Annotated in this window: 46 protein-coding genes (1 of these 46 running past the window's edge); 38 read left to right on the top strand and 8 right to left on the bottom strand. The window is 65.3% G+C overall.

Annotation, left to right across the window (positions count from 1 at the left end):
- From C1877_RS07400 to C1877_RS07375, 6 genes are all read left to right on the top strand, one after another.
- Window positions 1-916, top strand: partial view of a molybdopterin-dependent oxidoreductase gene (locus C1877_RS07400; protein WP_015540489.1) — the final stretch only. The gene continues 1,622 nt to the left of window position 1, outside the view; 916 of the gene's 2,538 nt are visible here — the last part of the coding sequence; its start codon lies off the left edge, out of view; the stop codon is at window positions 914-916.
- The gene (locus tag C1877_RS07395) at window positions 916-1,257 is read left to right on the top strand and encodes a 4Fe-4S dicluster domain-containing protein (protein WP_114568837.1); all 342 of its coding nucleotides are present in this window, start codon (window positions 916-918) and stop codon (window positions 1,255-1,257) included. Before C1877_RS07400 ends, C1877_RS07395 begins: the two co-directional genes overlap by 1 nt.
- Window positions 1,258-1,372: 115 nt before the next feature.
- The gene (locus tag C1877_RS07390; RefSeq protein WP_114568836.1) at window positions 1,373-2,686 is read left to right on the top strand and encodes an MFS transporter; all 1,314 of its coding nucleotides are present in this window, start codon (window positions 1,373-1,375) and stop codon (window positions 2,684-2,686) included.
- Window positions 2,687-2,718: 32 nt separating this feature from the next.
- On the top strand, window positions 2,719-4,023 hold the full coding sequence (locus tag C1877_RS07385) for an MFS transporter (protein ID WP_114568835.1): 1,305 nt from the start codon (window positions 2,719-2,721) through the stop codon (window positions 4,021-4,023).
- 20 nt (window positions 4,024-4,043) lie between these two features.
- The gene (locus C1877_RS07380) at window positions 4,044-6,614 is read left to right on the top strand and encodes a molybdopterin-dependent oxidoreductase (protein ID WP_114568834.1); all 2,571 of its coding nucleotides are present in this window, start codon (window positions 4,044-4,046) and stop codon (window positions 6,612-6,614) included.
- A 2-nt stretch (window positions 6,615-6,616) separates the two neighbouring features.
- Window positions 6,617-6,970, top strand: coding sequence for a 4Fe-4S binding protein (locus tag C1877_RS07375; RefSeq protein ID WP_114568833.1), 354 nt, complete (start codon window positions 6,617-6,619; stop codon window positions 6,968-6,970).
- Between the two features lie 381 nt (window positions 6,971-7,351).
- Here C1877_RS07375 and C1877_RS07370 read toward each other — a convergent pair whose 3' ends face one another.
- Window positions 7,352-7,603: a helix-turn-helix domain-containing protein gene (locus tag C1877_RS07370; protein WP_015540492.1), complete on the bottom strand. Its 252-nt coding sequence runs from the start codon at window positions 7,601-7,603 to the stop codon at window positions 7,352-7,354.
- A gap of 424 nt (window positions 7,604-8,027) precedes the next feature.
- On the opposite strand from C1877_RS07370, the gene C1877_RS07365 reads away from it, so the two are divergent.
- The 11 genes from C1877_RS07365 to C1877_RS07315 all read left to right on the top strand — a co-directional run bounded on the left by C1877_RS07365 (window position 8,028) and on the right by C1877_RS07315 (window position 24,102).
- Entirely contained in the window at window positions 8,028-9,563 is a 1,536-nt protein-coding gene (locus C1877_RS07365) for a response regulator transcription factor (RefSeq protein WP_181813815.1), read from the top strand.
- 16 nt (window positions 9,564-9,579) lie between these two features.
- The gene (locus C1877_RS07360) at window positions 9,580-11,001 is read left to right on the top strand and encodes a helix-turn-helix transcriptional regulator (protein WP_015540493.1); all 1,422 of its coding nucleotides are present in this window, start codon (window positions 9,580-9,582) and stop codon (window positions 10,999-11,001) included.
- A gap of 243 nt (window positions 11,002-11,244) precedes the next feature.
- Window positions 11,245-13,611, top strand: a complete 2,367-nt coding sequence (locus C1877_RS07355) for a molybdopterin-dependent oxidoreductase (RefSeq protein WP_015540494.1) — start codon at window positions 11,245-11,247, stop codon at window positions 13,609-13,611.
- Between the two features lie 3 nt (window positions 13,612-13,614).
- On the top strand, window positions 13,615-14,133 hold the full coding sequence (locus tag C1877_RS07350; protein WP_096226992.1) for a 4Fe-4S dicluster domain-containing protein: 519 nt from the start codon (window positions 13,615-13,617) through the stop codon (window positions 14,131-14,133).
- A 14-nt stretch (window positions 14,134-14,147) separates the two neighbouring features.
- Window positions 14,148-14,582 (top strand): FKBP-type peptidyl-prolyl cis-trans isomerase, encoded by a 435-nt coding sequence (locus C1877_RS07345; protein WP_015540495.1) that lies wholly within the window; start codon window positions 14,148-14,150, stop codon window positions 14,580-14,582.
- 407 nt (window positions 14,583-14,989) lie between these two features.
- Window positions 14,990-17,482, top strand: coding sequence for a molybdopterin dinucleotide binding domain-containing protein (locus C1877_RS07340; RefSeq protein ID WP_015540496.1), 2,493 nt, complete (start codon window positions 14,990-14,992; stop codon window positions 17,480-17,482).
- A gap of 13 nt (window positions 17,483-17,495) precedes the next feature.
- The gene (locus tag C1877_RS07335; RefSeq protein ID WP_015540497.1) at window positions 17,496-17,837 is read left to right on the top strand and encodes a 4Fe-4S dicluster domain-containing protein; all 342 of its coding nucleotides are present in this window, start codon (window positions 17,496-17,498) and stop codon (window positions 17,835-17,837) included.
- Between the two features lie 96 nt (window positions 17,838-17,933).
- Entirely contained in the window at window positions 17,934-19,199 is a 1,266-nt protein-coding gene (locus C1877_RS07330) for an MFS transporter (protein ID WP_015540498.1), read from the top strand.
- A gap of 68 nt (window positions 19,200-19,267) precedes the next feature.
- Window positions 19,268-20,512, top strand: coding sequence for an MFS transporter (locus C1877_RS07325; RefSeq protein WP_041239812.1), 1,245 nt, complete (start codon window positions 19,268-19,270; stop codon window positions 20,510-20,512).
- A 54-nt stretch (window positions 20,513-20,566) separates the two neighbouring features.
- Window positions 20,567-23,128 carry a molybdopterin-dependent oxidoreductase gene (locus tag C1877_RS07320; protein ID WP_114568831.1) on the top strand — a complete coding sequence of 854 codons (2,562 nt, stop codon included), beginning with the start codon at window positions 20,567-20,569 and terminating at the stop codon, window positions 23,126-23,128.
- 281 nt (window positions 23,129-23,409) lie between these two features.
- The gene (locus C1877_RS07315; RefSeq protein WP_147274529.1) at window positions 23,410-24,102 is read left to right on the top strand and encodes a hypothetical protein; all 693 of its coding nucleotides are present in this window, start codon (window positions 23,410-23,412) and stop codon (window positions 24,100-24,102) included.
- 148 nt (window positions 24,103-24,250) lie between these two features.
- Here C1877_RS07315 and C1877_RS07310 read toward each other — a convergent pair whose 3' ends face one another.
- Together C1877_RS07310 and C1877_RS15325 are read right to left on the bottom strand one after the other, a co-directional pair.
- The gene (locus C1877_RS07310) at window positions 24,251-24,697 is read right to left on the bottom strand and encodes an FKBP-type peptidyl-prolyl cis-trans isomerase (RefSeq protein WP_015540501.1); all 447 of its coding nucleotides are present in this window, start codon (window positions 24,695-24,697) and stop codon (window positions 24,251-24,253) included.
- 64 nt (window positions 24,698-24,761) lie between these two features.
- Window positions 24,762-24,938: a hypothetical protein gene (locus tag C1877_RS15325; RefSeq protein ID WP_015540502.1), complete on the bottom strand. Its 177-nt coding sequence runs from the start codon at window positions 24,936-24,938 to the stop codon at window positions 24,762-24,764.
- A gap of 293 nt (window positions 24,939-25,231) precedes the next feature.
- Here C1877_RS15325 and C1877_RS07305 point away from each other — a divergent pair, with 293 nt between their 5' ends.
- From C1877_RS07305 to C1877_RS07265, 9 genes are all read left to right on the top strand, one after another.
- A complete protein-coding gene (locus tag C1877_RS07305; protein WP_114568830.1) occupies window positions 25,232-26,407 on the top strand; it encodes an MFS transporter in 1,176 nt (391 codons plus the stop codon).
- Window positions 26,408-26,665: 258 nt separating this feature from the next.
- Window positions 26,666-28,186: a LuxR C-terminal-related transcriptional regulator gene (locus C1877_RS07300; RefSeq protein WP_015540503.1), complete on the top strand. Its 1,521-nt coding sequence runs from the start codon at window positions 26,666-26,668 to the stop codon at window positions 28,184-28,186.
- A 221-nt stretch (window positions 28,187-28,407) separates the two neighbouring features.
- A complete protein-coding gene (locus tag C1877_RS07295; protein ID WP_041239814.1) occupies window positions 28,408-29,613 on the top strand; it encodes an MFS transporter in 1,206 nt (401 codons plus the stop codon).
- A 462-nt stretch (window positions 29,614-30,075) separates the two neighbouring features.
- Window positions 30,076-32,406, top strand: a complete 2,331-nt coding sequence (locus C1877_RS07290) for a molybdopterin-dependent oxidoreductase (RefSeq protein ID WP_114568829.1) — start codon at window positions 30,076-30,078, stop codon at window positions 32,404-32,406.
- Window positions 32,407-32,754, top strand: a complete 348-nt coding sequence (locus C1877_RS07285) for a 4Fe-4S dicluster domain-containing protein (RefSeq protein WP_015540505.1) — start codon at window positions 32,407-32,409, stop codon at window positions 32,752-32,754. It begins immediately after the preceding gene.
- Window positions 32,755-32,854: 100 nt separating this feature from the next.
- Window positions 32,855-35,221, top strand: coding sequence for a molybdopterin-dependent oxidoreductase (locus tag C1877_RS07280; protein WP_015540506.1), 2,367 nt, complete (start codon window positions 32,855-32,857; stop codon window positions 35,219-35,221).
- A gap of 1 nt (window position 35,222) precedes the next feature.
- Window positions 35,223-35,726 carry an oxidoreductase gene (locus tag C1877_RS15955; RefSeq protein ID WP_096226986.1) on the top strand — a complete coding sequence of 168 codons (504 nt, stop codon included), beginning with the start codon at window positions 35,223-35,225 and terminating at the stop codon, window positions 35,724-35,726.
- 129 nt (window positions 35,727-35,855) lie between these two features.
- Window positions 35,856-36,290, top strand: coding sequence for an FKBP-type peptidyl-prolyl cis-trans isomerase (locus C1877_RS07270; protein ID WP_041239815.1), 435 nt, complete (start codon window positions 35,856-35,858; stop codon window positions 36,288-36,290).
- A 10-nt stretch (window positions 36,291-36,300) separates the two neighbouring features.
- On the top strand, window positions 36,301-36,501 hold the full coding sequence (locus C1877_RS07265) for a hypothetical protein (protein ID WP_041239816.1): 201 nt from the start codon (window positions 36,301-36,303) through the stop codon (window positions 36,499-36,501).
- A 143-nt stretch (window positions 36,502-36,644) separates the two neighbouring features.
- Here C1877_RS07265 and C1877_RS07260 read toward each other — a convergent pair whose 3' ends face one another.
- A complete protein-coding gene (locus C1877_RS07260) occupies window positions 36,645-37,886 on the bottom strand; it encodes an MFS transporter (protein ID WP_114568828.1) in 1,242 nt (413 codons plus the stop codon).
- 660 nt (window positions 37,887-38,546) lie between these two features.
- Between C1877_RS07260 and C1877_RS07250 the strand changes: the two genes are divergently transcribed.
- The 4 genes from C1877_RS07250 (at window position 38,547) to C1877_RS07235 (ending at window position 43,002) form a co-directional block, all read left to right on the top strand.
- The gene (locus C1877_RS07250; protein WP_114568826.1) at window positions 38,547-40,946 is read left to right on the top strand and encodes a molybdopterin-dependent oxidoreductase; all 2,400 of its coding nucleotides are present in this window, start codon (window positions 38,547-38,549) and stop codon (window positions 40,944-40,946) included.
- Window positions 40,947-40,958: 12 nt separating this feature from the next.
- Entirely contained in the window at window positions 40,959-41,306 is a 348-nt protein-coding gene (locus C1877_RS07245; RefSeq protein ID WP_015540524.1) for a 4Fe-4S dicluster domain-containing protein, read from the top strand.
- A gap of 131 nt (window positions 41,307-41,437) precedes the next feature.
- Window positions 41,438-42,706, top strand: coding sequence for an MFS transporter (locus tag C1877_RS07240; protein ID WP_114568825.1), 1,269 nt, complete (start codon window positions 41,438-41,440; stop codon window positions 42,704-42,706).
- A 104-nt stretch (window positions 42,707-42,810) separates the two neighbouring features.
- The gene (locus tag C1877_RS07235; RefSeq protein ID WP_015540526.1) at window positions 42,811-43,002 is read left to right on the top strand and encodes a hypothetical protein; all 192 of its coding nucleotides are present in this window, start codon (window positions 42,811-42,813) and stop codon (window positions 43,000-43,002) included.
- Here the strand turns inward: C1877_RS07235 and C1877_RS07230 are convergent.
- From C1877_RS07230 to C1877_RS07220, 3 genes are all read right to left on the bottom strand, one after another.
- A complete protein-coding gene (locus C1877_RS07230) occupies window positions 42,999-44,702 on the bottom strand; it encodes a PucR family transcriptional regulator (protein WP_147274527.1) in 1,704 nt (567 codons plus the stop codon). The genes C1877_RS07235 and C1877_RS07230 overlap by 4 nt on opposite strands.
- A 105-nt stretch (window positions 44,703-44,807) precedes the next feature.
- Window positions 44,808-45,695, bottom strand: coding sequence for a nucleotidyl transferase AbiEii/AbiGii toxin family protein (locus C1877_RS07225; protein ID WP_049784297.1), 888 nt, complete (start codon window positions 45,693-45,695; stop codon window positions 44,808-44,810).
- Complete coding sequence (locus tag C1877_RS07220) at window positions 45,695-46,321, bottom strand: type IV toxin-antitoxin system AbiEi family antitoxin domain-containing protein (protein WP_041239827.1); 627 nt, start codon at window positions 46,319-46,321, stop codon at window positions 45,695-45,697. The genes C1877_RS07225 and C1877_RS07220 overlap by 1 nt, the downstream gene beginning before the upstream one ends.
- A gap of 195 nt (window positions 46,322-46,516) precedes the next feature.
- Between C1877_RS07220 and C1877_RS07215 the strand changes: the two genes are divergently transcribed.
- From C1877_RS07215 to C1877_RS07180, 8 genes are all read left to right on the top strand, one after another.
- Window positions 46,517-47,218, top strand: coding sequence for a DUF5714 domain-containing protein (locus tag C1877_RS07215; protein WP_114568823.1), 702 nt, complete (start codon window positions 46,517-46,519; stop codon window positions 47,216-47,218).
- A gap of 172 nt (window positions 47,219-47,390) precedes the next feature.
- Entirely contained in the window at window positions 47,391-48,488 is a 1,098-nt protein-coding gene (locus C1877_RS07210; protein ID WP_114568822.1) for a methyltransferase domain-containing protein, read from the top strand.
- A gap of 13 nt (window positions 48,489-48,501) precedes the next feature.
- Window positions 48,502-49,590, top strand: a complete 1,089-nt coding sequence (locus tag C1877_RS07205) for a GTP-binding protein (RefSeq protein WP_114568821.1) — start codon at window positions 48,502-48,504, stop codon at window positions 49,588-49,590.
- Between the two features lie 8 nt (window positions 49,591-49,598).
- Complete coding sequence (gene arsS / locus C1877_RS07200; protein WP_015540532.1) at window positions 49,599-51,656, top strand: arsenosugar biosynthesis radical SAM (seleno)protein ArsS; 2,058 nt, start codon at window positions 49,599-49,601, stop codon at window positions 51,654-51,656.
- 15 nt (window positions 51,657-51,671) lie between these two features.
- Window positions 51,672-52,571 (top strand): ABC transporter permease, encoded by a 900-nt coding sequence (locus C1877_RS07195; RefSeq protein ID WP_015540533.1) that lies wholly within the window; start codon window positions 51,672-51,674, stop codon window positions 52,569-52,571.
- Window positions 52,571-53,350 carry an ABC transporter ATP-binding protein gene (locus C1877_RS07190; protein WP_015540534.1) on the top strand — a complete coding sequence of 260 codons (780 nt, stop codon included), beginning with the start codon at window positions 52,571-52,573 and terminating at the stop codon, window positions 53,348-53,350. The genes C1877_RS07195 and C1877_RS07190 overlap by 1 nt, the downstream gene beginning before the upstream one ends.
- Window positions 53,351-53,414: 64 nt before the next feature.
- A complete protein-coding gene (locus C1877_RS07185) occupies window positions 53,415-54,560 on the top strand; it encodes an ABC transporter substrate-binding protein (protein WP_167536696.1) in 1,146 nt (381 codons plus the stop codon).
- Window positions 54,561-54,657: 97 nt separating this feature from the next.
- Window positions 54,658-55,329: a DUF1847 domain-containing protein gene (locus tag C1877_RS07180; RefSeq protein ID WP_041239828.1), complete on the top strand. Its 672-nt coding sequence runs from the start codon at window positions 54,658-54,660 to the stop codon at window positions 55,327-55,329.
- Window positions 55,330-55,335: 6 nt separating this feature from the next.
- Here the strand turns inward: C1877_RS07180 and C1877_RS07175 are convergent, their stop codons facing one another.
- Window positions 55,336-57,294, bottom strand: coding sequence for a putative bifunctional diguanylate cyclase/phosphodiesterase (locus tag C1877_RS07175; protein ID WP_114568820.1), 1,959 nt, complete (start codon window positions 57,292-57,294; stop codon window positions 55,336-55,338).
- Between the last annotated feature and the right edge of the window lie 377 nt (window positions 57,295-57,671).

The following is a 57,671-nucleotide window of genomic DNA, read 5'->3' as shown; positions in this document are numbered from 1 at the left end:
GCTGCTGCAGGACTACCTGGATGTGGGCTTCAACCTCTACGATCCCGAGACCGGCAAGAGCTACAAGAGCGCCGGCCGCTCGAAGGCGGGCATGGTGGAAGTGGAGGACGTGCACACCGACTTCTGGAAGAAGCACCATGCCGACGGCGAATGCTCGTTCGACGCGCTCGTGCGCAAGGGCGGCTACGAGTACGACGACTTCTGCGCCACGTACCGCAAGTACGAGAAGGGCCTGCTGCGCGCCGACGGCCTGCCCGGCTTCGCGACGCCCACCGGGCGCATCGAGCTCGTGCCGTACGCCACGTTCGGCGCCTGGGGCATCCCTCCCTTGGCCGAGCACGTGGAGTCGCTTTCGGCCAAGCGGTGGCTCACCGACCCCGAGTTCAAGAAAGAGTACCCGTTCATCTGCATCAACGGCTCGCGCTCCTACGAGTTCTTCCATTCGGAGAACCGCCAGCAGGCAACCATGCGCGAGTTCCATCCGATGCCGCTCGTAAAGGTGTCGCCGCAGACGGCCGAGGAGTACGGCCTGGCCGAGGGCGAGTGGATATGGATCGAGAACACCGAGGGGCGCTGCCGCCAGAAGGTGACCATCGACCCGACGCTCAACCCGCGCTACATCCATGCCGAGCACGGCTGGTGGTTCCCCGAGCAGGAGCCGGCGTTCCCGCACCTGTACGGAGCGTTCGAGTGCAACATCAACAACCTCACCGCCTCCTACGAGACGGGCCACGGCGGTATCGGCAACCCGCTCAAGAGCATCGTCTGCAAGATATACAAGTGCACCGACGACGTGGACGAGCCAACGCCTGGCGAGGTGGTCACGAAGCTGGGCGGGTTCCGCAGCGACTACGTGGCGGGGCAGCCGTTCGCGTGGACGACCGACAACACGACGCGCGAGGGAGGGAGATTCTAGTGAAGGGCATTCTGGTCAACTACGAGTTCTGCACGGGCTGCCACTCCTGCGAGGTGGCTTGCAAGAAGCACCTTGGCCTGCCGGCGGGGGAGTTCGGCATCAAGCTCACCGAGACGGGGCCGTTCGAGTATTCGGGCGCCGAGGGCAACAAGGACCGCTGGGAGTGGACATGGCTCCCCGTGCTCACGAAGGCGTGCGATATGTGCGCCGAGCGCACGGACGCGGGCAAGCTGCCCATGTGCGTGCAGCACTGCCAGGCGTGGTGTATGTACTACGGCGAGGTGGAGGAGCTGGCGCGCAAGATCGACGGTACGTCGCGCTGCGCGCTGCTCACGCGCTGAGCCCCTCGAAGGCCGTGCCCGTGCCGGGTGCGCGGGCACGGCGGGTACGGGAAGGGGGTGATGCGCGGGGGTCTTCGGTGTTCTACTCGTAATCTGCAAGGGAAAGGTAACTGAAATGGTAGAAGAAAAGAAGGGGTTCCATCGCGCTTGGCTCGTCTTCATTGGCGTGTGCATGATGATGGCCGGCGGCATGGGTTTGGTGCTCAACGTCATGGGCAACTTCTTCGTGCCGATGGCGCTGCAGTTCGGCCTGGTCACGCCCGAGGGCAAGCCCGATGTGACTCAGGTGACGCTGCTCATGACCGTATACTCCTACGTCATGCTCGTGTGGCTGCCGTTCGCCGGCCGCCTGTTCGACAGGGTGGACGCGCGGGTGCTGTTCGGCGCCGGCGGCGTGTGCGTCGTGGCGGCCGTGGCGCTGCTGGGCGTGTGGGGCGAGGTGTGGCAGATCTACATCTCGGGCGTGCTGCTCGGCCTTGCCGGCCCGATCATCTTCCTCGTGGGGCCGTCGGTGCTGATCAACAACTGGTTCGCTCCGAAGCAGGCCGGCAAGTTCCTCGGCATAGCCTCGGCCTTCACCGGCGTGGGCACGTTCGTATGGTCGCCGCTGTTCGCCGGGCTCATCAAGTCGATGGGCTACCAGTCCGCGTTCTTCGTGGAGGCGGGCATCTCCGCCGTGCTGATCCTGGTGCCTGCCGTGCTCTTCTTCCGCACGCGGCCCGAGGACGTGGGGCTCGCGCAGTACGGCATCGAGAAGGAGACGGCAGCAGGCCAGGAGCCGGCGAAGAAGAGCGGCGTCTCCGGCAAGTTCGCCCTCGGCACCGTCGCGTTCTACTGCATCTTCGTGGCTGCCTGCCTCATCTCGCTTGGCGGCGGCTACAAGTCCATGATGCCCACGGCCGTGCAGTCCGTCGGCGGCACCGAGCTCGCGCTTCTGGGCGCGTCCATGATATCGGCAGCTGCGGTGGGCAACATCCTCGGAAAGATCACCTTGGGCACGCTCTCCGACAAGATCGGCATCATGAACTCCATGGTGGCCTTCGCCGTGGTGAGCATGGCGGGCTTCGCGCTCATGGTGTTCATGATGGGCGACAACCAGGTGCCCATGCTCATCGCCGGCTTCTGCATCGGCACGGGCGACGCCATGATGTCGGTAGGGCTCCCGCTGCTCACGCGCCACTGCTACGGCGACCGCGACTACGCGAAGATCTATTCCTACCTGAACATGGGCATCGCCGTGCTGGGCGGCTTGGGCGCGACGTTCGTGGCGCTCGTGGCCTCCTTGGCAGGCGGGTTCCAGGCCGCCTACGGCTGCGGCATCGGCTTCGAGATCGTCATCGCGGCGGTGATCGTGGTAGCTGCGACCACGGCTAAGAAGTTCCGCGGCAAGTGGACCGAGGAGGGCGAGCCCGAGAAGAGCCGCTCGTAGCGGTTTTCCCGGCAAAGGAGAGGTGGTAGCTCATGACGGCGGCGAGACCACGGTTTCACTACGCATGGCTGATACTGATAGGGTGCTGCTTCATGCAGGCGGGCGGCTTGGGCGCGGTGCTGGACGCCGCGGGGGTGTTCTTCGTGCCGGTGTGCGAGGACCTGGGTTTCTCGCGCTCGGAGCTCTCGATGTACCTGACGTTCTACTTCATCGCCACGGTGTTCGCCATGCCCGTAGTGGGGAAGTGGATCACGAAGTACAACGTGAACCGCGTGCTGAGCGTGTCGTTCGCGTTGGTCGTTGCCGCGGTGGCGGCCATGGGGCTCTATTCCGAGCCCTGGCAGTGGTGGATATCGGGCATCGTGTTCGGCCTGGCGGGCAGCTTCATCTTCGTCGTGCCCACGCCCATTCTCATCGGCAATTGGTTCCAGTCGCACAAGGGCCTGGCGCTGGGCGTGGCCATGTCGTTCTCCGGCATTGGCGGCGCCGTCCTCGGGCCGGTGTTCACCCTGCTGATCCAAGGGCTCGGATGGCGCGAGGCCTACTTCGTGGCGGCCGTCGTCATGGCGCTCCTCGTGCTGCCGTGGACGCTGTTCGTGTTCAAGCTGCGTCCCGAGGACGTGGGGATGAAGCCGTACGGCTGGACCGGGCAGGACGAGCGGGACGGCCGGGCCGGGCGGCAACGCGCGGGCGGGCACCCGGGGCTTCCCGGCGTGCCGCTGGCCAAGGCCCTGAAGACGGTGCCGTTCGTGTGCATGTTCCTGTTCTCGGGGCTGATCGCGTACTTTGCGGGCTTCAACTCCCACCTGCCGGGCTATGCGCAGTCCATCGGGTTCTCCGCCTTGGTCGGATCGTCGCTGCTCACGGCTGTCATGGTGGGCAACGTGGTGGAGAAGCTGCTGGTGGGCTGGCTCAACGACCGGGTGGGCGTGCAGTTCACGGTGAACATACAGCTTGCCATGGTGGCGTTGGGGTTTGCGGGCTTCATGTTCGCGGGCGACAACCTGGTGCTGCTGTATGCGTCGGCCTTCCTGTTCGGGGCGCAGAACTCGCTCGTGTCGGTGTCGACCCCGCTGCTCGTGCGCCAGCTGTTCGGGGAGCGCGACTTCCCGGCCATCTTCACCTACGCCCGTATCGGCACCGGCGTCATCGGGTGCCTGGGCCCGGTGACGGTGGCCGCCATCTTCGACGCCACGGGCAGCTTCGTGCCGGCGTTCGCGCTGGGGATCGGCATCACGGCCCTGGGCTTCGCGACGGTCCGCCTTGCCTATGCGCGCCGTGGGAAGCTTGCGTGGGCGGAGGCCGGAGATGCGCTCGACACGCAGGCAAGCAACTAGCATAAGAGAGAGGTAACGGTATGGAATTCAAGAACGACCTGGGCAAGCCCTGGAAGTACGAGGACGGGGACTTCACTGTCGTGCGCACGTCCATGTGGTCGCCGCCGGGCTGCCATCCGGTAGGATGCGGCCTGAAGCTCTACGTCGATGCGGAGGGGCGCCTCGACCATGTGGAGGGCGACGAGAACAACCCCATCACGAAGGGCCGCTTGTGCGCCCGGTGCCTGGCGCTCAAGGACTACGTGTACAACCCGAGCCGCGTGATCTATCCGATGAAGCGCGATCCGAAGGACCGCGGCCAACACGACAAGTGGGAGCGCATCACATGGGATGAGGCCTATGCCCTGATCAAGGAGAAGCGCGACTACTTCCGCGACACCTACGGCCCCGAGAGCATGGCCGTGTTCTCGGGCACGGGGCGCTCGGGCGGCATCCTGGTGGCCGACATGGCGCAGGCCGTGCTCGGCACGCCGAACGCCTGCTACACCCAGTCGGGCTATGCCTGCTACCAGCCGCGCTCCATGTCCTGCTCGCACGTGCTGGGCGCTTACTATCCCGAGATGGACTACGCCGGCGGCCTGGAGGGAACCTACGACAACCCCGTGTACCGGGTGCCGGAGGTCATCGTCATGTGGGGCAAGATGGCGCTCGCGTCGAACGGCGACGGGCTGTGGGGCCATGCGGTCATCGATCTCATGAAGCGCGGTGCGAAGCTCATCAGCGTCGACCCGCGTGTGAACTGGCTGGCCACGCGCGCAGAGGTGCATCTGCGGGTGCGCCCCGGCACCGACACCGCACTCGCCATGGCGTGGCTGTCCATCATCATCAACGAGGACCTCTACGATCACGACTTCGTGGAGAAGTGGACGTACGGCTTCGAGGAGTTCTCCGCGCGCATCAACGACCCTGACAAGGGCATGACGCCCGAGAGGGCCGCGGAGATCTGCGAGGTGCCGGTGGAGGATATCTACCGGGCGGCCCGCCTGTACGCCGCCGCGAAGCCCGCGTCCATCGCCTGGGGCCTTGCGTTCGACCAGAACCAGAACGGCAACCAGGCGGCCCACTGCGTGCTGGCGCTGATGGCCATCTGCGGCAACATCGACGTGCCCGGCGGCCAGATCATCGCCGAGATCGACCCGGCGCCCGGTGTGGAGGACGACGCGGAGGCGCAGGCGGCTGCCGAGGCCGCGGCGGTGGAGGGCTCCACGCTCGACATCGACAAGGCCGACGACACCTCGGCCGAGGACGCCGCGCGCCCGCAGCGCCGCATCGGCTGGGATTCGCTGTCCGACGACCTCAAGGGCAAGACCATCGGCTACGACGAGTATCCGCTCTACGTGGACAACATTCGTAACGCGCAGGCCGACATGATGTTCGACGCGGTGACGAAGGGCGAGCCGTACCGCATCCGCATGGGCTGGATACAGTCCACGGCGCTGCTCACCCCCACGTGCTGCGCCCAGCCGACCGGTTGGTACGAGGGCTGCAAGAACCTGGAGTGGTGCATGGCAACCGATTGCTTCATCACGCCCGCCATCGAGGCGTTCGCCGACCTCGTGCTGCCCTTGGCCTCGTGCGCCGAGAAGGACGACGTGGTCATGACGCACTACGCGGGATCGCCGGTGACGCTGGGCTCGGTGAACAAGGCCGTGGACGTGGGCGAGGTGAAGTCCGACATCCAGATACTCATCGAGCTGGGCGAGTACCTGGAGATGGACTGCCTGAAGGACGAGGACGGCGGGCGCCTGTTCAAGGACGAGGCCGACTTCCTCACGCAGCGCCGCGCGCGTCCCGCCAAGATGCCCTTCGAGGACCTGCGCGACCAGGTGGTGTTCCAGCGCGGCGTGAACTACCGCAAGTACGAGACGGGCAAGCTGCGTCCTGACCGCAAGCCCGGCTTCCTCACGCCCACCGGCCGCGTGGAGCTGTGGTCGACGGCGTACGCGCATTACGGCGAGGACCCTCTGCCGTACTACCAGGAGCCGGCGTTCAGTCCTCACAAGGACCCCGAGCTCGCGGCGAAGTACCCGTTCATCCTGACCACAGGAGCGCGCAACTACGCGTCGTTCCACGCTGAGCACCGGCAGATCCCCGTGCTCCGCGAGCTGCACCCCGACCCGATCATCGAGATCAACCCCGAGGATGCGGCACAGCTGGGCGTGGCGGACGGCCAATGGGTCGAGATCAGGAACGACTACGGCCGCGCGAAGTTCAAGGCCGTCGTGTCTCCCATCGTGAAGAAGGGCGTGGTGCAGACCGACCACGGCTGGTGGTTCCCCGAGCGCCAGGCCGACGACGATGCGCGCGACACGATCCTTCCCGTGGGCGAGATCGTGGAGGACCACGAGGTGCAGGCCGTCATCAACGGCAAGGAGATTAAGGACGGCTTCGTGAAGGCCGATCATGCCGATGAGCGGGGCCTCTACGGCGTGTGGCAGTCGAACGTGAACGACCTCGTGTCGAACCACTATAACTCGCGCTTGGGCTACGGCGGGCCCTACAAGTGCAACTGCTGCAGCGTGACGCCCTTGCAGGAGAGCTACGACACGGACATGAACCTGGTCGTCGAGAAATTCGGAGAGTTGGTGTAGAGATGGCTGAATACGGGCTTTTGATCGACTACGAGTACTGCACCGGGTGCGAGACGTGCGTGGTGGCCTGCAAGGAGGAGCATGGCTTCCCCGTGGGCAAGTGGGGCATCCGCGTGCTGGATGACGGTCCGTGGCAGAAGGACGATTCGGGCGAGGGCGGCAACTGCTTCAACTGGAACAAGATCCCCGTGCCCACCGACCTGTGCGACCTGTGCGCGGGCCGCGTTGCGGCGGGCAAGGAGCCGACGTGCGTGCATCACTGCCAGGCATTCTGCATGAGGTTCGGTGCGATCGAGGAGCTGGCCGCAGAGTTGGCGGGCAAGCCCAAGCAGGTGCTCTGGGCGCCCTGCGCCTAGGACGGTACGGACGGAGGCGGCGCCGGATGCTGCGCGTCGCCTCCGCGGGAAAGGGGGCGAGGAATCCGTGTGCTACTGCTGCACCCTGTGCAACCGGTGCGGGCGCGCCGACGAGATGAAGGACCGGTTGGGGCATAGGCTCTGCCCGTCGTGCGGCAGGGAGGAGCCCGATCCCGGGCGGCCTACGTGCCCCGCATGCGGCGCGACTCTGCCGCCACCGTTCCCGGAGCCGCCCTCGGGTCGCTGAGCACTGGGAGGACGGCCTTGCCGTACAGGACGCACGGAGGAACCGGCTTCGGCCGGTTCTTTTTTTTGCGCGGCCACGGCTGCCGTGTGCGGCCGAATGCCGGGCATCGTGCCAGGCGGCAAATCCCTGCGGCGCTAGGTGGTGGCGCAGTCTCCCTCTTCCTCGCCCTCGATGCCGGCGAACAGGTCCATGGGCGGCACACCGAGGGCATCGGCTATCCGGAAGAGCTTGTTGACGCTGATGTTGCTGATGCCGTTCTCTATTTCCGAGAGGTACCCCTTGTTGATGTCCGACATGAGGGCGAGCTGCTTCTGCGAGATGCGCTGGGCCTTGCGCATCTCCACGATGTGCTGGCCCAGCTGCCTTCTTTTGTCGAAATAATCCATACGGTGAAGGCTATCTAAGCTGCGCTGCAGAAGGACGGATATATCCGAACAGTCGGCAAAAAGATCGACAATTCCCGATTATGATGACTGGTCAGCGCAGATATTTGGATGCAGCCCCGAAGGGACGCCCGAGCACCGCGGAGAGCCCGTTCGTTGGGCGAGGCTTTCGGGATCGTTGACTTGATCGCGCAGAAGGGGTCGCGTTACGGTGTGGTGCGGCTGCTTCGGGAGAAGGGGCCTTGAAAACGTAAGGAGCAAGGCATTACGCGCCCGGAGGCGCGTAATCCTTCATGCCTGAAACTGGGGAACTGCTGCGGTCGGGGGGAGTCGGCCTTCTTCCGGCGTACTATCATTCGGGGTACGGCGATGGTCGGGCGCATCGTCAAGCAGGTGTATGAAACCGTCAACGGGGGTGACTGTTTTCATGGATCGGGAAGGGTTGAAAGGGGCTTCTTCCAAGGCCAAGCGCCGGGAGAAGAGAAACGAGTGGCTGTTCGTCAATCCCTATCTCGTGGCCGGCGTAGTGGGGGCGTCGTTTTGCTTCGCCTGGTTCTTCTCGGTCCTCACCACGAGCGACTTCGTGGCGGGTCCGGGAGGAACGTCCTTCGGCAGCAGTTTGCTGCACCCGGTTTTCGTGGCCGCCCTCCTTTTCGCCTACGCCGTCCTTTGGCTGTTGTCGAACCGGCTTCAGACCCATCGCGTCGCCCTGGCCGTCATATCGCTCGTATGCGGGGCTGCTCCTCTCATCGGCGTTTTCTCCGGGGCCTTCCCGGCGCTCGGCCTTGCGGCGGCCGCGCTGTCGGGTGCCGGCGTGGCCGTCCTTGCAACGCTGTGGGTGGAATTCGTCTGCGTGCTCATGAAGGTGCAGATAAGGGCGGCCGTCGCCTCGATGCTGGCGCTGTCCTTCCTCTGGTATGCAGGGACCGTTTTCGTCGATGGGCGCTTCGTGCCCTATGCCATCATGCTCTACGCCCTTGCCTCCGTGTCGACGTACCTCTTCCTTCAGGTGCGCTTCTCGTTGATGGACGACCTCCCTGCGGTCGATGCTGCGGAGTCCGACGAGAGGCTGCAGATAACCTGGAAGCCCTCCCTGCTCACCGTGATGGGATCGGTGGCCCAGGGTTTTGCCCTGTACTGGCTGCTTACGCCCGAAGTGCACACCTTCGGGGTGTCGGCCGCCATCCAGGGGGGATCGCTGGCAGTGCTTGCGCTGCTGCTGGTCGATTCGCGCAGGTCGTTCTTCCTCAAGGAGTCCTTTATCAGGAGGATGTTCCTCCCGGTGCTCGCGGCCTGCATCCTGCCGTTGTTCTTCCTGCCGGAGACCTTGTGGGCAGGGCCGTGCGTCTTGGCGTTCCTGTTCTCGCTGCTGCCGTATTCCAGCGCCCTGTTCGCGACCTGCGAGCACATCGTGCGGTGCGGCCTTTCCTCCATGAGGACGTTCGGCTGGGCGCGGCTGTTCTCGTCGGCGGGGCTGCTGCTGGGGCTTTCAGCGGGCTGGCTGGCGTTTTCGACCGAGGTGCTCGGCTCGGTCACGCTGCCGGTCATGGTGGTGGTCGTGGTCATGTTCTTCATCTTGGTTTCGGAGGCCATAAGCAAGCAGAGCTATTACCCCGGCGAGTCGCAGGAGCCCGCGCGGCGCATCGTCATCGGTCCGCGCGGCGAGATGATGTTGGAGGCTAGCTGCGAGGATGCCGAATCCGGCGTGAGGTTCTTCCATCTCAAGTGCGACGCGGTGGCAAAGCAGTGCGGCCTGTCGAAACGTCAGACCGAAGTGCTCCATATGCTGGCCAAGGGCCGCAACGCCGAGTATGTGCAGAAGCAGCTCTTCATCTCCCCGCATACGGCCAAGGCCCATATCTACAACATCTACCGGAAGACAGGGGCCCATTCCCGGCAGGATCTGATGGATCTCGTGGAGAAGGCCGTCGTAGATGAAGATGCCCCGGTCGGGCTGTCTTAATACGGTATCGGGGGGCATGATGCATGAGGCAAAGGGGATGCTGGCGGTGGGGTCGACGAGGCTCGGGCTCGACATGCTCATAGGCTTCGCGGGGTTCGCCTCGCTCGTTGCGTCAATCGTGGCCCTCTTCGCGATCGCGCCGGAGGTGTCGCCGGGCGGTGCGAGCCCGTTCGCGATACGGGCGGTATGCGCGCTCGCCCTTGCCGCAGCCAGCCTGGTCGTGGGCCTCGCCGCACATGCCATCGTCTTGCACAGGTGCCGGGCGCTTGCGGTCGCCGCGCTGGCGGGGGTTGCCTTCGCAGGCGCTGCGCTGCTTGTGCCGGCGCTGACGGAAATGCTCGCGCTCCTCGCCTATGCGGCGACTGCCATGGGAACGGCCGCGCTCGCATCCCTCTGGTTCTGCTTCGTCTGCGTGCGCCCGCACAAGTCCACCCCCCTGTTCGTTTCCGCTGCGGTTGCCGCGGGGCTCGTCATCTGCCTGGTGGAAGGCAGCTTGCTGGCCGAGGCGGCACGCGTCGCCGTCGTGCTCGTGCTGGCGGTCTCGGTCGTCTGCGTGCTCGTGTTGGCGAAGGCGAAGCCCGAGGGCGTTCTCCCCGAGGCGGTAGGCAACCGCGAGTCGGACAAACGGTCGAAAATTCTCAAGACATCGGCGCTCATGCTTTCCATCAGCAATTTCGAGTTCGGGTTCGTGGCGAGCGCGACGTCAAGCGATTTCGAGCGCGCGGCATGTCTGGCCTCTGCGGCGATGGCTGCCCTCGTGCTGGCGGTGAGCTTCGCCCGCAAGGGCCTGGTGAACGAGCGGAGCCTGTCCCCTTTGACCCCGCCCTTGACGATAGGGGCCTTTCTGTCCGCGTACCTTTTCGGGGAGGCGCTGCGCGTGCCCTCGCTCTGCGTGCTCTCCGCGCTGTGCACGGTGTACCTCTCGTTCGGCATCGCCGCAGTGGCCGAGCATGTGCGCCTCTCGCATCTCTCGGCGCCCCGGGCTCATGGGAAGGCGCGGGCGCTCGACTATCTCGGCATGGCCGCCGGTTTCGCGACCGGGTACGTCGTCGCCGCGGCGGCCGCTTCCGACATGGTGCTGGCTGCGCAGATGACCGCCGTCATAGCCGTCGTCTACGGCTTCATCGCGGCGTTCTGCCATAAAGCGCGTTTTCCCGAGGAGGGCATGGAGGGAAGCTTGGGCGGGCACGAGGCGAAGGGTCTTTGGAAGAAGCGCTGCCGGGTGGTGGGCGAGCAGTGCAATCTTTCAGAACGGCAGTTCGAAGTGCTGATGCTCGTGGCCCAAGGAAGAAACGCCAAGTACATCGAGCAGGCTCTGTCCATATCCCTGAGCACGGCGCAGACGCACATACGCAACATCTACCGCAAGACGGGCGTTCATTCGCGCCAAGAGCTGCTCGATCTCATTGAGGGCACGAAGCTCTACGGCGAGGAGTAGGGGGGCCTTTTCCATCCCGGTCCCTACGCAGGGCTTACCGGGGGCTTAAGGCGCGCCCTCTCTACCCATCCGCTTTGCATCGAGGCTTATTTTCCCGCGTTTCGCCTGATGGACCATCGTCAAAAACAGGGTAGCGGCACGAACACCAAGAACGCCACGATGACAGCCGTGCCGGCTTCGCGTTATTCTCCCCGGCATCGGCGCCTCCCGGCGCCCTGGACGAGAAGGAGGAAGGACGAGGCCATGAGCGAAGACGAGTTCTACCAAAGAGCCGAGGCGGTCAAGCTCGATACGCTTTCAGACGTCAACGACATCGGCAAGCCGTGGCGATACGAGGAGGACGGCCTGACCGTCACCCGTACGAGTCCGTGGTCCCCACCCGGATGTCATCCGGTGGGATGCGGCCTCAAACTGTACGTGGACGACGGGGGCAGGCTCGTGCGGGTCGAGGGCGACGAGAACAATCCGGTGACCCAAGGTCGCCTGTGCCCTCGGTGCCTTGCGCTCAAAGACTACATCTACAACCCGGCACGCCTTCTGCATCCCATGAAGCGCGATCCGAAGGAGCGCGGCAACGCCGATGCTTGGGAGCGGATTACCTGGGACGAGGCGTTCGACATCATCAAGGATGAGTACGACCGCATCACCGCCGCCTATGGGCGCGAGTCCATCGTGGTGTTCGCCGGCACCGGACGCGAGGGCGGCACGTTCGCGCCGTACGGCACCATGTGCTTCGGTACGCCGAACTTCTGCTACACGCAGTCGGGTTACGCCTGCTACACCCCGCGTTTGGCGGCCATCGCCTACATCGCGGGTACGACGTACCCCGAATGGGACTACGCGGGCGCATTGCCGGGCCGGTGGGAGGACGAGCGCTACGAGCTCACCGAATGCCTGGTGGTATGGGGCAAGGCTCCGCTCGAGTCGAACCCAGACGGCTTCTTCGGCCATGCCGTCATCGATGCCATGCGCCGCGGCACGCGCCTCATCGTCATCGACCCGCGGGTGAACTGGCTTGCCACGCGCGCCGACATCCACCTGCAGCTGCGCGCCGGAACGGACACGGCCTTAGGGATGGCATGGCTGAACGTCATCATCAACGAGGACCTCTACGACCATGACTTCGTGGAGTACTGGTGCTACGGCTTCGACCAGCTGGCCGAGCGCGTGCAGGAGATGCCGCCGGAGAAGGCTGCCGAGATCTGCGGCGTGCCCGTCGAGGACATCTGCGCCGCGGCGCGCATGTACGCCCAGGCCAAGCCTGCCGCCATCCAGTGGGGCCTGGCTGCCGACCAGAAGACCGACGGCATGCAGAACGGTCAGGTGACGGTGGACCTCATGGCCATCACGGGCAATCTGGACGTTCCCGGCGGGCAGATCCTGCCGGGTGCGGGAGCGGGGCACAACGAATCGGGCTTCGGTTTCGAGAAGGGGGTGGGCGACGAGCTGCAGAAGAAGATGATCGGCCTGGAGCAGTATCCCGCCTACTGCATGATTATCCTCAACGCCCATGCCGACCTCATGCTGCATGCATTGGAGACGGGCGACCCCTATCCCATCAAGATGGGATTCTATGCCGGGAACAACCTCATGAGCTGCACGTCCATGGAGCCGCAGCGCTGGCATGACGCAATCGTGAAGTCTCTGGAGTTCTGCATCGGCTTCGACACGTTCATGAACCCATCCATCGAGGCGTCCTGCGATATCTTCCTGCCGTTGTCCACCGTGGCGGAGCGCGAGGGAACCGTGTTCACGCATTACGCGCCCTGCACGGTCACGGCCGGTTTCATGCACAAGGCCATCGAGGTGGGCGAGACCATGACCGACTTCGAGCTGTGCTATGAGCTGGGACGGCGTCTGCGCCCGGAGGTGTGGGAAGACTTCGCGAGTGCGAAGGAGTTCATGGAGGCGCTGCGCCTGGGCAAGAAGGAGGGCGGCGCGTACTTCGACAAGGTTTCGCAGAACGTGGTCTGCCAGATCCCCGTCGAGTACTACAAGTACGAGCGCGGCCAGATGCGCCAAGACGGCCAGCCCGGCTTCGCCACTCCCACCGGGCGCGTGGAGCTGTGGTCGACGGCGTTCAACCAGTTCGGGGACGATCCGCTGCCGTACTATCTGGAGCCGGAGTTCGGCCCCGCCGACCCGGAGCTCATGAAGGAGTACCCGTTCATCCTCACCACGGGCGCGCGCACGACCGCGTTCTTCCATTCAGAGCACCGCCAGATAGCCTACCTGCGCGAGCTGAACCCCGACCCCATCGTGGAGATTAACCCGCAGGTCGCCCTGGACCTGGGCATAGCCGATGGGCAGTGGGTGCGCTTGCGAAGCCCCTTCGGCGAATGCGTGGAGAAGGCGCGGGTCACGGAGACCGTCGACGAGAAGACCGTCCACGCGCAGCACGCGTGGTGGTTCCCCGAGGAGGACGGCAGCGAGCCGAACCTCTACGGCAACTTCCGCTCGAATATCAACAACCTGCTTCCCAACGACCACTACGGCAAGCTCGGCTTCGGGGCGCCGAACAAGTGCCTCGTCTGCGGCATCGATCCCCTTGTCGAGAACTACGACACCGACATGAACCTCATCTGGGAAAAATTCGGAAAGCTGGTGTGACTTATGGCCGCATATGGACTTCTGATCGATTACGAGTACTGCACGAACTGCGGATCCTGCCAGGTGACGTGCAAGGAGGAGCACGGCTACCCGGTGGGGAAGACGGGTATCAAGGTGCTTTCCGACGGACCCTGGAAGATTGACGGGAAGCGGTGGAACTGGAACCACTTCCCGGTGCTCACCGACCTGTGCGACCTTTGCGCCGAGCGCACGGGGCGGGGACGCGAGCCTTCGTGCGTGCACCATTGCCTGGCGAACGTCATCTCGTACGGCACGGTCGAGGAGCTCTCCAAGAAGCTCGATCGCAAGCCGAAGCAGTTCCTCATGGTGCCCCAGTACAACCCCCTCGAGGCGAAAGGCGCTTTCGTGCCCTCCCGCAAGAGCGCGCACCGGGCGGCCCATATCGAGGTCCAGGGGACCGGGAAGGCCTCCTATGCCGTACATCGCCACGACACCAAGGTCGGCGAGATCGACGAGACCGCGGTGCTCGAGGGGGAGCAGCCGACCTCGGCTTGCGAATGAGAGCGGGGGAGGCAATGGATCGCGCGAACAAGGCGGGGAGAACCGCTTACCTCAGGTACAAGGGAGGTGTGCTCGGCGAGGAGCCGCTCGACGACCGTTCCACAGGCGATCCTTTGGCCGTCGTGATCGGGACCATGCAGCTTCCGCGGGGAGTGGAGGAGGCTGTGGTGGGCATGGAGGTGGGCGAGGCGCGGTCCATCGAGGTGCCGCCCGAGCTCGGCTACGGCGCGTACCAGGACAAGCTCGCGTCGTGGCACCTCAAAGGCATGGTGGAGCACGGCTACGACCTCAAAGCGGGGGACGTGGTCTTCTGGACCAACCCCGACGACGGAAGACGCATGCCCGCTTGGGTGACGGAGGAAACCGCCGACATGGTGAAGCTCGATTTCAACCATCCCTTCGCCGGCAAGACGCTCGCGTACTGGGTCGAGCTGGTTGACCTGAGGTAGGGCGAGGGCGTTGTGCTATCCGTGCACGCGATGCGGCAGGTGCGGCAAGTACCGCGAAGGCAGCCCCTTCTACGTTTCCCCCGCCACGATACCGTGCCTTGCGTGCGGCGGCACGGTCGACCCCGTGTCGGGGCGCTGCCCGGCATGCGGTGCGCTTGCGTTCGCACCGAGCGGGACCCGACGAGCCGCGGGCGAAAGCCGCGGCGACGTTGAGTGCGGGCAGGAGCCGCACCTGCCTTAACGAAGAGACGAAGAGGCTTATTTATCCGTGTTTCCCGAGGTCGGGCATCGTCAAGTTCAGGGTACGGGCCAAAACACCGAGAACGCCACGATGACAGGCGATTTCCGGCTACGTATCCTTCGCGCCATTGGCGGCATCGGCCCGGGATGATAAAGGAGGAGAGTCCATGATTGACTACGAGGAGTTCTTGGACGGCATCGATCGCAAGGCGTACCACGAAGGGGAGGTGGAGTGGGAGGAGGACGGCTGCACCGTCACGCGCACCTACAACTACAGCGCTCCCGGCTGCCACGACTCCTGCGGTGTCCTGCTGTATACCAAGGACGGCAAGCTGGAGAAGGTGGAGGGTGATCCGCTCGACCCGTATGCGAACGGGAAGCTGTGCATGCGCTGCCTGGACCTGGACGAGATGGTGAACCATCCCCAACGTCTGAAGTACCCCATGAGACGCGCGGGCGAGCGCGGAGAGAACAAGTGGGAGCGCATCTCGTGGGACGAGGCGCTCGACATGATCGATACCTACATCAAAGAGGAGATCGACGGCAAGGGCCTGGGCCGCGAATCCATTCTGGTGGGCCATGGCACGGGTCGCAACATCAACTGGCAGGTCCCGTTCATAGCCGGGGCGTGCTTCCGGACTGCGAACGTGGGCGGTATCTACTTTTCGGGATGGTGGTGCTACATGCCCCGCGTGTGCGGTGCCGCCGGCCCCTTGGGAGACTATCCTATCGTCGACGCGTCGGAGACGTTGCCCGAGCGCTACGCCCATAGCGAGTGGGTGCGCCCTGATGTGCTGGTGGTCTGGGGCAACGAGCCTTTGAAATCGAACGGTGACGGCTACCTGGGCCATTGGCTGAACGTGTGCGTGCAGATGGGCACCAAGGTAGTCTCCATCGATCCCGTTCTCACCTGGTGGGGGGCGCGTGCCGAGCACTGGCTGAGGCCGCGACCCGGCACGGACTGCTGTATCGCGCTCGCGTGGCTCAACGTGATCATGGGCGAGGATCTGATCGATCATGAGTTCGTCGACAACTGGTGCGCCTACTACGACGAGCTCAAGGAGCATGTGCAGCAGTTCTCGCCCGCCTGGGCGGCATCGATTACCGGCGTTCCCGAGGACGAGATCGTCGCAGCGGCGCGCCTCTACGCGAGCGCCGACCGCGGGGCCATACAATGGGGCCTCGTATTCGATGCCGGCACGAGGTCGTCCATGCATTGGGTGGAGGCCGTGTGCGATCTCATGGCCATCTGCGGCAACATCGAGAAGCCCGGCACGCACGTGCTCGTGCACAACTCGTTCGACATCAACGCCGGCTACTCTTCGGTGGACCTCTACGCCGACCCGCAGGCCCTCGAACGCAAGTTCCGCAAGTGGATGGTTGGCGACCAAGGGCTCGATTTCGTGGGCATGTCGAACTGCGATGCGATGGCCTCGGTGCTCGAGGCGGGCGAGGTCCCCGCAACGGGCGAGCCGTACCCCATCAAGATGCTGTGGGCGCAGAGCTGCAATGCGTTCGCTGGCCACGAGGGGCAGGTGCCGCGTGCCTACAAGTACATGAAGGAGATACCCTTCATCGTGTATGCCGACCCGTTCGTCACGCCGACGATGGTCGCCATCGCCGACCTTGTCCTGCCGGTATCCATGTCGGTGGAGCGCGATTCGGCTCGTACCTGGTGGACGCCGTTGCGCGCCATGAAGAAGGTCACGAGTTTCTACGAGGCGAAATCCGACGAGGAGATAGCGCTTTGGCTGGGCCGCCGTCTGAACCCCGACCTGTTCGTGCGCTGGGAGTCTGCCGAGGACCTCATCAACGACTACCTGCTGACCGACCTCGCGGTCGTGGGGCCCGACGGCAAAGTGCAGAAGGCGAACTTCTCGGCCGCCACGGACGACAACTGGGGCCACACCTCCGTGACCGAGGACGGGGGCCCGTCCGTCACCACGAAGTGTCCTTACACCTTCGACCAGCTGGTCGAAGCGGGCGGCCATGCCTACGACGAATGGAACGCAACCTATTTCAAGCACGAGAAGGGAATGCTGCGCCCCGACGGCCAGGTCGGGTTCAACACGCCCTCCGGCCGCATCGAGCTGGTGCCGACCATCTTCCAATCGTGGGGGATACCGCCGTACCCGGTGTACACGCCTGCTCCCGAGACCTGGGAGACCACCCCGGAGATCATGGAGAAGTTCCCGTTCTATCTGATAAACGGCGCTCGCTCCTACGAGTTCTTCCATACGGAGCACCGCCAGGCGCCCACGATGCGCGAGTTCCACCCCGAGCCGCGCGTGAAGGTGTCGCCCGGAACGGCCGCCGAATACGGCCTGCAGGACGGCGATTGGATCTGGATGGAGAACGACGAGGGGCGCTGCAAGCAGATGGTCGAGGTGTTCGCCGGCATTCCCGACGACTGCCTATCGGCCGAGCACGGTTGGTGGAAGCCCGAGGAGGAGGGGGCCGTGCCGCACCTGCACGGGTGCTTCGACTACAACGTGAACAACCTCACGCGCAACTTCCAATCCGGTCCCGGCGGCATCGGGTCGCCCATCAAGTGCACGCGCTGCCGTATCTACAAGGTAAAGGACGGCGACGTCATGCCCGGAGAGCAGATCACGCAACTCGGTGGCTGGCGCGACGACTACCAGCCCATGCAAGCATAAGGAGGAGGCTATCATGACCAAGGCGATTCTGATCAACTACGAGTACTGCACCGGCTGCCATTCGTGCGAGGTGGCTTGCAAGAAGGAGCTCGGGCTGCCCAAGGGCGAGTTCGGCATCAAGCTCACCGAGACCGGGCCCTACGCCTACGAGGGCAAGGAAGGACCCGAGCGTTGGGAGTGGACCTGGCTCCCCGTTCTCACCAAGGCTTGCGATATGTGCGCTTCTCGCACGGAAGCCGGGAAGATGCCCATGTGCGTGCAGCACTGCCAGGCATGGTGCATGTACTACGGCGAGGCCGAGGATCTGGTGAAGAAGATGGGCGGCGAGACCCGCTGGGCGCTCTACACGAAGTAGCAGGCCGAGCCCGGCCGGTTCCCCGTCTTGGGGCAGGAGGTGCCGTGCCGGGCCTACCGAAACAGGGGAATGTCAAGCTTTAAGGAGGATATCGTTATGTCTACCGATATAGATGCGCGCAGCAAGAAAAGGGCCATGCTCGTGTTCGTGGGCTGCTGCGTCATGCAGGCGTGCGGCTTGGGGACCGTGCTCAACTCGTCATCAGCGTTCTTTGCCATCGTCCCCGCTGCCGTAGGCGTGGATATGGGCGTGTTCGCCATGTGGATCACCTGCTACGGCATAGCCGCGCTGTTCGGCACGTTCTTCGCGGGGATACTCATCCCCAAGTTCGGGGCGAGGATAGTCATCTCCCTCGACGTCGTCGTCACCGCCCTGTGCGTCGTCGCGTTCACGTTCGCCGACGCAAGCTGGACATGGCAGTTCATGGCCATAGGCGCGGTTATGGGCTTGACGGGCGGCATGTACTTCCTGTACGCCACGCCGCTGCTCATGGGGGCCTGGTTCGGCAAGAAGGTGCTCGGGCGCTACCTGGGCATCGCGCAGCTGATGTCCGGCGTCGGAGGCGCCCTCTTCCCGTTGGTGTTCACGTCGCTGTCCACGGTCATGGGGTGGCAGAGCGCCTATTACCTGAACGCCATCCTGCTGCTGTGCATCCTCTTCTTCTCGCTCACGGTGTTCTGCGAGGATCCGGCGAAGATTGGGCTCCATGCGTTCGGTGCCGAAGAAGACGAGATGGGCGAGTCCAAGAGCCTGCCGGGCGTGCCCTTGAAGTTCGCGCTGCCGACGCTCGCCTTCGTCCTGCTGTTCCTAGGTTGCATGCTGTCGGCCTTCCCGGGCAGCTTCAACTCCTTCGTGCAGGCCAACGCCGTGGAGGTGCTCGGCCCCGAGGCGCTCATCTTCTCATCGACGCTCATGATCGCGTTGCAGGTCGGCTATATCATCGCCTCGCTCGTCGGCGGCATCCTGGTCGACAAGATCGGCGTGCGCTGGCTCACGGTCATTCTTTACGCCATCCTGATCGTCTGCTATGTGAGCTTCTCCATGGCCTCTACCGAGCTCGCCCTCATGGTCACGGCATTCTTCTTCGGCATGAACAACGCCATCGTCACCATCTCGGTGCCGATGCTGGCACGCGAGCACTTCGGCATGAAGGCCTACGATAAGATCTTGTCCTACTGCATGATGGGCGTGGGGCTGTGCGGGTCCATGGGCGCCCCGGTCATCGGCATCATCTTCGACATGACGAAAACCTATAGCGGCTCGTTCCTGGTCGGAGCGGTAATCGCAGTCGTTGCCATTGCCATCATCCTGTTGTCGTTCGTCCCTGCCAAGAAGGTCAGGGAGGCGCACTGGGAGGCGTGACGGACAATCGATTCAGCAGCCTTTCCGCCTAGCTAGGCGGAAAGGCTGCCTTCTAGGAGGTGTTTTCCGTGTCGGAGAAATCGCAGGGCGTCCATTATGCATGGTGGGTGATGATCGGGTGCTTCTTTCTTCAGGCCGGGGCTTTGGGGGCCATCATGAACGCGGGCGGGATTTTCATCGTGCCCGTCTGCAACGAGCTGGGGTTCGATCGCGGTGCGCTTGCGCTGTACCTCACGTTCTACTTCATTGCCACGACGGCCACGTATCCGCTGGTTGCGAAATACCTTCCGAAATGGGATTTTCGCGTGTTCCTGACAACGTGCTTTCTGGTGCTGGCGGCCACCGAGGCTGCGATGGGTCTTATGAACGAGCTTTGGCAGTGGTATGCGGCAGGCGTCGTCCTCGGCGTCGCGGGCGCCCTCGTGTTCGTTGTGGCCTCGACGGTTCTCATCGAGAACTGGTTCGTGGCCAAGCGCGGTACCGCGCTCGGCATCGCCATGTGCGGGTCGGGCATCGGCGGGTTCTTCTTCCCGATATTCGGCAATTTCCTGATAGAGACCGTAGGCTGGCGCATGGCCTACCCCAGCATCGCGTTGGCCATGTGCGTCATCGTCCTCCCGTTCACGTTGTTCGTATTCCGCCTCCATCCCTCCGATATGGGCCTGCGGCCTTACGGCGCGGAACAGGGCGAGGCGATGGCCGAGACCCGGGCATCGGAGAAGGGCATGCCCGCCCGTAAGGCGATCGTCACGCTGGCCTTCGTCTGCGTGTTCCTGTATGCAGGCATCGAGGCTCTGTTCAGCGGATACAACAATCACCTGCCGGGATTCGCCGAGTCCATCGGGTACTCGGCTGCGTTCGGTGCCGGCATACTGTCGATGGCCCAGCTCGGCTACAGCGTGGCCACGCTGGTCATGGGGTGGGTTACCGACAAGATAGGCGTTGCCGCATCCACGTACATCACCTTGGGGGTGACGGCTGCCTCGTTGCTCGGCTTCTCGTTCTTGCAGGCCGAGGTGCCGCTCATGGCATGCGCTTTCGTGTTCGGCATGAACTCGGTCATCATCACCATCTCGGTTCCGACGCTCATATCGGAGTTGTTCGGGAAAAAGTACTTCGCGCAGATACTGTCGTACTCGCGCATGTCGGGGATCATCGGCTGCTTCGGAGCTGCCGCAGTGGGGGCCTGCTTCGATCTCACAGGCAGCTACATCGGCTCGTTCTTCGCGGGGATTGCCATTCTGGCCGCTTGCGCGGTGCTGGTGGGCATAGCCCTCACCCAAAAGAAGAAGCTGCGGGCGCAGTGGGAGTAACGGGCGCGCCTCAAAGCTTCGATTGCGATGCGGCTACAAGGAAAGGAGAGAACATTGGCTGATTACCAGGAATTTCTTGATGGTGTTGATCGCGCTGCCTATCATGAGGGGGAATGGCGCTGGGAGGAGGACGGCTACACCGTCACGCGCACGTACCACTACTCGCCTCCGGGCTGCCATACCTCGTGCGGGATCCTGCTTTACGAAAAAGATGGCAAGGTAAGGCGCGTGGAGGGCGATCCGCTGGATCCGTGCACGAACGGCAAGCTCTGCATCAAATGCCTGACGCTCGACGAGTCCCTGAACCATCCCGACCGCCTGAAGTACCCCATGAGGCGCGCCGGAGAGCGCGGCGAGAACAAGTGGGAGCGCATCTCGTGGGACGAGGCATACGACGAGATCGAGGAACGGGTGAGGGGCATTTGGGAGACGGACGGCGGCAACGCCATCATCTGCGTGCACGGAACCGGGCGCAACATCAACTGGCAAGTGCCGTTCTTCGGCCAAGCAGGCCTGAAGACGCCCAACATCTCGACCTTCGGCTTTACCGGCTTTTCCTGCTACATGCCGCGCATCTGCGGCAGCATCGCGCCTTTCGGCGACTTCCCCATCGTGGACGCGTCCGAGACGCATGCGGACCGCTACGGCAACGCCGAGTGGGTACCGCCGGAGGTGCTGGTGGTGTGGGGCAACGAGCCGCTTGCGTCGAACGCTGACGGCTACGTGGGCCACTGGCTGGTGCAGTGCGTGCAGATGGGGACGAAGATCATCTCCATCGACCCGAGGCTGACGTGGTGGGGCGTGCGCGCCGAGCATTGGCTGCAGATACGACCTGGAACCGATGCCGCTCTTGCCTGCGCTTGGCTGAACGTCATCATCGGGGAGGAGCTGTACGACAAGGAGCATGTCGAAGCCTGGTGCTCCGGCTTCGACGAGCTTGTCGAGTCGGTGCGCGAGACGACGCCCGAATGGGCGGCGGCGATTTGCGATTTGAATCCCGACGACATCCGTGATTCGGCGCGTTTGTACGCGCGGGCCGAGCCGGGTGCCATCCAGTGGGGCCTCGCGTTCGACCAGCAAGTTTCGGCAATGGCCTTGTGCCTTGCAGGCTGCGACCTCATGGCCTTGTGCGGCAACGTGGACGTTCCGGGCGGCAACATCCTCGTGCACAACGCGTTCGAGATCAACGCCGGTTACGCGTCGGGCGAGCACCTCACGCCGCCCGAATGGCGCGCCAAGAAGCTCAACAACAACTTCGCCCTGTCCATCGAAGGCGGCGACTTCGTGGCACATGCGAGCTCGGACGGGCTGCTCCAGGCCATCGAGGACGGGTTCCCGTATCCCATCAAGATGATGTGGATACAGTCGTCCAACACGCTGTCGTGTCCGAGCCAGGATGCTCCTCGTGTCATGAAAGCCATGCAGAACATACCGTTTATCGTGAATGCCGATCCCTACCTTACGCCGACGTCGGTGGCTCTGGCCGACATCGTCTTGCCGGTTGCCATGAGCGCCGAGCGCAATTCGGCGCGTACGTGGTGGTCGCCTTGCCGCGCCATGGTTAAGGTGGTTGATTTTTACGAGGCGAAGTCGGACGAGCAAATTATTCTCGATTTGGGCAAGCGCCTGAACCCCGAGGTGTTCGGCCAGTGGGAGACCGATATCGACTGGCTCAACTGGTATCTGCACGACGGCACCGGCTCCTTCTCCGCTACGACGGAGGCCACCGACCAAGGCGGGGCCAAGAACACGGGCAAGACGCTGTTCACGGCTTCGTGGGAAGAGCTCGTACGCGATCCTTCCATGGTGGGGCACGCTTACGACGAGTTCAACGCGACGTACCACAAGGCCGAGAAGGGCATGTTCCGCGAAGACGGCTCGGTGGGCTACGGGACGCCGTCGGGTCGCTTGGAGCTCGCACCCCTTCTGTATCGATACTGGGGCTTGGATACCACGCCGTTCCATACCGAGCCGCCGGAGGGCCCCTTGTCCACGCCAGAGCTCATGGATGAGTACCCGCTGATCTTGACCTGCGGTGGCAGGTCGTTCGAGTTCTTCCATAGCGAGCATCGGCAGTTGCCCACCATGCGCGAGCTGCATCCCCAGCCGCGGGTGCTCATCAACCCGGCCACGGCCGAAAGGTACGGCATCCAGGACGGCCAGTGGGCGTGGATAGAGAACGACCATGGCCGCTTCAAACAGCAGGCGAAGGTCTCGCCGGTGGTCAACGAGAAAACCGTTCATGCCGAGCACGGCTGGTGGTTCCCCGAGTCCGATCCGTCCGCTCCCTATCTGTTCGGCACGTTCGAGTCCAATCCGAACAACTGCACGCGGGCGTTCGTGACCGGCCAGGGAGGCGTGGGGTCGCCTATCAAGGGAATGATCTGCAAGGTCTATCCGGTGAGGGAGGGCGATACGATGCCCTATGAGCAGATCGCCGCGACGGGAAACTTTCCTTGGTACCGAAAGGTCGAGTCGCCGCGACAAGGGGAGATCGAGCGTTTCCGCAGGGCGCGGGAGGCGGGCATGGACTACGACGTCATGGCCAACCAGCTGGTTGACCCCGCAACGGGCGAGCGCACCGACTTGAAAACCGGCGAGCCGGTCGAGGCGTAAAGCCGGCAGATGCGAACGCGGGCAATCTTACTAGGAGGCAGACGGCTCTCAAACGGCTGTCTGCCTTCCTTTGCCAGGGCTCCCTGCCAGCCGCAGCCGGCCTGGGCATTGCCGATCTCATACGCAGCGGCATACCCCTTCTGGTATGAGTTGCGGCCTTCATACTCGCCTTGGGTCGGCGGCCTTGCTACTATGAATGGCGGTACATCGCAGCGGAGCGCGCCCCGGCGGCGCGGCTTCGCGGCCGGTCAGGCAAAGAAGGCGAAAGGGGAGCCATCACCATGAGAATGCCACTGGACGAGTTCGTCAAGACCGACGGCAACCGCGAGGCGTTCGAGCGCATCGCGAACATCACCCAGCCGCACGACAAGCCCGAGAAGATATTCCTCGTGGGCCCGAAGGAGTCCGGCAAGACGACGCTCGTGCGCGGGCGCCAGCTGGACAAGGACCTGCTGTCCACGAAGAAGGTGCTCTACCGCCCCTGCTCGGAGCTGCCCGAGGCCATGCGCGCCGAGGTCTACGACGGCTACTTCGAGGATCTGGGCACCTACGAGGTGCTGTTCCTGGACGACTTCGAGGGCTTCTTCGACGATCCCGAGATGGGGCCTATGATGTGCAAGCTGCTGCTGGGCGAGCGCCTGAAGCGGCGCCTGGACACCGTCATCACCTCCACCAAGCCGCTGTCCGAGTACGACCTGTCTGATTTCGGCGGCATGCTGGGCGACTTCGAGGAAGTGACCATGGAGGCCCTCGACGACGCCGGCCTCGAGGAGTACGTGCGCGGCCTCGTGGAGGACTACACCGAGGAGGGGAAGAGCCCCGTGCTCTCCCCGGAGGCCATCGCCTACATCGCGCACGACCTGGGCCAGACGCCCACGATGATCCGCAAGGCCACGCACTTCCTCATGACGCAGTACGAGGGCGAGCCAGGCGCCGAGCTCTCCAGCGCCTTCGTGGAGCAGGCGCTGGCGTAGCGCCGACCGCCGCCCGCGCGCACGCAACGGGGCCCGCCGCGAAAGCAGCGGGCCCCGTTGCGTGGAAGGGCCGGTGGAGGGCCGTTTGGCCCTTGCGTACGAGATGCCGCTCGGCCCTCGGAGTGCGGGCTACCGCCCTTGTGCATCGTCAGGCGGTCGGATCGCCCGCCGCCGGCACAACGTCGATGAGCTTGACCCAGTAGACGAGGTCCTTCCCGGCGAGGGGATGATTGAAGTCGAGCGTCGCCACTTGGTTCTCTACACTCACGACGGTGGCGGGCACCGGCTCGGCGCTGCGCGGCGTCTTCCAGGCGATCATCTGCCCCACGGGCAGGTTCTCCCCGTTCGGAATACGGTAGGTGGGCACGCGCTGCAGCGCCGATTCGTCGTAGGCGCCGTACGCCTCGGCGGGGGAGAGCTCCAAGATGCGCTCCTCGCCCGGCTCCATGGCGGAAAGCGTCTCCTCGAGCGCCTTCATGACCTGCCTGCGCCCGAGCACGATCTCGTGCGGCACGCCCTTGCAGTCGTCGAACGTCCTCCCGTCGGGGAAGCTCCCCCGGTACAGGAATCGGACGCGTTGCCCTTTGCTCGGCATGGTGAAGCCTCCTTGTTCCGGACACGTGGCCCTTCTCGACTCGCGGCCATCCGCTGCCCTGCGTCTAATGCCAGCGCTGCGACGTGAGGAAGAATCCCTCGACGGGCCTGATCTCGCTGTCGTCGTCCACGAGCGCCGCTGCGCCCTCTTCCGCATTCCCGCAGATCTCGCTGACGGGAGCCTTCGCCTCCTTGTTCTTTTCGGCCGTCTCGTCTTGAACGGGCTTCTTCTCGTCTGCCATGTTTTCTCCTCCTTGTCGCGGGGGTTGCACGGGGAAGCCGGGCGGCCGTCCCGAACGACAACGGTTGGTATCCCGGTTCCGCTTGGATCAGATGGTAAACGTAAGCGCACGGCATGCCTATCGTATGTGAAGTATGAGACGACCAGCCGATATCGGACTTCCCTTTCGATAGCGGGCGGCCGAGCGATCGCCTATCGTGTTCTCGAACCATCGAGAGAGGAGTCTGCGCGGACAGGGAAGCAGGCCGTCGGGAGAAGAAGGGCGCCTATCGAAGTCCCGTTCGGGTTGGGACGGTGCTGCTGGCTGCCGGCGTCGCGGTTGCCATGATCCAATACAAGGTTCCCACCATCCTAAGCTCTCTCATGGCGCTTTTCGCCATGGATGCCGAGGCGGCTTCCTGGCTCATGTCGATATTCACGCTGGCGAGCGTGTTCGCGGTATTGCCGTCCGGGTTGCTGGCGCAGCGGTTCGGCGCGAAGAACATGATGGTTGCGGCGTTGGGCATCGCCGTGACCGGATCGTGTATCGGGCTGGCTGCGGGCTCGAGCGCGGCGCTCGTCGCCTCGCGTGCGGTGGAAGGGGTCGCCCTGACGATTCTGACCACGTGCGGGCCCTTGGTAGTCAGGGCGTGCGTGGATTCGGACAAGGTGGGCACGGCCATGGGCATCTGGGGCGTTTGGGGTTGCGTGGGCTCCACGGCGGCGGCCGTGGTGACGCCTACCGTGTTCGAGGCGATGGGGTTCGCGGGAGTGTGGACGGTGTTCGCCGTCGGCGCCGTCCTGGCCGCCGTGCTCGTTCTGGCGGCCATCAGGATGCCGCGCGCCCGGACGGCGGCCGAGGAGGCGAAGGCTGCAAAAAGCGGTGCCGCGTCCGGACGATCCCGCGGTTGCGCCGCGTGGGGGCTTTGGCGGATGCTGCTGACGCGCGACATCCTGCTTTTTCTCGGAGGCTTCGCGATGTTCAACGTCTGCCTCCTGGCCGTGCTCTCCTTCGTTCCGACGATCCTGCAGATGCAGGGTGTCGACCCTACCTGGTCGGGGCTCGTCAGCACGGCTCCCATGCTGCTATCGGTGGCGTCCTCGCCCTTGTTCGGGGCGATCTCGGATCGCAGGGGACGGCGTAAGGCCCTGCTGGTCGCGGCATCGGCCGTGATGGGGCCGTGCACCTTCCTCCTGTATACCGATACGGGCGCTCTCATGTTGATTGCCGTGGCGGTGATGGGCTTGGTCGGCATGGGCGGCGTGGGGCTGTTCTTATCGGGGTTCGTAGGGCTCGTCCCGCGTCCCGAGCTCGCCTCGGTCGGCATGGGCCTCATGGTCACGGTCCAAGGGGTCGGCCAGTTCCTGGGAACGTTCCTCGTCCAGATGCTCCTCGGCCCGTCCTTGGATCATTGGTTCCTTGCGGGCGGCGTGCTCATGGGGCTCGGGCTTGCGGGCACGATCCTCCTTGCCCTCTGCCGCATGCGCTAGCACCTCGCTTAGGAGGCGGGCAAATCGTTTCATACTTCGCGTACGATGGTTTGACCAGGCGCAGGATAGTAAAGTCGAAGGCGGGGATGAGGCCCGCGTGAGTGTAATGAGCGTGCCTCGAGGGCGCCGCCGCCGAAAAACCGCGTTGTTCTCCGGTGGCTGAAACGTTCGATGCCGTAAGGTGAAAGGGCAAATGATCAGGCTTTTAACCTGATCTTGCCGCTGGTATATAAGTTTCGCGCAGGTAGGGGGACCGCTATGGATACTTCGTATTCTTGCGAGGATGTCTGCGAGGCGCCCGCCAAGCCCATCGGGGAGAACGGCGGGGATTTCGAGGCCGTGCTCGTGGACGGCTGTCTTGGCTTCGGCGTGGGCGTGGGCAACGCCGCGCTGATCCTCGTTGCGGCGCTGTGCGCATCACCTGGCCTCGTACACGGCAGCGTCGTCGCCGTGTCCATGGCGCTCGTTGCAGCCGTGGCCCTCCGCGCGGGCCAGCTTGCCTGCGATGCACTGCAGTCCGGGGCGGGGAGGCGCGCGACCCTCGCCGTCCAGACGATCGCCTCGCTCGCGGCCATGGGCGCGCTCGGTTTCGGGCTCCCGCTTGCCGCGGCCTCGCTCGCCGGGGTCGGGGTCGTGGCGACGGCCTTCTTGTACGGGCGCTTCCTCGAGCGGTTGGCACGGCGGGCGCTCATGCTCGTGTTCGACCTTGCGTTCATGTACGTGGGCGTCATGTTGCTGGTGCTCTCGCAGATGGGTTTCTGGTACGCCTATGCCATGCTGTTCGTGGCCGTGGCGCTCTGCGCCGCCCTCTCGCTCCTGTTCTCCCGCAAGCCCTACCGCTACAGCGATTTGGTGGGCGCGGAGGACTCCAAACGGCGCAGCATCAAGGTGAAGGGCAACAACCACACGCTGCTCATGCTGGGGTTCATGCTCGGCGGCTCGCTGCTCGCGTTCTTCCTCGGCTATCCCCCCGATGTCGCCCTCGTGGCGCTTGGCGCCTCGGTTGGGCTCGCGGGCATCTTCTCGCTGCTCTTGGAGCAGACCGACGAGCGCACCTACAAGGAGGCGCTGAAGAAGAGCCCTGCGTTCGCGGCTGCCCTGCTGCTGCTTCCGCTGCCCGCCGTTCCCAGCGAGGTGCAGCTCGGGCTCGTCTGCCTCTACACCTGTTTCGTCAGCCTCAACGTCATCGTCCTCTTGAATGCGGTGGTGGAGACGTCGCGCTTCGACATGATCTCGCCGGTATGGCTGTTCGGGCAGGAGGGCTCGGTGTTCTTCGCGGGCATCTTCGCCGGGGGCGTCCTCTTCTCAGTTGGCGGCCTGGCGTCGGAAGGCAGCCCCTCGGCGCTGTACGCCACCTGCGTGGCGGCAGCCGTGGTGTGCGCCTGGATGCAGATACGCGTGAACTACCAGATATACCCGTTCGAGCCGGTCATCGAGACAGGGCTCGACGACGAGACGCGCGCGCACCTCGAGTACGAGGGCCAGCGTAAGACGCTGTGGCAGCAGAAGAGGGCGATCGCCTGCGAGCGCTACGGACTTTCCCCGCGCGAGCGGGAGATACTGCAGATCTTGCTCAAGGGACGTGACGCCAAGTACATCACGGACACGTTCTACATCTCGCAGTCCACCGCCAAGACGCACATCTACAACATCTACCGCAAGTTCGGCATCCACTCGCGCCAAGAGCTGCTCGACTTCATCGAGGATATCGAGGTGCCTGTCGACGAGGAGGCCTCGGGCGGTCTGTCCGAGCAGGTCTCCGCCTCAAGCGCGTTGTGACGTTGGTGCGAGGCCTCGTACGGGCGGCATGAGACCGCGTAGTGCCGCCTCATTACCCGCGGCGAGCGTCTTTTCCTCATTTGCGGCCAATTCACAGGCGACCTTCCTGCGCGGAATAATCGCGCTGTGCTCCGGGCTCTGCGGCCCTGGCGGCGATCTTGTTTATGGGGGAGCCATAAACGAAGGGGAGACATGGCGGTCATTCTCGAAGGAGGGCTCTTATGGCAGTAAAAACCAAGAGTACGGACTCAAGTTACGGCTGGGTCGTGCTGGCCGTGACGTTTTTGGCCGGCTTCACCGCCCCGGCCAACATGGCCAAGGTGACCGCGCTCGCGCCGGTCGTCATGCAGACGTTCGGGTTCGGTCCCGACACCTTGGGATGGGTAATCGCCCTGTTCTACGTGCTCGGCTTCGTCATGGCGTTCCCCACGGCGGGTCTCATCAACAAGCTGGGCATACGCAACGTCGTGCTCATAGCCATCGGCTGCGCCGCAGTAGGTTCGGTGATGGGTGCGCTCACCGAAAACGTGACCGTGTTCATGGTCAGCCGGTTCCTCGAGGGCGCCGGCATGGGCGTCATGGGCGTGGCGGGCGCCTCGGCCATCGCCCCATGGTTCGCCCCCGAGAAACGCGGCTTCCCGCTGGGCATCTGGGCCATGTGGGTGGCGCTTGCCATGTGCATCTGCCCGGTGCTCTACGGGTACGTGGTGGACACGCTCGCCCTGCCCTGGCAGACCGTGTGGTGGGGCACGTTCGTGTTCGACATCGTGGTGGGCATCGTGTTCGTCGTCTTCTACCGCGAGCCGGAAAGGCCTTATCAGACCGAGGAGGACCAGGTAGCCGGCAAGGCCGACTTCAAGCGCGCCCTCAAGAACCCGATGCTCTGGGCGCTCGGTATGATCTTCTTCTTCGACGAGGCTGCGTTCATGGCCATCAACGGCTTCTTGACCACGTACCTGACCGAGCAGCTGGCGACGACGCTGGTGTGGGCCACGGGCATCGCCTCGGCGTTCGGCGTGGCGGGCGCTATCTGCGCGCCGCTGTGCGGCAAGATCTCCGACTGGCTGAAGACGCGCAAGTGGGTGCTGCTGTTCGCTCTCATCGGCGGCGTGGCCTACACCGCCGTGGTGTTCACCTGCCAGGTGCCTGAGCTGTACTGGGGCATCATGATCCTCGCCGGCATCGCGGGCGGCTTCGTGCCCTCGATCATCTGGGCGGCCACGCCCGACACGGTAGACCCCGACGACGTCCCCGTGGCGAACGGGCTCGTGGCCACCACGCAGAACCTCGGCATGTTCGTGGGCGCCATGTTCATGGGCAACGCCGTTGCGGCGTTCGGATGGGCGACGGCATCGTATGCCGTGCTCGTGCCATGCTACCTCATCTGCATCGTCATCTTCTTCATCGGCCTGCGCAAGCTGCGCTAGCCGCATCGAGGCGCTGCACGGCGGAAACGGTCCCTTTCGAGGGACCGTTTCTTTTTCAGCGATCTGATCAGGTAAGACGTTGTCGCCATACCGTCATTCGGACGTGGAGTACGAGGGGTTTCCCGCCGTATCGGCGTTTTTCGCAATTCGCGTACGATTCCCAGCCGGGTGTTTGCGGCCTAGATTGCAGTCAGTGCCATGTTCCCCATCGCAGGGGCCATGCAGGCAGCGTTGCCGCGAGCCGGATCGTGCGGGGGCGCGCTGTGCCGAGCGGGGCGTCGCGCCCGTCGGCGCTCGAGACAAGGAAAGGAGCATCATCGAAGCCTTGACGGCATGCCCGGCTGCGGCTCGGCCGGGGCTCCCCCTGCCGGAAGGCGCGCGTGGCCGCTTCGCGCCGCGCCCGGCCCGTAGGCCGGAGCGTCGGCCGACGGCCGACATGCAAAGACGAGAAGAGGAGAGGGCATGAAGATTTTCAAAGGCCAGGGAACGTCCGACCTCGGCAAGCCGTGGCGCTACGAGGAGGACGGCCTCACCGTCATACGCGGCTGTGCCTGGTCGCCACCGGGCTGCCATCCTACCGGCTGCGGCATCAAAACCTACGTGAACGATGCGGGCGAGCTGGTGAAGGTGGAAGGCGACGAGAACCATCCGATCACGAACGGACGCCTGTGCGTACGGTGCCTGACGATCCCCGACTACGTGTACAACCCCGACCGCATGCGCTACCCGATGAAGCGCGCCCGCGAGGACCGCGGCAAGGACAAATGGGAGCGCATCTCGTGGGACGAGGCATTCGACCTGATTGCGGAGAAGGTTGCTTACTACAAGGAGACCTATGGCGCCGAGTCCATCCTGCTCATGGGCGGCACTGGCCGCGAGGGCGGCCCCATGCTGCCGGCATACGCTCATTCGGCGCTCGGCACGCCGAACGCATGCTACACGCAATCGGGCTACTCGTGCTACATTCCGCGCGTGGCCGGCACCACCTACGTGCTGGGCGCGACCTACCCCGAGATGGACTACGCCGGCGGACTGCCCGGCCGCTACGACGATCCGGCGTTCACGTTGCCGGAGCTCATCGTGTTCTGGGGCAAGGAGCCGCTGCCGTCCAACGGCGACGGCCTGTTCGGCCATGCGGCCATTGACATGATGCGCCGCGGCGCGAAGCTCATGAGCATCGATCCGCGTGTGAACTGGGTGGCCACGCGCGCCGATTGGCACCTGCGCCTACGTCCCGGCACCGATGCCGCGCTCGGCATGGCCATGCTGAACGTCATCATCTCCGAGGACCTCTACGACCACGACTTCGTGGACAAGTGGTGCTACGGCTTCGACCAGCTGGCCGAGCGCGTGCGGGACATGCCGGTGGAGAAGGCCGCCGGGATCTGCGGCATCGATGCCGACCTCATCCGCGAGGCGGCGCGCGTGTACGCCACGTCGAAGCCCGCGCAGATCGCCTGGGGCCTGGCCATCGACCAGAAGTCCAACGGCGTGCAGGCCGGCCACTGCGTGTTGGCGCTCGAGGCTATCACCGGCAACATCGACGTGCCGGGCGGGCAGCTCATCGGCGATGTGAACGACGGGCTGGAGCTCGGCTTCGGCTGGAACAACCTGGGCCCGGAGCTGCAGGGCAAGATCATGGGCATCAAGGAGTACCCGGCCTACGTGGGGCTCGTGCTGAACGCCCAATGCGACATGGTGCTCGATGCGCTGGAGACAGGCGAGCCGTACGCGTTCAAGATGGGCGGCTTCGAGGACACGAACTTCCTCGCCGGCACCTGCGCCGCGCAGCCCAAGCGCTGGCACGACGCCATGGTGAAGAACCTGGAGTGGTGCTTCGGCATCGACGTGTGGATGACGCCCACCATCCAGGCGTGCTGCGAGCTGTTCCTTCCGCTTTCGACCACGGTCGAGCACGACACCGTGGTGTACACGCACTACGGCGCGTCGCCCATCATGGCCGGTGCCGTGAACAAGTCGATCACGGTGGGCGAGGGCAAGGGCGACTGCGAGATCATGTACGAGATCGGCAAGCGCTGCATGCCCGAGAACTACGAGCGCTTCGAAGACTACTACGACTTCCTCGAGTACTACCGCCTGAACAACAAGCAGACGTTCGCGGAGCTGCGCGAGGAAGTGGTGCACCAGAAAGTGGAGACGCTGTCCTACCGCAAGTACGAGTCGGGCAAGCTGCGCCCCGACGGCAAGCCGGGCTTCAACACGCCGACGGGCCGCGTGGAGCTGTACTCGACGATGTTCCGCCAGTTCGGCGAGGACCCGCTGCCCTATTACGAGGAGCCCCAGCTAAGTCCCGTGTCCACGCCCGAGCTCGCCGAGCAATTCCCGCTCGTGCTGACCACCGGTGCGCGCACGTACTGCTACTTCCACTCCGAGGGCAAGCAGATTCCCTACCTGCGCGAGATGAACCCGGATCCCCTCATCGAGATCAACCCCGACGACGCCCTGCGCTTCGGCGTGGCCGACGGTCAGTGGGTCGAGGTGGAGAACCCCTTCGGGAAGTGCGTGCTCAAGGCCAAGGTTTCGCAGATCGTGAAGCCCGGCGTGGTGCATGCCCAGCATGGCTTCTGGTTCCCCGAGAAGGACGGCGAGGAGCCGAGCCTCTACGAGGTGTGGCGCTCTAACATCAACGAGCTCGTGCCGCACAAGTACATTGGCAAGCTGGGTTTCGGCTCGCCGTTCAAGTGCCTGCTGTGCAGCGTGAAGCCGGCAGAGAGGAACTACGACACCGACCTGCAAGAGGTGTGGGATCGATTCGGAAAGTTGGTGAAATAGATGGGCGCCTACGGTTTGCTGATCGACTACGAGTTCTGCACGGGATGCCAGTCGTGCGAGGTTGCCTGCAAGGAAGAGCACCGCATCCCCGTGGGGCAGTGGGGCATCCACCTGCTCGACGACGGCCCGTGGGAGTGCTCGGACGGGAAGTTCAACTGGAACAAGATCCCCGTTCCCACCCGCCTGTGCGACCTGTGCGCCGAACGCACGGCCAAGGGCAAGCAGCCCAGCTGCGTGCACCACTGCCTGGCCGGCGTCATGCAGTACGGGCCGGTGGAGGAGTTGGCGCGGGAGCTTGCGGAGAAGCCCAACCAGGTGCTGTTCGCCCCGAAGCCCTACCGGTACTAGGGCTTGCGCGCGGCCTGCGGAAGGCGGCGGGGCACGGCTTGGGCCGTCCCCCGTCCCGCAGGCCGGCAAAGGCAGCAAGGCAAACGAGAAGGAGAGTGAGATGCGGGAAGAAGACTACAAGGCCGCCGAAGCGGTGAGGCTCGAAACGCTCGCGGACGTGAACGACCTGGGCAAGCCCTGGCGCTACGAGGAAGACGGGCTCACCGTGACGCGCACCTGCCCGTGGTCGCCCCCCGGGTGCCATCCCGTGGGATGCGGCCTCAAGCTTTATGTGAACGACGAGGGCCGCTTGGTCAAGGTCGAGGGAGACGAGAACCATCCGGTCACGCAGGGACGTTTGTGCCCGCGGTGCATCGCGCTGAAGGACTACGTGTACAATCCGGCGCGCATCCTCGTGCCGCTCAAGCGCGACCGCGCCGACCGCGGCAAGGCCGATGCCTGGGAAGAGTGCTCGTGGGACGAGGCCTTCGGCATCGTGAAGGAGAACTACGAGCGCATCTGCGCCGAGTACGGTCCCGAATCCATCATCGGCATGTCGGGCACCGGTCGCGAGGGCGGCACGATGTCGCTGTACCCCACCATGGTGTTCGGCACCCCGAACTACTGCTACATGCAGTCGGGCTACGCCTGCTACACCCCGCGCTTGGCAGCGGCGGCCTACATCACGGGAACGACGTACGCCGAATGGGATTATTCCGGCGCGCTGCCCGGGCGCTGGGACGACGAGCGCTACGAGCTAACGGAATGCCTGGTCATATGGGGCAAGGCGCCGCTCGAGTCGAACCCCGACGGCTTCTTCGGCCATGCGGTGGTCGACGCCATGCGTCGCGGCATGCGCATCATCCAGATCGACCCGCGCGTGAACTGGCTGTCCGCCCGCGCCGACATCCTCCTGCAGCTGCGCAGCGGCACCGACACCGCGCTCGCCATGGCCATGCTGGACATCATCATCGAGGAGGACCTCTACGACCACGACTTCGTAGAGTACTGGTGCTACGGCTTCGACCAGCTGGCCGAGCGCGTGCGCACGATGCCGCCCGAGAAGGCCGCCGAGATCTGCCAGGTGCCGGTGGAGAAGATCTACGCCGCCGCCCGCATGTACGCCACGGCCAAGCCGGCCGCCATCCTATGGGGCCTTGCCGTCGATCAGAAGACCGACGGCATGCAGAACAGCCAGTGCATCATCTCGTTGCAGGCCATCACCGGCAACCTGGACCGCCCCGGCGGCCAGCTGCTGCCCGGTTCGGATGCGGGCCACAACGAGCTGGGCTTCGGGTACAAGGAGTGCATACCCGACGAGCTGTTCCAGAAGATGATCGGCATGGCCGAGTACCCGGCCTACTGCAACATGATCTTGAACTCGCAGGTTGACCGCATGCTCGAGACGCTCGAGACCGACGAGCCGTATCCTATCCGCATGGGCTTCTACATGGGCGACAACGCGCTGACGAACTGCTCCATGGAGCCGAAGCGCTGGCGCGCCGCGCTGCTGCGGTCGCTGGAGTTCTGCATCGGCATCGACACGTTCATGAACGCGTCGATCCAGGCGACCTGCGACCTGTTCCTGCCTATCGCCACGGTGGCCGAGCGCGAGGGCACGGTGTTCACGCACTATGCGCCCTGCACGGTCACGGCCGGGTTCATGCACAAGGCCATCGACTGCGGCAACCTGCCCTCCGACATGGAACTGGCGTACCGTCTGGGCAAGTACCTGCATCCCGAGCGCTTCGAGAAGTGGGCGAACGAGCACGAGCTGGTGGAGGCGTTCCGCTTGGGCGTCGAAGAGCACGGGGAGTACTTCGACCGCGTATCGCAGTGCGTGGTGGCGCAGGTGCCCATCGACTACTACAAGTACGAGAAGGGGTTGCTGCGTCCCGACGGCCAGCCCGGCTTCGCCACACCCACCGGGCGCGTGGAGCTGTGGTCGACCGCGTACAACCAGTTCGGCGAGGACCCGCTGCCGTTCTACATCGAACCGGAGTTCAGCCCGGTGAGTAAGCCCGAGCTGGCCGAGGAGTACCCGCTCGTCCTGACGACGGGTGCCCGCACCACGGCCTTCTTCCATTCCGAGCATCGCCAGATCCCCTATCTGCGCGAGTTGAACCCCGACCCCATCATGGAGATCAACCCGGTGACAGCCCAGCGCTACGGCGTGAGCGACGGGCAATGGGTGCGCATGTGGAACATGTTCGGCGAGTGCTTCATGAAGGCGCGGGTGTCCGAGATCGTCGACGAGAAGACCGTGCACGCGCAGCATGGCTGGTGGTTCCCCGAAGAGGACGGCAGCGAGCCCAACCTGTACGGCAACTTCCGCTGCAACATCAACAACCTGCTTCCCAACGGGCATATGGGCAAGCTGGGATTCGGCGCGCCCAACAAGTGCCTGATATGCAACATCGAGCCCGTCTCTGAGAGCTACGACACCGATATGGCCGTCGTCTGGGAAAAATTCGGAAAGCTGGTGTGATATGGCAACGTACGGACTTCTGATCGACTACGAGTACTGCACGAACTGCGGCTCGTGCCAAGTGTCGTGCAAAGAGGAGCACGGCTACCCGGTGGGAAAGACCGGCATCGCGGTCCATGCGGACGGGCCGTGGGCCATTGACGAGGACAACTGGAACTTCAACTACTTCCCGCTGCCCACCGATCTGTGCGACCTGTGCGCCGACCGCACGGAGCGAGGCCGCGAGCCGATCTGCGTGCACCACTGCCTGGCTAATGTTATGTGCTACGGCGAGGTGGAGGAGCTGGCGAAACGGTTGGCCGACAAGCCCAAGCAGCTGCTGATCGTGCCGCAGTACCTCCCGCGTGAGGCGCGCGGGGAGTTCGTGCACGTGGACAAGGGCGATGCGCACCAGGCGGCGCATGTGGAGGTGAAGGCCACCGGCGTGGCCGCGTTCGGCGCACACCGCCACGATGCCAAGGTGGGCGAGATAGACGAGTCGGATGTGATCGAGGATATCTTGTAGGTCAGGGCGAAGCATCCCCGCCGCCGGCCCGGGTTCCTCCGGGCCGGCGGCCACGGGCTGGGCTGTGCCGGCCCTTGCTGCATGAGGAGGGGGTGCTGACGGGGCAACGCATGAGAAAGGCGGGATACCATGGAGGATACTGATCGTTTGGGCAGGACGGCTTACATCCGCTACCGGGGCGGCGTGCGAGGGGATCGCCCTTGCGACGACCGATCCGACGGGGAGCCGCTCGCCGTGCGCATCGGCGGGCACCGGGTTCCGAAGGGGGTCGAGCGGGCATTGCTCATGCTGGAAGTGGGCGAGAGCTGCACGCTCGTGATTCCTCCGGAGGAGGGCTACGGTGCGGCGGATCCGAAGCTCGTGCAATGGTACCCGCGCTCGGTGCTCGACCATGGTTACGACCTAAAGGAGGGCTCGATGGTCATGTGGCAAAGCGCCGACGGCCTTGCGGCCAAGCCGGCCTCGATCGTCGATGCGACCGAGGACGCCGTGAAGATCGACCTCAACCATCCATACGCGGGCAAAACGCTTGAATACTGGGTCGAGCTCGTGGGTTTGGAATAGGCGGCGCTCCATGTGCTACCCCTGTACGATGTGCGGCCGCTGCGGCAAGTTCGACCCGGACAGCCCGCTCTACACTCCGCCCCCGACCATACCCTGCCTTGCCTGCGGCGGCGACGTCGACCCCGCCACCGGCATCTGCCGCGACTGCGGCGCCTCCGCCTTCGCCCCGGTGGGAACCAAGGCGGAGGCTGACTCCGAAGGTCGGAACTGAAAGCCCCCCAACGCAAGCGGGCCGCAGGTTGAACCTGCGGCCCGCTCTGGTTTCGGCGGTTGCGGCGTCCAGGGGAGGCGCCGGGGCCCGCGAAACGTTGGGGGATGGAAGGGGTGTCTCACGCCTCCCCGGTGCCCGTCGCCCTACTGCGCGTCGCTGCCGGACTTCGCGGCGCCCATCGCGTACTTGCCGCAGCGTGCCATGAACACGACGGCGCACACCAGTCCGACGGCGCCCACGATGCCCAGCGGCACGGCCACCATGGCCCAGCTGCCCGTGGACTCCACGATGGCGCCGGCGATGGGGGCGGCGGGGATGCCGCCGAAGTTCGAGCCGATGGGCAGTGCGGCCATGACCAGCGCCACGCCGGCCGGGGTCTTCGCGGCCCACTGCGCGTTCGAGAACAGCGCGGGCGGCACGATGTTCGTGAACAGGCCCACGAGCACGGCCACCACGATGATCGCCGCCTGGCCGGTGAACACGAACTGGATCACGCCGGCCACGGTGCAGAGCACCATGGTGCCCACGAGCACGAGCGGCTGGTTCCTCACCTTCGTGAGCACCACGCCGATGATGAGCGAGCCCACGATGCCGGTGACGGTGGTGATGGACGACACGGAGTTCGCAGCGGCCATGTCCATGCCCACGAGCGGCGTCTGCAGGTAGGTGGGCGCCATGGCCGACCATACCGAGAAGATGAACGCGAAGCAGGCGAACACGATCACGAGCAGCCACGAGTTCAGGGACGTGAGGCCGGCCCACGGCTTGACGTCGCCGCCGGCGGCCACCATCTGCATCTCCTCGGCATGGTCGACGCGGATGCCGAACACGGTGAGCACGAGGCCAACCACCACGATGGCCAGGCACACCCACCACACGCCCTGCCAGCTGCCGGTGGCGCCCAAGATGAACGCATAGGAGTTCAGCATGATGAGCGATCCGGCCGCCGTCCAGCAGGCCCAGATGGAGTTCGGCAGGCCGCGCTTGGCGGGATCCTTGAACAAGAGCGCGATGAGCGTGGGGCCGGCCGTGGCCAGAAAGCCGTTGCCCAAGCCGCCGATGAAGCGCGATGCGATGAACACCTCGACGTTCGGGGCGAGCACGCCCACGAGCGAGTCGAGCGCCATGCACACCAGCGCGGCGATGAGCATGCCCTTCGGCCCGATCTTCGTCTGGATGGCGCCGGTTGCGAACGCGATGACGGTGCCGGCCACGGAGCACGCCGACATGAACCAGCCCGCCTCGCCCAGGCCGCACTGGAAGTACTCCATGAGGCTGCCCATGGCGGGCGGCACCTTGAAGAACCCGATGGCGAAGATGGCCCCCATGACGAAGATGAGGATGAAGTTCACCCAGGCGTTGCCGGTCTTGCTTTTCTCTCCCATGTTCCTCTCCTTGCTGGTCGATTCCCCGTGCGGCCGCTTGCGGCCGCACCCTGCGCTAGCTCGCGCCTCCCCGGCTGGCCGGGGCGCCCGCAGGCTAGTTCTGCCCCGGCGCCTTCCCGGGCGCGGCGGGCGGCTTGGGAGCCCCCGGCGCCGCCGGCGCCCCGGGAGCACCGGGCGCTCCCGGGGCGGCCGCTCCCGGGGCGCCCGGGGCCGACGGTCCCGCGGGCAGCGCTGCGCCGCAGTCAGGGCAGGCGGACAGGCTCGGCTCGCACGAGCGTCCGCACTCCGGGCATTTCTTGTTCAGTTCGACGGCCGTTGGTCTGAAGCACATGGTCTCTCAACCTCTTTCCCGATTGGTTCCGACAGGTCGGCGGCGCGTCGGCGCATGGCCGCGCGCGGCATTCGCTGCGAGCGGATGCCTCTCCCATCAGGCATGACGCGTTTCACGTCCACAGCGTCCGACGGGTCCGCCACGCTTTGCAGTATAGAAAACGCCCCGAGCGGCGGCCTATAGAGGATGTTCCAAAAGTTCGCCCGAGTTTTTGGAACTTCCTCCGTTTCGCGGCCGCAGGCCTGCTCCCTAGAATGGCGGTATTCGACGAGCGGTCGGTTCCACCCGGCGTTCGGAGACCCAAAGGACGAGGGAAGAGAGGAATAGGTATGGAGTACAACAACGAGTACAACCTTGACCTGTACCCGAAGAAGCTGCACTGGAAGGAGGGCGACCTCACTGCCACGCGCACGACCATGTGGTCGGGCCCGGGCTGCCACGAGGGATGCCAGGTGATCTTCTACACGGACGACGACGGCAAGCTCGTGAAGGTTGAGGGCGATCCGAACAGCCCGTTCAACCAGGGGCGCCTCTGCATGCGCTGCCTGGAGCTGCCCGAGCTCGTGAACCACGAGGAGCGCCTGCGCTACCCCATGAAGCGCGCCGGGAAGCGCGGCGAGGACAAGTGGGAGCGCGTGAGCTGGGACAAGGCCTACGATATCATCGAGGAAAAGGTCCGCGCGTTCCAGGAGAAGGACGGCCCCGAGTCCATCATCTCCATGATCGGCACCGGCCGCAACGTCTCGCAGGTCATCGCGCACAACCAGTACGCGAACTTCGGCGGCCCCGACCTCACGCTCTGCTTCCTGTCGGGCGACTCGTGCATGCTGCCGCGCACGGCGCTCTGCTACGTGGTCATGGGCAACCAGTGGGTGGCCGACATGAGCCAGTTCCGCCCCGACCGCTACGAGAACGACCCCGAGTGGCAGATCCCCGAGTGCATCGTCATCTGGGGCACGAACCCGGTCGTGTGCAACTCCGACGCCTTCCTCGGCCACTGGATCGTGGAGGCCATGAAGCGCGGCAGCGAGCTCGTGACCATCGACCCGCAGCTCACGTGGATCGCCTCCAAGTCCAAGTACTGGCTGCGCCTGCGCCCCGGCACCGACGCGGCGCTCGCCCTCGGCATGATGAACGTCATCATCGGCGAGGACCTCGTGGACCACGACTTCATCGACAAGTGGACCTACGGCTTTGAGGCGCTTGCCGAGCGCGTGAAGGACTATCCGGTTGAGAAGGTGGCCGAGATCTGCTGGGTCGAGCCCGAGCTCATCGTGGAGGCCGCGCGCTTCTACGCGAAGGCCCACCCCTCCACCATCCAGTGGGGCCTCGCCGTGGACATGTCGAAGATCGGCACCCCTACGGCCCACGCCATCGCCTGCTTGGCCGGCATCACGGGCAACATCGACAACCCCGGCGGCAACATCCTCATCGACCAGGCCTGCGGCCTGGAGTTCGGCTACAACTCCGGCATCGAGTACCTCAAAGAGGGCATGGTGGAGAAGCGCCTGGGCAACTCCAAGTACAACCTGAAGAAGTACGGCTTCACGGCGTCCTCCCAGTCCGACGCCATCCTCGAGGCGTGCGAGACCGGCCTTGACGAGAAGGGCGACCCGCGCCCGGTGAACATGCTGTGGATCCAGTCCTCCAACCCCATCACGAACATGGGCCAGGACGCGCCGCGCATCTACCGCGCCATGGAGAAGGTACCGTTCATCTGCGTGGTCGACCTGTTCAAGACGCCGTTCATCGTGGCCTGCGCCGACCTCGTGCTGCCCTGCGCCATGTCCAACGAGCGCGACTGCATCCGCGTGTGGTTCGACCCGGTCCGCTCGCTCACGAAGTGCTCGAGCTTCTACGAGGCGAAGGAAGACGAGCAGATCATGATCGACCTGGGGCACCGTTTGGCACCCGAGAGCTGGCCCGAGTGGGTCAAGGAGCCGCGCGACTACATGAACTGGCGCCTCCAGGTGGGCAACTGCGGCTTCACCATGGAGGAGCTGGAGAACGACCATGCCGGCATGATCTACAACGACTTCCGCTACTACAAGTACGAGAAGGGCCTGCTGCGTCCCGACGGCCAGCCCGGCTTCATGACCCCTACGGGCCGCTACGAGTTCTACATCAGCCTGTTCGACAGCTGGGGCGTGGACGCGCTGCCGTTCTACGAGGAGCCTCCCACCTCGCCGGTCTCCACGCCGGAGCTGGCCGAGGAGTACCCGCTCGTGCTCACCACGGGCAAGCGCTCCTTCGAGTTCTTCCACTCCGAGTGGCGCCAGGCGAACACGACGAGCCGCGAGCTGCACCCGGTGCCCTACTTCGACATCCATCCCGACACGGCGGCGAAATACGGCGTGGCCGAGGGCCAGTGGACCTGGATCGAGAACCAGATGGGCAAGTGCCGCCAGGTGGCGCGCTTCAACGACACGCTCGATCCCCGCGTCATCTCCACCGAGCACGGCTGGTGGTTCCCCGAGCAGGAGGCGGCCGAGCCGAGCCTGTTCGGCGTGTTCGACTGCAACCCGAACAACCTCATTCCCATGTGCGAGAACGGCCCGTCCGGCTACGGCGCGCCCATCAAGTGCGGCATGGCGAAGGTGTACCCCTGCACGCCGGACAACATGAGGCCCGAGGACCAGCCCACCTACCAGGTGACGGCCACGAACGGCTACACGCACGGCCCCTCGCACAAGAGCGACGAGCCTAGCTTCTACGACCAGAACAAGTAAGGGGGAGACATCATGGCACAAACCGGCGAATACGGCCTTCTGATCGACTACCAGTACTGCTCGGGCTGCCACGCCTGCGAGGTGGCCTGCAAGAAGGAGCATGACCTGCCCAAGGGCGACTTCGGCATCAAGATCGTGCAGGACGGCCCGCGCCAGTGCTCCGACGGCGTGTGGGAGTACGACTACCTGCCCGTGCCCACGCACCTGTGCGACCTGTGCGCCGTGCGCGTGGAGGCCGGCAAGCTTCCCACCTGCGTGCACCACTGCCAGGCCGGCGTCATGGTCTACGGCACGCTGGAGGAGCTCGCCGCCAAGGCTAAGGCGGCCGCGAAGGACAAGATGGTGATCTTCGCGAAGTAGTTCTCAACCGCGCCCTTGGCTTCGTGGCCGGGGGCGCGGGCACCGTGCAAATCGGATCTTCGGCTGGCCCTGCGAGGCCGGCTGGAGCCGTTTGCGCGGATATCAGGGGATTTTTCAACAAGGAGGTTCTTATGCAAGAGAAACTCTATCCGTGGCGGTGGGCTATCCTGATAGGCATGACGGTGCTGCTCGTGAGCCTGCAGTTCTCGTTCATCGTGCCGGGCGGCGCGGCGATACTGGTGATGCAGCACTACCAGTGCGAGCCCATGATGTTCTCCATGATCATGTCCATCCCGTACTTCTCAGGGGTGCTGTTCTGCATGGCCGGCGGCGTGCTGGCCGACCGCATGGGCCTGGGAAAGGTGTTCGCGGCGGCGTTCGTCGTGTCGCTTCTGGGCGCGCTCGCGCGCTGCTTCTCGGCCGACTACTGGACGCTCTTCGCCTCGAGCTTCTTCATGGGCATGGGCGTGGCGGCGCTCAACGCGAACTCCGCGAAGCTCCTGCGCCTGTGGTTTCCCGGCACGGCGAACTCGTTCGCCATGGGCGTGTACACGGCCGGCATGTCGGCGGGCGCGGCGCTGGCCATCTGGTACGGCTCGCGCGTGGCCGCCATCCAGGACGCGTGGTGGTTCAGCTTCGGCCTCATGGCGGTGGGCGTGGTGGCGTGGTTCGCGGTGTACCGCAAGCATCCCGACGGCGAGCACCGCTCCGTCGAGCCGGTGGGCACCTACCTGCGCGTGGTGGCGAGGAACTGGCACGTGTGGGCCGTGGCCATCGTGGCGCTCCTCGTGTTCGGCATGACGAACGTGAACGGCTCCTACATGGTGGCCGCCGTTACTGCGCTCATGGGCGACCCGAGCCTCACGGCGGTGGCGGGCGACCTGTCCACGCTGAACACGGTCATCGCCTGCGTGGCGTCCATGGCGCTGCCGGTGGTGTTCGCGAAGCTGTTCAAGAACATGCGGGCGCCGTTCATCGCGTGCCTCGCGGGCACGGCCGTGTGCTTCGCGCTCGTGTTCTTCCTGCCGTACGGGCCTATCACCTGGGTGCTCTTCTGCATCCAGCCCGTGCTCATGGCCTCGGTCATGCCGTTCACGAAGATGCTGCCCACGCTGCTTCCCAGCGTGAGGCCCGAGCATTACGGCGTGGTGGGCGGCATCCAGGCCACGTTCCAGAACTTCGGCATGTTCCTCATCGCGTCCTATGTGATCTCGCCCCTCGCCATCGCGGCGACGGGGGCGGTGGACGGCGTGCCGTACTACCAGGGCGTCTACGTGGCCACGGCCGTGCTCTGCCTCGTGGCCGCGGCATCGCTCTTCCTGTTCCCGAACGTGCGCAGCTCCGTGGCGCGCAAGATAGCCGACGAGCAGGCCGCTGCTCCTGCCGAGCGGGCGGAGTAAGAGGGTCCGACGGGGCCGGGCGCCACAGCGCCCGGCCTCCGCCGCCCCTTCCGGGCAAGGGGCCTGGACAGGATTCCGGCGGGAAGGGAGAAGACGGGATCAACATGGGCAACTGCCATTACTGCATGAACTGCGGCCGCTGCCGGGGCGAGAAGCCGCCGGCCATCCTCGTGCGCCGCTGCCCGTCGTGCGGCCGCATGAACGATCCGGGCACGCGCACCTGCGCCGCCTGCGGCTGCTCCCTCGAGCTGCAATCCGGCACGACGAGCCTCGCGCCGGGAAAGAGGATTCCCTAAGCGCGCATGGCGCTTTTGCTCTCCGGGGCCTCGGCGAATATCCGGGCCACGGACTCGCTGCCCTCGGTGAGGAAGAAGGCCTTGAAGTCCAGCAGCATGCGCTCGCGGGCGCCGGGGAGGGCGAGGTCGAAGTCGAAGCGGCGCTGGATCTTCTCTATGTGGTAGAGCACCGTGTTGCGGTGCAGGTGGAGCCGCGACGCCACGGCGGTGGCGTTGCGACCGCTGTTCAGGTAGTGCCAGAACAGGGCCAGGTAGTTCGTGTTGTTGGCAACGTCCTCGGCCTGGATCTTCTCCACCACGGTATGCGAGAAGCAGAACCGCATGAACCGCTCGTCCTTTTCCGCCGGGTCCACGAGGAAGTACATGAGCGCGTCGCCGAACAGGTACGCGCCGCGGTCGGCGTCCTCGGCGGCGGAGAGCTGCAGGCGGATGGTCTGGCGCAGTCCGAGCGCGATCTTCGCCTGCCGGTACGCCATGTCGAGGTTCTCGATGCCCTCGAATATCTCCGACACGCCGCAGTCGATGCCCAAGGGGCCGCTCACGTGCTCCTCGAGCTCGTCGAGGGTGCGGCGGTGCGCGAGGCGGCAGTCGCTCGGCGGCGCGTAGCAGAGCGCCAGCACCTCGGCGCGGTACGCGAAGCAGTGCACGTCGCCGCCGTTCAGCCGCCCGGCCGCCCGCACCGCGCGTCCCGCCTTCTCGGGGTCGGCCCCCTCGTCCACCTCCAGCACCACGAGCTTGTACTGCGCGTCGGCCGCGAGCCCGGCCATCTCCAGCTGCGTGTCCACGTACTCGCACGACACGGGCTCGTGCTCCAGCAGCTTCTCGAAGAAGAAGTAGTGGGGTATGTTCAGCTTCACCTGCGAGCGCCACTGCTGCTCGCACAGCGGCATGACGTGGCGTATCAAGATGCCGAACAGGTCCTTCAGCCCCTCGGTGAGCGGCGCGACGTGGCATGACATGGACAGCGACCCGAAGTAGGTGTGGCTAAGGTACAGCGGATGCGACAGCCGCGCGTAGGGCGTGATGGCGGAGGGCTCCTTCTCGTAGAACGCCTTCTCGGGCAGGTGGAAGCGCTTCTCCGCGATCATCTGGGGCGACAGGCAGCCGGTTTCGACCAGGCGCCGGTGCAGGGCGTCGGGCGGCTCGATGGCGGAGGTGCGCGCGACGAGGTTGAACTCGTTGTCGGTCACGAACATGAAGTTGCGCATCACCGGCGCGCTCGCGTCGAGCGCCTCGGCGAGCGTGCCGTGGCGCAGCGCGATGCGGTCGAGCTCGCCCTCCCACAGCAAAAGGCGCATGAAGTAGGACTGCACGAGGAAGATGAAGTAGGAGAAGCGGTCCTGCTGCCGGATGACGAGCAGGCGGTCGGCCACGTCCGCGAGGGCGGACCCGACATGCTCCCCGCCGTCCGCCAGCGCCAGCGCGAAGGCCCGCGGGCGGTCGCGCAGGAGCGTGCCGGCCATGCCAAGGCGGCATACGAACAGCAGCCGCGCGTCGTCCAGGTCGCTCGGCGCCGTGCTCGCCACCTGCTCGTGCGACACGGCGGCGAACCAGCGGAACGTGCGGCGCGCGGCGGGAGGCCGATGGACGACCTCGCAGTCCGACAGGAAATCTTCCAGCATGGGCAACGTCACCGTCGCCAGGCTGCCCCCTTGCGCGGGCGCGAGGAAGACGTCGTCCCCGAAATCGTGAGATGCCACTGAGAACTCCCATTCACGTGACGGCCAGAGGCGCAAGTGCCGCTTTCCGGTATACCCGAACAGTATAGCAGGAGCCCGGATGCAACCGCGGAAGTTCGCCGGGCGTTACTCCCAGCCCAGATTTTCGTGGTACCAGCGCCGCCCGTCGGCCTCTTGCGACAAGACCGGGTCGAGCAGGCTTGCCGCAAGTGCTTCTGCCGTCTCGATCTCGGCGTATTCCGGGGGCAGACCGGTTTGCCGAACAAGCTTCCTGAAGGTGCCGCGGTAAAGCCGTTTCCACTCCATGGGCGCCGCGTACTTCTCGGGAAGCTTTATTCCCCGCACGGTCGCCTCGATGCGCGCCCGCCTGCAAAGCTCTCCGCCGTCGAAGTCGGTGGTCACGGCGTAAACCGCAACGTCTACAAGGTCTTTGACGCGCGAGGAGGGCCTGTCGCCATGCATTTCGACCATGGCGCAGAGTTTGTCGGCAAGGGAGCACGTGGCGGGGTAGATGCGATAGCCGAACGTCGGGATATCCGGTACGTCGATTCTGTCGGCTGGCTCGACAACCTCGGATTTGCCGTACGCGATCTGATCGAACACGAGGTCGATGGAGATATCCTGCAGCCGTTTTCCTCCAAGCAAGGGTGTAAAGGTGACGTTGAGTCCTGCTCGGTAGTCGTCTTCGGCCTTGATCGGCTTGTATCCGACAAATTCGAAGGTTACGAAGTCCTCGAGGTCGATGGCTGCAAGATGCTTGAGTTCGGCGAGCGCTTCGTCGATATCCGCTTTCTCAGAAAGCAGGTCGATGTCTCGGGTGGCTCGTGCATCCGCAGTACGTGCAAGCATGCTCTGGCCTCCCTTCAGCACAAAAGGCGTGTCCTGCCTGCTGAATATGCGGCACAGGAATCGATGGAAGTAGAAACCCGAGACGGCTCTCCCGGTGTCAAGCGATGATGCCTTCGCGGCGGCCTTGACCGCCATTTCGAGGGCTGTGGGGGTTGCGTACGCCATCATGCTTCCTCCCCGAAGATCCTTGCCATCTTCCTTTTCGCTTGAGCCGAGGCACCGGCATCTGCCGCAAGGCGTATGAGCCTTTCTTCGTCTAAGCCCTTTTCCCGGGCATCGGAGAGCGCGTCCTCCACAAGCGACGGGTCTTCGCCGTCCAGCACGAGGTCAACCAAGGTGCGCTCGATGCTTGTCACGGGGATGCCGCTTGCAAACGACACCTCGTTGCGGGAGATGTCGCGCACGCCGAACCTCGTCTCGACGTTGCGCGAGTTGATGCGCCTCGGGGCGAGGATGCGGTAAGGCGAGAGGTAGAAATCCCCGATGCCGAGGATCGAGGCGGCCGTGTTCCCTGCGACGGCAATGCCGTCCCAGGCATCGACGGGCACCCGCTCGTGCGTCATCTTCGCGGGGTCGGTGAGCTTCCATGCGGCGGTCAGCTCGTCGAGCTGCGACGCCGGAGTCCCCGCCATCCGGTACGCACCATGGGCGATGCGCACGAGCTTCCCTGCTTCGCGAGCCTTGGCGAGCACGTTGCGCGGAATGCCGAGACGCATGGCTTGCGCCGTGGTGAAAACGCCCTCCGATGCGGAAAGCTCATTCATGATGGAAAGGTAATCACGTCTATTCATGTTTCAATTGTATCGTATAAGGATACTTTTGAAACAAGATATTGGAAAATGTAACCTACGGACGCTCGGCACGGAACGATGGTTCACGGTTGCGCGAACCGCTATTATGGTGGGCATGGCGGTGAGGAAAACCGTCAAGTGGAGTTGAGGGCGCGCGAGGTCGCGCCGGCAAGAAGGAGAGGGAAGGAGAGGCGTATGTCTGCGGGATTGGCGATCTGCCTGGTGTGCGGGGAGCCGCTCGATTACTTCGAGGAGGGGCGGGAGGTTTCCTGCCATATCTGCGGCAAGAAGGAGACGGGACATTCCGTGTGCACGGCAGGGCACTACGTGTGCGACGTGTGCCATCGCGAGGGCGGCGTCGACCATGTCATGGAGTACTGCTCGTCCGCCGATTCGAAGAACCCGGTGGAGATGGCTATGGCCATGATGGACGACAAGTCCATCTTCCCCAACGGGCCGGAGCACCACACGCTCGTGGGCGCCGCGCTGCTCGCCGCCTACAAGAACGCCGGCGGCGACCTTGACCTGCCCCGGGCGCTTGCAGAGATGCGAAACCGCTCGATGAGCGTGCCGGGTGGCACGTGCGGGCTCTGGGGGACCTGCGGCGCGGCCGTGAGCGCGGGCATGTACTGGAGCATCGTGTCGGGTTCCACGCCCATGACGCGCGGGCCGTGGGCCGAGACGCAGCGCCTGACTTCGCGCATCCTCGCCCGCCTGGCCGACCTGGGCGGGCCGCGCTGCTGCAAGCGCACGGGCTTCGTCGCCCTCCAGGAGGCGGCGGCGTACACGGCCGAGCTGCGCGGTATCGAGATGGAGATGCCCGAGCGCATAACCTGCCGTTACTTCCACCGCAACCGCGAGTGCCTGAGGGCCGGCTGCCCGTTCTTCGGCAGGTAGCCTGCCGCCGACGGCGCGGCTGCTTCCCGGCGGCGTATTCCGCCTGAACGCCGGCCGTCGGCACGCTGCGCTTCCCTTGCCGACGCTTCCCCGCTTGAACATCCGCCTCAAAGTGCTAGACTACATCTTATAATAATAGGATGCAAACAACTATCGGGGAGGCGGGGCGACGATGGACTACCATGCTTACTACCGCAAGGCCGAGGCCGGCGGCTACCAGGAGTACTACGATGCGATCGCGAAGGCGCAGGGCATCGACCCGCAGGCCACCGCGCGCACGCGCAACGCCGAGGACGCCGTGCCCGGCGAGGCGAAGGACAAGCTCTTCAACGTGGCCGCCGAGATCAAGAACACGTTCCATGAGTTCGGCGCTCCGCTGCCGCCGTTGCTTGAAGGGTGCACCGTGGTGGACCTGTGCTGCGGGTCGGGGCGCGACACGTACCTGGCGGCCCAGCTCGTTGGTCCTGCCGGCAAGGTCGTCGGCGTGGAGCCCAACGCGGAGCGCCTGGCCATCGCGCAGAAGTACCTGGACAAGGAGATGAAGCAGTTCGGCTACGGCCAGCCCAACGTGGAGCTGGTGCGCGGCGTGCCCGAGGACCTCTCCTTCCTGGCCGACGGCACGGCCGACGTGGTCATCTCCAACTGCACGTTCAACCTCTCGCCCGACAAGGCCGCCTACGTCGCCGAGGTCAAGCGCGTGCTGAAGCCGCAGGGGGAGTGGTACTTCACCGACGTGTTCACCGACCGCCGCATTCCGCAGGAGACTTCGGACAAGATCGAGAACGTCGCCCTGCGCCTGGGAGGCGCCCTGTTCGTGGAGGATTTCCGCCGCATCGCCCAGGGCCTGGGCTTCCACGACCCGCGCTACGTGGTGACGCGCAAGACGCCGTTGACCGACGCCGAGGCGTCCCTCTTCCCCGGCATCGCGTTCGCCACCGTCACCTGCCGCCTTCTGAACTCCGAGCTCACGTCGGACCACTGCGAGGACTACGGAGAGGAGGTCGTCTACGACGGGACGCTTCCCGACTACCCCGACTTCTTCCTGTTCGACAAGGACATCAAGTTCCCGGCCGGCAAGCCGTGCCACGTGTGCGACAACGTGTCGGTGCTGGGCCTTGGGGGCTGCCGCTACGCGAAGGTCATCACCGTGAAGGGCGACCGCTCGGCGCACTTCGGCGATATCCACGGCGACCATATCATCAAGACGGCCGCCGACTGGGAGGGCATCGTGGACGAGGACGACCAGCCCGTCATGGTGAGCTGCTGCTAGGAAAGGCACGGAAATGGACAAGATCAGATTCATGGTGGTGAGCGGCTTTCTGGGTGCCGGCAAGACCACGACGATGATAGCCCTGGCCGAGCACCTGAACAAAAGCTACGGCGAGACGGCCATCATCGCCAACGACCTGGGCGCGAACCTCGTGGACACGAACCTCACCCAGACGTCGGGCTGCACGGTGGCCGAGATAGCCTCGGGCTGCATCTGCTATCAGATGGACAACACCATCGACCAGATACGCCGCCTGCGCGACAAGGACGGGGCGGTGTTCGTCATGTCCGACATCCCCGGCTGCGGCGTGGGCGCGCTCGACCACGTGTACCACCGCCTGGCCGAGGACTGCGCCGACGAGTTCACGCTCTCGCCCTTCACCGTGGTGGTGGACCCCGAGCGGCTGCGCATGATCATGCCCGAGCGGGCCGACATCAACCTGCCCGAGGAGCTGGTGTACCTGCTGAAGCTTCAGCTGGAAGAGGCCGACCTCGTGGTGCTGAACAAGGCCGACCTGCTGGAGGAGGCCGACATCCACCGCTACGTGGACTTCCTCAAGACGGCCTGCCCCGACATCCCGGTCATCGTGATCTCGGCGCTGGAGAAGACGAACATCGCGGAGCTCGCGGACTTCATCACCACGCACGAGACGGCGCTCAAGAACTTCTCGGTGCGCCACAATCAGGAGTTCGCCGATGCGGAGGCGAAGCTCACCTGGTACAACCGCCGCCTGTACCTCAAGACGAACGATGGCGGCAAGATAGACTGCAACGCGGTGGTGGACGACCTCATCGAGGGCATCCGCATGGGGCTCATCGAGCGCAAGCGCAACGTGCCGCACCTGAAGACGTTCGCCACGTCGGGCAACGGCGACTTCAACAAGGCGTCGCTCATCGGGGTGGACTACGACGTGGAGTACGCGCAGAAGCTGTTGCGCCCGCACAAGAACCTGCGCATGATCATCAACGCGCGCGCCGTGTGCGAGGCGCGCCCGCTCGCGCGACTCATGGACGACGCGCTGGACGAGGTGTGCGAGAAGTACGACCTGGACTGCCAGGTGTTCTTCACGGAATGCTTCGGCATGGCGGACGAAGGTCGATAGGGGACAGCATGGGAGTCGATGAGAGCAGGGATATTCGCGAGCTGGTGCGCGAATATTATGGGGAGACGCTGCAGGGGAGCGACGACTTGAAGACCGACGCTTGCTGCTGCACTGCGCATACGCCGCCGAAGTACGTCATTGACGTGATGAACGAGATCGACGACGAGATCATGGCGCACTTCTACGGGTGCGGCTCGCCCATCCCGCCGGCGCTGGAGGGCGCCACGGTGCTCGACCTGGGGTGCGGCACGGGGCGCGACGTGTATATCTGCTCGAAGCTCGTAGGGCCTTCGGGGCGCGTCATCGGCGTGGACATGACCGAGCAGCAGCTGGCATTCGCGCGGCGGCACGAGGCGGCGCAGATGGCGCGGTTCGGTTTCACGCGCTCCAACGTGGAGTTCCACTGCGGGTTCATCGAGGATCTGGGGGCCCTTGGCATTGAGGACGAGTCGGTGGACGTGGTGGTGTCGAACTGCGTCATCAACCTGTCGCCCTTCAAGGACCAGGTGTTCAAGGAGATAGCCCGCGTGCTGAAGCCGGGCGGGGAGCTGTACTTCTCGGACATCTTCTCGGACCGCCGCGTGCCGCCGAAGTTCTACGACGACCCGGTGCTGCGCGGCGAGTGCCTCTCGGGCGCGCTCTACATTGAGGACTTCCGCCGCATCCTGGCCGAGCACGGCATGCCCGTGTTCTACGACGTGGAGACGGAGCCCCTGCACGTGGGCGACTTCCAGATAGAGACGAAGCTCGGCTGCATCGGCTTCGCCTCGCACACGGTGCGCGCCATCAAGTGCGCCGACCTGGAGGACCGCGAGGAGAACTACGGGCAGACGGCCACGTACCTGGGCACCATGCCCGAGAACGGGCGCTACTTCGACCTGACCGAGGATCTGCGCCTCATCAAGGGCCGGCCGGTGGCCGTGAGCGGGAACATGGCCGCGATGCTGCGCGCGTCGCGCTATGCCCCGCATTTCGAGGTGCGGGGCGACCGCACGCACCATGTGGGCGCCTTCGACCAGGGTGCGGCCCAGGAGGCGCTGGAGCTGGCGCGCGGGAAGCGGCGCATCGGGTTGGCCGAGCTGGAGCAGGCGTACCGCGACCTGGGCATCGAGCCGTTCGACCAGCGCGTGCACGACAAGGAGCTGCTGAGGAGCGCGCCGGAGCTCGCCACCATGCAGGTGAACGTGGGCTACCGCTGCAACCTTGCGTGCAGCCACTGCTTCCTGGAGAGCGGCCCGCAGCGCGCCGAGTGCATGGAGCGCGAGACGATGGAGGCGGTGCTCGCGGCCTTTGCGCGAGGCGGCTTCCGCACGCTCGACATCACCGGCGGCTCGCCCGAGATGAACCCCCATCTGGAATGGTTCGTGCGCGAGGCGTCCGCGCTGGCCGACGAGGTCATCGTGCGCAGCAACCTCACCATCTTGGACGCGCCGGAGTATCGGCACTTCATGCAGGTGTACGCCGAGTGCGGGGTGCACCTGGTGACGTCGCTGCCGTACTTCAACGAGCAGGGCTGCGACCTGCAGCGCGGTCGCAACGTGTTCGACCGCGTGGTGGGTGTGCTGCGCGAGCTGAACGAGCTCGGGTACGGTGTGGACCCCGCCCTCAAGATCGACGTGGCCTACAACGTGTCGGGCCCGTTTTTGCCGCCCGATCAGCGCGAGCTGGAGGAGTTCTACGCTTGGGAGCTGGAACGCGAGCAGCACGTGAGGTTCGACAACCTCTACGCGTTCAACAACTACGCGCTCGGCCGCTTCGCGAACCAGCTCAAGCGCGAGGGGAAGTTCGACTACTACCTGGACCTGCTGTCCGAGAACTACAACGGCGCCGTGGTGGCGCGCATGATGTGCCGCTCGCAGGTGAACGTCGACTACGACGGGCGCCTGTACGACTGCGAGGTGAACCACGTGCTGGGCCTGCCGCTCGACGGGCCGCGCAACGTCCGCGACCTCGTGGACGAGCCGCTGGGCCCGCGCACCATAGCCACGAGCCCCCTCTGCTACAGCTGCGCCGCCGGCTGCGGCAGCTCCTGCGGCGGCAGCCTCATGGACAAGTACGGCGAGTGAGGGGGAGCGAGTCGTATGCGCGCACATGCGTCGGCTGACGACCGCCTCATAGAGCGGCACCTCGATGGCGGGTGCACCGACGGGGGCTTCGTGGACGTGCGTGGCGGACGGGCGCGCGACCGGGCGAAGACGTTCGGGTCCATCGTGGCCGGCCTGACGGTGGTGCTGGCCATTTGGGGGCTGTTCGCCCTCTTCTTCAACGGGACGGGGGCCTCCGCCCTGCGCTTCCCCACGCCGGTGGAGACGTTCGCGCGCCTTAGCGAGTACCTGTTCGAGGGGCGCTCGCTTTACGGGCAGAGCATCTACGCGCACGTGGGGGCCAGCGTGCAGCGCCTCCTGGTGGCGTTTTCGCTCGCGGCGGCGTTCGGCATCGTGCTGGGGTCCGTCCTCGGCTACTTCACGCGCATCTACGCCATCGGCATGGCGCCGGTGTCCATCTTCCAGATGATTCCCGGCCTGGCCTGGCTGCCCATCGCCATCCTGCTGTTCGGGCTGGGCGACGAGTCGGCCGTCTTCATCATCTTCGCCGTGTCGTCCATGGTCATCACCGTGGACGTGGCGGGCGGCATCCGCATGGTGCCCGCGGTGCTGGTGCGCGCGGCCAAGATGGCGGGCGCGAGCGGGCCGGCCATCTTCCTGAAGGTGCTCGTGCCGCAGGCGTCGGTGTCCATCATCAACGCGCTGCGCGTGGGCATGTCATCGGCGTGGCGCGTGCTCATCGCCGCCGAGATGGTGGTGGGCACGGGGATCGGCCTGGGCTACTCCATCGAGCTCACGCGCGATTTGCTGGACTACGTGGGCGCGTTCGCCTGCATCGCGGTCATCTGCGTCATCGGGCTGGCCATCGACCGCGTGGTGCTGGCGACCTTCGAGAAGGCCATCCGGCACCGTCTGGGCCTGGAGGAGGGGTACTGATGGCGCTCATCGAGCTTTCCCACGCCACGAAGGCGTACTGGACGGACCGCTCGAAGCGCCGGGCGCGCATCGTGCTGGACGACGTGGACCTCGCCATCGAGGAGGGCGAGTTCGTGTGCCTCATCGGCCCCTCCGGCTGCGGCAAGACCGTCACTCTGAACCTCATCGCGGGGTTCGAGCAGCCCACGCGCGGCTCGGTGCGCTACCGCGGCCGCGAGGTGGCGGGCCCCGGCCCCGAGCGTGGGGTGGTCTTCCAGGAGTACAGCCTGCTGCCGTGGCTCACGGTGCTGGAGAACGTGGTGTTCGCGCTCGACTCATGTGGGGCCCCGCGCGCGGCGCGCCGCGACACGGCGCTTTCGGCTCTGCGCGCCGTGGGATTGGCCGAGTTCGCCGACCAGCGGCCCAACCTGCTGTCGGGCGGCATGAAGCAGCGCGTGGCCATCGCGCGGCTTCTGGCCATGGACTCGGACGTGTTCCTCATGGACGAGCCGTTCTCTGCCCTCGACGAGCAGACGCGCGCCGCCCTCGACGCGAGCCTGTTCCATTTGTGGCGCGAGCGCCGCAAGACCGTGGTGTTCATCACCCATAACATCTCGGAGGCGGTGCTGTTGGCATCGCGCATCGTGCTGTACTCCGGCACGCCGGGATCCATCATCGGGCAATGGCGCGTTCCCGAAGACCTGCCGCGCGATGCGGGCAGCCCCGAGGCCCGGCGGCTCCATGCCGAGATCCGGGACCTCATGCCCGCGAGCGCGTGCTCGTTTGCGGAGGATGCGTGATGCGCATATGCCGGGAAAGGGCGGCCGCACGGCCGCACGACGCAAGAAGGAGAGGGAAGCGATCATGAGAACAAGGAAACGCACGGCGAAGGCGAAGGTGCTGCTGCTCGCCTGCATGGCGGCTCTTACCCTGGGCGTGGCAGGCCTATGGGGCTGCGCCTCGGGCGACGGCCAAGGCGACGCGAAGCAGGGCGAGGCCCCGGCCTCCGAGAGCCAGGAGGCCTTGGAGCCCGTATCGGTGGCCTACCTGAACAAGGCCGGCTACGAGACCGTCATCGTGGCCGACAAGAAGGGCTACTTCGATGCCGCGCCCATGGACGTGGAGCTGCTCACCGTGAGCGGCTCGGGCCAGCAGTCCGTCGAGGCGCTCCTCGCAGGCTCCGCCGATATCGCGGCCACGGGCCAGGGCCCGGTGGCAGACGCGCTCGGCCAGTACGGCGATGACATCGTGGTGCTCTGCGGCACGAACTGCAACACGAACTCGCAGGTCATCGTTGCATCGCCGTCAATGACCGGTGATACGGCCATCACGCCCTACGACAAGGCGTCGGACAACAAGGCGGAGGTGAAGGCCTCGTTCGAGGCGGCCGCCGCCGCGCTCGGCCGCCCCGTGAAGCTGGGCGTGCAGCAAGGAGCCACCACCGAGTCGGCCGTGAAGTCGTGGATGAGCGCCATGGGCGTGTCGGTGAACGACTTCGGCACCGAGGGCGACGGCACCGTGACGCTCGTGGACGTGAAGGCCAACACGCTGCCCACGGTGCTGGCCGCCGGCAGCGACATCGACCTGATGGCCGCGAGCCAGCCCTACCCGGACACGGCGCTTTCCGCCGCCCCCGGCTCCTACCGCGTAGGCTCCAACGCGGACACGAACTCCTACGACGTGGCGGCGTACATCACCACGAAGGAGGTCTACGAGAAGGAGGAGGCCTCCCTCAAGGAGTTCGTTAAGGCGCTCGACCAGGCCACCGACTATATGGCTGACAGCGCGAACGAGGCCGAGTGCGTGAAGATCTGCGCCGACAGCATGGGCGCGTCCGAGGACACCGTGCGGGCGGCGTTTTCCGTGGCCGACTGGAAGACGGGCATGACCGACACCATGCTGGACTCCCTTGCGAAGGCCGTGAAGAAGAAGGGCTACGAGATGACGCCCGACCAGATCAAGGCCGCCTGCCCGCTCATCCCGTGGATGGACGCGGAGCTGGGCGACTAGCCAGCAGGCGCTGCGGGAGGGGGTCGGCGGGGGCTTATGCCGCACGGCCCCCTTCGAACTGCGCGCAAGGCGCGAGCCCGGGGAAAGGACAACGACCGTGGACAACGAACATGCAGCGGCCTACGGGCCCTCGTGCGCCGACTGCGGCTCGGGCGGCTGCGCCGACGGGTCGGGGGCGTACCCGCCCTTCTGCGCGACGGCGGCGCTCGCCGCGGAGGATCGCGCCGCGCTGCTCGAGCAGTACCGCGACGAGGAGGTCTACCGCATCATGGCCGCCGCCTCGGACACGGCGCGCCTCGCGTTCGACGAGCACTGGTGCCGCGTGGAGGAGACCATGGAGTACGCCCGCCGCACCGGCGCGCGGAAGCTCGGCATCGCCGTGTGCTCCGGCCTGCTGGGGGAGGGGCGCACGCTCGCGCGCATCCTGCGCGCCAACGGCTTCGACGTGTACGGCATGGCCTGCAAGGTGGGTTCGCTCACGCGCGCCGAGCTCGGCGTCGCCGACAGCTGCTGCGACTACGGCGCGGTGTCGTGCGACCCGCTGCTGCAGGCGCGGCTGCTGAACGAGGCCGGCACCGACCTCAACATCGTCATGGGCCTGTGCGTGGGCCACGACATCCTGTTCGCGCAACGCTCCGCCGCCCCCTGCACCACGCTCGTGGTGAAGGACCGCGCCCTCGTGCACAACCCGGTGGCGGCGCTGCACGCGGCCTGCGGCCCCTCGCCCTACAACCGCATGCTCAAGCAGCACCCCGCCTGGCGGGCCTGACGGGCGCTATTCCTCGCCGCGCCCCTCGCTTGCGGCGATGGCTGCGGCGGCCTCTTCGGGCGGCAGGGGGCGCGAGAACAGGTAGCCCTGCATAAGGTCGCAGCCGCACCGGCCCAGGAAGGCCCGCTGCTCCGGTGTCTCCACCCCTTCGGAGAGCGCCTGCGTGCCCAGCACGCCGAACCCGGAGGCCAGAAGCGCGAAGAACTCCACCAGATGCTCGTCCTCCGTCACGGACCACAGGATGCTCTTGTCCAGCTTCACCACGTCGAACGGCAGCTCCAGCAGCGTGGACAGGTTCGAGTACCCCGTGCCGAAGTCGTCCAGGTAGAAGCGCACGCCCTGTGCGTGCATCTTCTCCATGAAGGCCCGCACGGCCTCGGGGTTCGCGATGATGGCGCTCTCCGTCACTTCCACGCGCAGGCACGACGCCGGTATGCCGTGGCGCGCCACCACGGCCAGCACCGATTCGGCCAGGTCGTCCTGTATGAACTGCACGGCCGAGAAGTTCACCGACACGCCGTGGAACGTCGTGCTCGGGTGGGCGTCCCGGTAGGAGCGCACGAACGCGCAGGCGCGTTCCAGCATGAACCGCGTGACGTCTGATATGACGCCGATCTGCTCGGCGATGGGGATGAACTCGTCGGGCGGGATAGGGCCCAGCTCGTCGTCGGTCAGGCGGCAGAGCGCCTCGGCCGCCACGAACCGCCGAGCGCTCTCGGACCAGATGGGCTGCAGGTTCAGGGTGAAGCCGTCCTGCTCGGCCGCGCGGCGCACCACGTCGGCGATGGCGTTGCGACGGTGGATGGCCCCCATCATCTCCGGCGTGCAGACGCAGGGGGTGTTTGGCTCCAGCTTCCTCGACTCCACCGTGGCGTATTCCAGGGCGGCAACCACGTCGCCGGGCGTGCGCGCGATGGCGGGATAGCTCACGGCGCCGATGGCCGCGCCCACCGTGCAGGAGTGCCCCCCGATGCGCCACGGCTCTTCAAGGCGCTTTTGCAGCGGGGCGATCAGGGTGGCCGTCGCGGCGGCCTCGTCGTGGTTCCCGCCTGCGCCGTCGCAGCTTGCGATCAGGGCGAACTGGTCGCCGCTGTAGCGGTAGAGCCGCGCCTCGCCGACAGTGCCCAGGTACGCGGCGAACTCGCGCAGGAACCGGTCGCCGTTCTCGTGGCCGAACTTGTCGTTGATGAACTTGAAGTTGGACAGCGAAACGAGCACGGCCGTGAACGGCTGCCCCTTCTCGTCCATGAGCGAGACCATGGACAGGAACTCCTGGCGGTTGGAGGCGCCGGTGAGCTGGTCGACCGACAGGCGCTTGTTCTGCAGGTACAGGTAGATGATGAGCAGCGAGCACGCGGCCGCCGACCCCGACAGCAGATAGGTTGGGAACAGCTGCTGCACGGCTATCACGCCCACGGCGATGAGCGGGAACACGGCCAGGATGCGCTTGATGACGGGGTCGATGGGCGCCCGCGTGAACACCACGAGCGCGAAACAGGCCACGCAGTAGAAGTAGAACACCAGGTAGGTGGCTATAATGAGCGGCCCCTGCATGTAGACGCCCGCCGCGTCGAAGGAGAACAGGCAGCCGGTGGGGACGTTCGCCAGCACCAGCAGGAAGTACGCCGCGCACGGCACGCCGCTCGCCAGGACGAAGGCCCGCCCGACCGGCCGCGCCTCGCCCACAACGGCCACGGCGTAGTAGAAGTACACGGTGCCCAGAAGCGGCGTGAGCACGAAGTAGCAGAGGGTCACGAGGTAGGTGAGCGGCAGCAGCTCCAGCGGCGCATAGGCGATCATGAGCGTCGAGGCCAGGTTCGTGCCGATAGCCCCCAGTGTGGTGGCCAGGCAGAGCCGGAACACCCGGTTCTTCGGCGACGGCACCGCATGGCTCTGGCGCGAGTACACGGAGATGACGAGCACGATGATGAAGGCGATGACCTCAGCCGATACGTTCCATCCCATGTCGTTCGCCCATCCTCGTCTCCCGGCGCCCGCCGAGAGGGCCGCATCCCGCAACCCCCTGTCTTATTGTAACGTCTCGTCCCCGCTCCGCCCCGCACAATTCATTCTTGAACTTCCCCTGAACGCCGTCGGCGCAGGTCCTCCGTTCCCGCAGGTCCTCCCCGGGCGCCTCCTTTCCCGCATGGCGGGCATGGCCGGCATCGCTCGCCGAGCGGTGGTGTAGCGCTCCGGCGCCCCTTTTGGCAGAAAACGGCCGGTTTGGCAATCTCCGCGCCCCTTAACGTGCGAGCGGGGCGGCCCTTTCCCTGCGGTCCTCAAGGTTTTCCCTGTTCGGAGCATTCTGCGCAGCACGGTCTGCGCCGGGGAGTGCCATAGGC

The sequence above is a fragment of the Gordonibacter pamelaeae genome (genome assembly GCF_003340385.1).
Taxonomy (GTDB): Bacteria; Actinomycetota; Coriobacteriia; order Coriobacteriales; family Eggerthellaceae; genus Gordonibacter; species Gordonibacter pamelaeae.
Note: the sequence above shows the minus strand (reverse complement) of the source record. Positions and strands in the feature narration are given on the sequence as shown.

Bases quoted from the DNA above. Each gene is read 5' to 3' on its own strand.
- C1877_RS07390 (WP_114568836.1), top strand. From the start codon at position 1,373: ATGGTAGAAGAAAAGAAGGGGTTCCATCGCGCTTGGCTCGTCTTCATT.
- C1877_RS07385 (WP_114568835.1), top strand. From the start codon at position 2,719: ATGACGGCGGCGAGACCACGGTTTCACTACGCATGGCTGATACTGATA.
- C1877_RS07380 (WP_114568834.1), top strand. From the start codon at position 4,044: ATGGAATTCAAGAACGACCTGGGCAAGCCCTGGAAGTACGAGGACGGG.
- C1877_RS07375 (WP_114568833.1), top strand. From the start codon at position 6,617: ATGGCTGAATACGGGCTTTTGATCGACTACGAGTACTGCACCGGGTGC.
- C1877_RS07370 (WP_015540492.1), bottom strand. From the start codon at position 7,603: ATGGATTATTTCGACAAAAGAAGGCAGCTGGGCCAGCACATCGTGGAG.
- C1877_RS07365 (WP_181813815.1), top strand. From the start codon at position 8,028: ATGGATCGGGAAGGGTTGAAAGGGGCTTCTTCCAAGGCCAAGCGCCGG.
- C1877_RS07360 (WP_015540493.1), top strand. From the start codon at position 9,580: ATGATGCATGAGGCAAAGGGGATGCTGGCGGTGGGGTCGACGAGGCTC.
- C1877_RS07355 (WP_015540494.1), top strand. From the start codon at position 11,245: ATGAGCGAAGACGAGTTCTACCAAAGAGCCGAGGCGGTCAAGCTCGAT.
- C1877_RS07350 (WP_096226992.1), top strand. From the start codon at position 13,615: ATGGCCGCATATGGACTTCTGATCGATTACGAGTACTGCACGAACTGC.
- C1877_RS07345 (WP_015540495.1), top strand. From the start codon at position 14,148: ATGGATCGCGCGAACAAGGCGGGGAGAACCGCTTACCTCAGGTACAAG.
- C1877_RS07340 (WP_015540496.1), top strand. From the start codon at position 14,990: ATGATTGACTACGAGGAGTTCTTGGACGGCATCGATCGCAAGGCGTAC.
- C1877_RS07335 (WP_015540497.1), top strand. From the start codon at position 17,496: ATGACCAAGGCGATTCTGATCAACTACGAGTACTGCACCGGCTGCCAT.
- C1877_RS07330 (WP_015540498.1), top strand. From the start codon at position 17,934: ATGTCTACCGATATAGATGCGCGCAGCAAGAAAAGGGCCATGCTCGTG.
- C1877_RS07315 (WP_147274529.1), top strand. From the start codon at position 23,410: ATGAGAATGCCACTGGACGAGTTCGTCAAGACCGACGGCAACCGCGAG.
- C1877_RS07310 (WP_015540501.1), bottom strand. From the start codon at position 24,697: ATGCCGAGCAAAGGGCAACGCGTCCGATTCCTGTACCGGGGGAGCTTC.
- C1877_RS15325 (WP_015540502.1), bottom strand. From the start codon at position 24,938: ATGGCAGACGAGAAGAAGCCCGTTCAAGACGAGACGGCCGAAAAGAAC.
- C1877_RS07300 (WP_015540503.1), top strand. From the start codon at position 26,666: ATGGATACTTCGTATTCTTGCGAGGATGTCTGCGAGGCGCCCGCCAAG.
- C1877_RS07295 (WP_041239814.1), top strand. From the start codon at position 28,408: ATGGCAGTAAAAACCAAGAGTACGGACTCAAGTTACGGCTGGGTCGTG.
- C1877_RS07290 (WP_114568829.1), top strand. From the start codon at position 30,076: ATGAAGATTTTCAAAGGCCAGGGAACGTCCGACCTCGGCAAGCCGTGG.
- C1877_RS07285 (WP_015540505.1), top strand. From the start codon at position 32,407: ATGGGCGCCTACGGTTTGCTGATCGACTACGAGTTCTGCACGGGATGC.
- C1877_RS07280 (WP_015540506.1), top strand. From the start codon at position 32,855: ATGCGGGAAGAAGACTACAAGGCCGCCGAAGCGGTGAGGCTCGAAACG.
- C1877_RS15955 (WP_096226986.1), top strand. From the start codon at position 35,223: ATGGCAACGTACGGACTTCTGATCGACTACGAGTACTGCACGAACTGC.
- C1877_RS07270 (WP_041239815.1), top strand. From the start codon at position 35,856: ATGGAGGATACTGATCGTTTGGGCAGGACGGCTTACATCCGCTACCGG.
- C1877_RS07265 (WP_041239816.1), top strand. From the start codon at position 36,301: ATGTGCTACCCCTGTACGATGTGCGGCCGCTGCGGCAAGTTCGACCCG.
- C1877_RS07260 (WP_114568828.1), bottom strand. From the start codon at position 37,886: ATGGGAGAGAAAAGCAAGACCGGCAACGCCTGGGTGAACTTCATCCTC.
- C1877_RS07250 (WP_114568826.1), top strand. From the start codon at position 38,547: ATGGAGTACAACAACGAGTACAACCTTGACCTGTACCCGAAGAAGCTG.
- C1877_RS07245 (WP_015540524.1), top strand. From the start codon at position 40,959: ATGGCACAAACCGGCGAATACGGCCTTCTGATCGACTACCAGTACTGC.
- C1877_RS07240 (WP_114568825.1), top strand. From the start codon at position 41,438: ATGCAAGAGAAACTCTATCCGTGGCGGTGGGCTATCCTGATAGGCATG.
- C1877_RS07235 (WP_015540526.1), top strand. From the start codon at position 42,811: ATGGGCAACTGCCATTACTGCATGAACTGCGGCCGCTGCCGGGGCGAG.
- C1877_RS07225 (WP_049784297.1), bottom strand. From the start codon at position 45,695: ATGGCGTACGCAACCCCCACAGCCCTCGAAATGGCGGTCAAGGCCGCC.
- C1877_RS07220 (WP_041239827.1), bottom strand. From the start codon at position 46,321: ATGAATAGACGTGATTACCTTTCCATCATGAATGAGCTTTCCGCATCG.
- C1877_RS07215 (WP_114568823.1), top strand. From the start codon at position 46,517: ATGTCTGCGGGATTGGCGATCTGCCTGGTGTGCGGGGAGCCGCTCGAT.
- C1877_RS07210 (WP_114568822.1), top strand. From the start codon at position 47,391: ATGGACTACCATGCTTACTACCGCAAGGCCGAGGCCGGCGGCTACCAG.
- C1877_RS07205 (WP_114568821.1), top strand. From the start codon at position 48,502: ATGGACAAGATCAGATTCATGGTGGTGAGCGGCTTTCTGGGTGCCGGC.
- arsS (WP_015540532.1), top strand. From the start codon at position 49,599: ATGGGAGTCGATGAGAGCAGGGATATTCGCGAGCTGGTGCGCGAATAT.
- C1877_RS07195 (WP_015540533.1), top strand. From the start codon at position 51,672: ATGCGCGCACATGCGTCGGCTGACGACCGCCTCATAGAGCGGCACCTC.
- C1877_RS07190 (WP_015540534.1), top strand. From the start codon at position 52,571: ATGGCGCTCATCGAGCTTTCCCACGCCACGAAGGCGTACTGGACGGAC.
- C1877_RS07185 (WP_167536696.1), top strand. From the start codon at position 53,415: ATGAGAACAAGGAAACGCACGGCGAAGGCGAAGGTGCTGCTGCTCGCC.
- C1877_RS07175 (WP_114568820.1), bottom strand. From the start codon at position 57,294: ATGGGATGGAACGTATCGGCTGAGGTCATCGCCTTCATCATCGTGCTC.